The following is a 57,671-nucleotide window of genomic DNA, read 5'->3' on the forward strand; positions in this document are numbered from 1 at the left end:
TTTTATCTTACGTGCCCCTTACCATGGCTTTGAGCTATAGTGCATCCAAAGCAGCGCTGCACTCTTATTCCCAGGGGCTCCGTTTGGTATTGCAAAAGAAAGGTGCTGCGGTAAAAGTGTTTGAAGTGTTTCCTCCATATATAGACACGGATATGACGAAAGGTGTGGAAGTAGATAAAATGAAACCGGAAGACCTGGCAGCAGACATCCTGGAAGGTGTGGAGAATGATCAATTTGCAATTAGAAGTGGTTTAACGAGAGAGGTGTACCAGATGTGGCATCAGGCTCCGGAAAATACGGTGGCTCAGATCAATGGATTGTAAGTGCAGAGCGGAAAGGTTGCGCTATGAAAGGAAACTTTCATAGCGCTTTATTTTACAGGAAACGTTCGATCTGTTTGTATAAAGCCTCCTGGTCGCTGGGGCGTTTGGCATTGTTCAGCACCATTTTCCCATCTTTAATGATGGCATAACGGGGTATGGCCAGGCCCCGGCTTTCCCCGAAAATATTGCGGATATCATTCATTAGTTTTCCGGATGCGCGGATATGATAACCCTGCAGATCATAATACTTGATCATATCTTTCCACTTCTGATCAACGGCATCCGCATCAATGGATATGTACAGTGCCTGTATGTTGTTCTTTTTCAGGAATTGCTTCAGTCCGTTGTTATAAGCAAATTCATCCCTGCAAGGGCCGCACCAGGTAGCCCATAGGTCTACATACACCGTTTTACCTTTGAACTTTGCTGCCAGCTGATCGAAGTTATTAATACTGTCTTCTATGAAATGCTGCGTGGTGGCGAAATCATTCTTTGCTTTTTTCTGGTAATCCCTGATATTATTGATCCCGTTCCTCAGATAAGTAGTATAGATACTACGGGGATATACTGCCTGGAATTGGTTGTACCAATCCAGTGCGAAAGATTGAAAACCTCCTTCCATGGTAATAGCATAGATCCATTGGGCGGTAAGGTATTCTCTCAATGGTTCTTTATAATCAGATTGGATAGCATCATATTTCCGGGTCCAGTATTCATCGTCCAGCACCTGGGGTTTATAGGTGCCCTTTGAGCCGGGAAGGAAATAAGTGAAGTACCAGGTATTGCAGAAGTTTGCATAATCGAAATAAGTGTTCACGGTCATAGAGGCGGGATCCCGGGGATCAGCAATGGCGAATACAGTTTTCCAGTAAGTTTCGATCTCTTTTACCTGTGCCTGGTCCTTATTGAAATCCAGTTTCGTCATGGGGTGCATGAAGGTGCCGGCCAGCAAATTGGCATAGTAGACCTTTATGAGCTTTTCAACGTACCGATGAAATCCTTGATCTATGTTTAATGTATGGAAGGGTTGCAGCTGCTGCTCCATTTCTGCAAGCACCCTTATTTTATTATGCGCAAATATGGTATCTTCTTTATAATATTTTATTGCCACAGTCTGGTAAAAAGGTAAGGAAAGGCGGTTCAATGCCAGTTGTGCTTCTTCATCATCAGCCTGTATCTTGATTTCTTCTTTATTGATTGTAAGTACATAGGTTTTACCGGGCCGCACATACAACCTGTATATTTTCTGTTTGTATAAGAATTCGTTGGTACCGGGCTGGTTGGGGAGTACCAGCTCTCCATTGTTGCTGAGGGTATCATTTTTCCAGGCGGCGATATGGTAGTTCCCGTTCAGGGGTTGCATTACACGAACGGGTTCACGGTTAGCACCTTCCACTTTGAAGGTGATCTGGGCCGACAACATCAACGGGCATAACAGCAAAAAACACAGCAGAGATCTCATATGGATCAAAATACAAAAATCATTTTATATTTGAGCTATGTTGTTCAAACAGGATCAGTTGGAAGGCATCAAAGCAGGCACCGTTTCCCTCGCATTCAGGAAATGGAACAAGGCATCCGTAAAAAAGGGAAGCCTGTTGAAAACGGCTGTTGGTGTAGTGGAGATCCAGGCTATTGCTGTTGTAAACAAAGTAACAGATAAGGAGGCGCAGCAGGCAGGATTTGAAGATGCGGCTGCATTGATGAAAACATTTACCCGTTATCCTGGGGGAGATCTGTACAAGATCAAAGTGCGTTATTATGGTGAAGATCCGCGTATTGCCCTTCGTGAAAGAACTTCCCTGACAGCAGAAGAACATGCAGAACTGAAAAAGAAATTAGGGCGAATGGGAGAGTGGACGAAGGAGATATTACTACTCATTAAAGCACATCCCAGGTTGAGAGCAGCAGACCTGGCTGTACTTAGCGGCAGGGAGAAAGACTGGTTGAAACTGAATGTGAGGAAACTGAAGGACCTTGGGCTGACGATCAGTTATCATCCGGGATATGAGATCTCGCCAAGGGGAGAAAATTATATAAAAAAAGAGTTCCGCAGGTAATACGGAACTCTTTTTTTACTAGAGTCCCTGGGGGATGTAATCTCCTGACTCCATGTGATAATCTCTGTAACGCATCACGCCATTTTCCTGGTAATCATTTTCCACATTTGATGCCAGCACTACATAGTAGCCGTTAGCCCAGGCAGAGCTGGTAAAGTTATACCCTGCAGAACCATCATACCCGATCACCCTGTAATTCACCTGGAGATCTGATACGTAAACGGGATTTTCATTAGCAGCATCGTCATAAAAACGTACATACACATCTATCATCCGTGCAACGCCGATGAAATAAACGTTTTCGTGGCTGATCCTTGCGTATACAGGTGTGAGGTAATTGTTGCTGCCAACTCTTGCCATCACTTTGAATACGCCGGGTGTGGTAAGGGTTAATGCAGAAGTGGTATAACGCGCTGCAATAACACTTACAGGATTCCAGTTAAGCGTTTGTGGGACTAGGTTTGCAGGTGCTGCCTGGGATTTGGGTAATACGAGCATGAATAACATGCACAGAAGGATAAGGGTCTTTTTCATTACGTGAAATTTTAAGGGTTTATACGGGTTAAGGAAACGTTTGCATTAAGTTAGAGAGAAATATCTGTAAATGCAAATTCTGTGTTGAAAGAAAAGGCCGCTGGTAATGATATGCCCCGAAAGGTCAGACACTTTTCGGGGCACTCCATCATGAGCGGCTTTTTTCTTATAGTGAAGCGATGTTTTTTCTCCTGGCTAGTTCTGCTTCTGATGCTTCGGCTGTTACAAAACTTCCGGTCTTTATATCCCCCGAAGGTTCATAAGTGGCCAGGATTACGCCGGTGCCCGAGGTTTTGATCTCTTTTAACTTCCATTCGGCGGCAGGTATGCCTTCCCGGAATAAACGTTTTCCTTTTCCGGTGGTTACCGGGAAGGTCCATATATGGAGGATATCCGCAAGGCCGTTGGTCAGTAAGGTTTGAATAAGTTTGCTGCTGCCATGTACCAATAGATCGGGGCCGTTCTGTTGTTTGAGTTCCTTCAGGCCCTTTACCACATCTCCCGTGATCAGCGTGGAGCCGGCCCATGGAAGTTCTATCTGTTTGCCGGAAACAACAAACTTCTTTATGCTGTTGAACTTATCTGCAATAGGATGGTTCCTGACATAGGGCCAATAGGCGGAAAAGATGTCGTACGTGAACCTGCCCAGCAACAGGTCAAAAGGTTTGCTCATAATGCTGCTCATTACCTGCTGTGTTGTTTCGTCGCCATAGGGAGCCGTCCAGCCGCCCCATTTAAAACCCCCTGTCGGATCTTCTTCCGGGCCTCCCGGAGCTTGCAGTACGCCGTCCATGGTAACAAATGAAGTGATGATGATCTTTCTCATAGTTTCCTGGTTTTTTATCAAATTTACAGGCTACGCAGGTAGCAGGGGCTGTGCAAACACGACTTTATACAGGGGGGAATGCGACAATATCATTCTCCGTTCGGATCTGTTGATAACACATCACTCATATAATCAAAAAAGGGACGCATGGCCTGAAAAGTAAGGTCGGCTTCTTTGAGGAAAGTATCGCTTAATGCCTCTTTATCCGTAAACCTTTTAATGAGCAGGAACTGTTTATAGCGGAGCAGATCAATGCCTTCATGGCTGGGATCAAAACCTTTGGGGGTGGTTTTGAGTTGCTCTCCTTCCAAAGTTCCGAAATGAGATATGAACGATCTGCTTTTGAGTATCTTCCTCAGCGGTGCCGGATCAAAAGCAATGTCGTCCCTGATCTTTTTCAGATCTTCTGGGCTGGGCCCCCAGAAACCACCTGCAATAAAAGTATTTCCGGGTTCCAGCTGAAAGTAATAGCCGCCTCTGCGCTGTTTGGTAGCACGTCTGAAGGCTCCGCTCCAGTTTGTTTTATAGGGTGTTTTATCGTTGGAAAAACGCGTATCCCTGTAGATGCGGAACAGGCTCTTTTTGCCTGAGGGGGTTTCTATCAGATCATGTTTGCTGAGCTTTCCCAGTAATGCTTCCGCAAAGGTTTCCACGAATTGTTGTTCTGCCTGGAATTCCGTTTTATGAGCGTTGAACCATTCCCTGTTGTTGTTCTCTTTTAGCTTTTTAAGGAATTTGAAACCAGTCTGTAACTGCACTGCCATAAAATATCTGTATTAAACAGCAGCAAAGATACTTTACTCCGCTATATTATACTTCCGGCAAACTTCCTCATAGGTCATGGGGGCCTGGCGTCCTAACCTGGCACCCGGGATGATGATATAACGGAAGCTGTGGCCATTGGCGATAGTTGTATAAATGTTCCGGTCGTTTTGAAAGCGGATACGCAGGTTGCCGGGTGTATACTGGGCCGTCCAGGTATCATTGGTAACCCCTCCCTGCATATAGGTAACGGTAACCGGTAACTGGCCTACCTGGCCCGTTGCCCATACAGTGGGATTGTATCCTTCCAGCCTTGCAAAAGTAAGGATGGCTGCGGTGTCCAGGATCTGCTGTGTGATTTCAGGTGCGGGCTGGTTATGTTTAAAACCCCAGATGCCGAATACGGTATCTTTCGTGTAGCTGGCAGGTTTAAACCATTTGGAGTAAATAACATTGGCGGTCCCGGGGTCGCCTTTTTTGCTGCAGGCGGAGAGTAGCAGTACGGATGCTGCTATCAGAAGTAATTGTTTCATGGCGGAAAGGTAGCTTAGGAGGGATGGGGAGTATAGTAAAAAAACGACATTTTATAGGCTCAGCCGTTCTATTTCCTTCATTAAGGTTTTCTTTTCTGCTTTTGACCTTGTAAGGCCGAGGGCTTTATTGTAATGTGCTATCGCCTTTTGCACATCTGTACCCGCATATAAATAACCCAGCAGGGAATGATAAGCTGTATGCTCCACCAGCTTCAACTTCTCTGCTTCCTCAATAGCCAGCTTATGCCCGTGTACCTTTGCAAAAGCGAATGTTCTGTTCAGGGCCGTCATGGGGGAATATTCTATAAGGATAAGCTGGTTGTAAAGCTGTAAGATATGTTCCCATTTATTGTGATCAACCGGTGTGGTATGCCAATAGGCAATGCCCGCCTCCAGGTGATATTTGGATATATAATTCCCGGAGCAGGCATTCACCAGGTAGTAATTCCCTTTTTCAATCAGTTCTGTGCTCCAGCGGCTTTTATCCTGCTGTTCAAAAAGGATGGATTCCCCGGCATCATCTGCCCTGGCATCCAGTCTTGAGCTTTGAAAGCACATCAATGCCAGCAGGGCATTGGCATGAGTGGTGTTGGTGAGTGGGTTTTCTGTAAGCATAAGTGCCAGGCGGATCGCTTCAGAACAAAGGTCTTTCCGGATCAGGTGGTTATTGCTGCGGGAAAAATAGCCTTCGTTGAATAAGAGATAGATAGTTCTGAGCACCACATCCAGCCTTTCCTTTATGGTAGTTTCCCGTAATTGCCTGATCTGGAAATTATCCTTGCGGAGGTTCGCTCTTGCCCTGAGCAGCCTTTTTTTGATGGTTTCTGTTTTTGAAAGGAAGGCATTGGCAATTTCTTCCACGCTGAACCCGCAAAGGATCTGTAACGCAAGGCAGATCTGTGCTTCCGCTGAATTTGCAGGGTTACAAACTGCAAAGATCATCGCGAGCTGGCTGTCTGTAATAGTTTGCGGTGTAAAATCAGGATCTTCTGCTGCCTGTAATTCATCGGGCCTGATCGCATCTTTTACCTGCGTTTCAAAGACAGTAATATGTTTCAGGTGATCTTTTGTTTTGTTTTTAGCAACGGTATACAGCCAGGCCGTGGGGTTTTCAGGAATGCCATGCAGCGCCCAGGTCTCTGTTGCTTTCAGGAAGGTTTCACTGGTGATATCCTCAGCCGTTTCAATATGCTGCAGGCCAAAGTGACGGCATAGTACGGCAGTCATTTTAGCATACTCCAGCCTGAAGAGGTGCGGGAGCAATTCTTTCCAGGATGTATCCTTTCCGTTCATTCACTTTTATTGATCGCCCTTATTTCTATATTTCCGCCATCTTTAAGGCTGGGATTTGCTTTGGCTATTTCGATCGCTTCTTCAATGGTTTCCGTTCTCAGGATCATATAACCACTGATGAATTCTTTTATTTCCGTGTAAGGGCCATCCGTTACCAGGTCTTCCGGCCGTACGGTCTTTGCCTGGTCAGTGGAAAGGCTGTTCCCTTTGTCCACCAGTTTGTTTTGTGCGATGATGTTCCCCAGCCAGTTCATCCTTTCCTGTAATTGTTCAGGAGAAGGATTTTCATGCGGGTTATAAGTGTTTCTGAAGATCAGCAGGAACTCTTTCATACTGTATAACGATTGAAGACCAGGAATGGGGACAACAAATATACCATGCTTAATTTTAAAGGAACTTAGATTATATTTAAGGATAAAATTTCATCTATGAACAGGTTCCTGAACCCTTATTTATTGACTGTCGCGGGCGCATTTGCTTTAGCCTCCTGTGGGCAAAGCACATCTAAAACTGCTGAAAATACAGCAAAGGACAGTGTTATTGCTGGCGCACCTGTAGAAACCAAACCGGCTAATACAGACTATAAACCTGCATTTGAAGGTCAAACCAGGATAGGCAGCGTTAAAACTGCCACTGCTTATGAGTTCAAAGTGCTGGATAGCAGCCTTAAATCCCCCTGGGGCATTACCTCCTTACCAGACGGCCGTTTCATTATCACGGAAAAGAAGGGCACCATGCGTATCGCTACCCTGGAAGGGAAAGTGAGCGAGCCTATCACCGGCATTCCCAAGGTAAATTCCGACGGGCAGGGTGGTTTGCTGGGGATCCGCGTAGATCCTGATTTTACCAGTAACAGGATGGTATACTGGGTATTCTCTGAACCTTTACCGGAAGGTAACCTCACAGCTGTAGCCAAAGGCAAATTATCTGCCGATGAGAAAACTATTGAGGGTGCTACCGTTATATACCGTGCTACCCCTGCTTATAAAGGCACCTTACATTATGGCGGAAGGATCCTGTTCGACAAAAGCGGCAATATTGTGATCAGTACCGGCGAACGTTCTGACCTGGAAACAAGGCCCCAGGCGCAGGACATCAAATCCGGGCTGGGTAAGGTGATCCGCATCACCAAAGAAGGTAAACCTGCTGCAGGTAATCCATTTGAAGGCAAAGCGGACGCAAGGCCGGAGTTGTATTCTTACGGTCACCGCAACGTACAGGGCCTTGCTTTCCATCCTGAAACGGGGGATCTATGGGAAACAGAATTCGGCCCGAGAGGCGGTGATGAACTGAACAGGGTAGAAGCCGGCAAAAACTATGGCTGGCCTACCATCACTTACGGCCTTGAATACAGCGGTAAAAAGATCGGCGACAGCATACAGCAGAAAGCTGGCCTGGAACAACCCGTGTATTATTGGGACCCTGTACTTTCTCCCAGCGGCATCACTTTCTACAGCGGAGCTGGTATTCCTGAATGGAAGAACAACCTCTTCATCGCCGGCCTGAGCAGCACGCATATTGCACGGCTGGTAATTGAAAACAATAAAGTGACCGGCGAGGAAAACCTGCTTTCCGGCGAAGGGCAGCGTTTCCGTGATATCACAGAAGGGAAGGACGGGGCATTATATGCCATCACGGACCAGGGCAGATTATACCGGATCGGCAAGAAATAAAGAACTCATTTTGAAAAGAGGGATACATTGGAAGCAGTGTATCCTTCTTTTTTTTCCAAAATTACGCATATCACTTGTCCGGCAAAAGTAAACCCGCCGCTTTTGCCGCATTATGCCGGGAAAAAATATTCCCTGCTGCGGCATAGTGTATTCATAGTGTATTGGTAGTGCGTTGGTAGTGCGTTGTAAGTGTATTGGTAGTGTATTGTAATAGCGTTCTAACAGTATTGGTAGTACGGTAGATATACGGCTCCTAAGTACGCGGGAAGTATCAGAGAAGCATACGAGAAGCAGTGGAACAGTATTAGCCCTTCCTTGAAAAAAGTTAAGAAATTGTTATTTTCTTCAAATTAAAATAGCCTTAATATTTTATTAAGCGGTTGCCCCGGCATTAAATTTTATTATTTTTGCCCCCCAAATGAGAGTAGCTGTTTTTTTTGCATTACTGGGGTTTCTCCTCTTAAGGGGAGCAAATAGCCTCTATATTGCTACTCATCACCATCATGTTCAAAGCTTTCACTACGCCCCGGGTTACAATAACAAAGAGAACTTTGCCGAATTCAGTGATGCCGAGCAGGAGCAGGAAACGGAATACTTTATCAGCGAAGATGTTGAAGATGACGAGGTCAGCCATCTCATTGCGAGGAAATACAAACTCCTGGCCAGGTATAATTCAGCACTATCGGACCCCTCATTATCAGACGGCCTCAGTAAATACTTAAAAGCACCGCCGCCTGATCTGGGGCATCTTTCCTATAAATACATTACCCAAAGAACACTAAGGATCTGATCCGTAAAATATACGGGATGCTTAAGGTATGATCTTGCATGCCTTACGGACGTGTTTTTTTACCGGAAACTTCCTCCTGCATGAGATCCTGATCCATAGGTATTTCTCTGCTCTCCAACATTCCCATCGCTTTAATATCCATTTAATATCATGAAAAGAATAGTCATGTTCGCCGGCTTGTTGGCATTGTTCTGCCAAACGGCCTGTGTATCTAAAAAAGAAGAGAAGGAAGAAGCGGGTAAGTTTACCGCTACCAGCCCTTTAAAGATCGATACTTCCTTCACGAAAGAATATGTTTCGCAGATCCGCTCTGTCAGGAACATTGAGATCAGGGCACAGGAAAAAGGATTCCTGCAGAACATCTATGTAGACGAAGGCCAGTACGTAAAAGCCGGCCAGCTGCTGTTCAAGATCATGCCTAAGATCTACGAGGCTGAACTGGCAAAAGCAGAGGCAGAAGCGAAAGCCGCAGAAATAGAACTGCAGAATGCTAAAACCCTGGCGGATAAAAATGTGATCTCAAAGAATGAGCAGGCGATGGCACAGGCCAAACTGGATCAGGCAAAAGCTGAGATATCACTGGCAAAACTACACCTCTCGTTCACAGAGATCAGGGCTCCGTTCGACGGGATCATTGACCGCATTCCACTGAAACTTGGAAGCCTTGTCGATGAAGGAGAGCTGATGACCAGCCTTTCTGATAACAGCCAGATGTTCGTTTATTTCAATGTTTCCGAACCGGAATACCTGGATTATGAAACCCATGTAAAAAGTCGCGGTAACAATAAAGTAGGCTTGCTGTTAGCCAATAACCGCCCATTGAAATACACCGGCGATGTAGAAACGGTTGAGGGGGAATTTGATCATGAAACAGGAAATATTGCTTTCAGGGCAAGGTTCCCTAACCCGGATAAGCTGTTGAAGAATGGCGAAACAGGAAAGGTGCTGATGACGGTTCCGCTTAAAGATGCATTGATCATTCCGCAAAAAGCTACCTACGAGATCCAGGATAAGCTGTACGTTTTTGTGATAGACAAGAACAATGTGATCCGGTCTAAGAACATCACCGTACTTGGCCAGATGCCCGATCTGTACGTGATTGACAAAGGTCTTTCGGAAAGCGACAGGATCCTGCTGGAAGGCGTTCAAAAGGCAAAGGACGATGATAAGATCGAATATGAATACCAGGCGCCGCAGGAAGTGCTCTCACACCTGAGGCTAAGAACGGAATAGTGAATCTAAAACAGCCATTCAATGTTTAATAAGTTTATACGCAGGCCTGTCCTGTCGATAGTAATATCGCTCATTATTGTGTTCATGGGAGTGCTGGCCATTACCAAACTGCCGGTTACACAGTTCCCTTCCATTTCACCGCCGAAGGTGAATATCACGGCGGAATATCCTGGTGCGAATGGTGAGTTGATGATCAAATCTGTGATCATTCCCCTGGAAAGGGCCATCAACGGGGTGCCTGGTATGAAATACATGGCCTCCGATGCTGGTAATGATGGGGAAGCCACCATACAGGTGATCTTTAACCTGGGTACCGATCCTAACCAGGCATCGTTAAACGTGCAGAACCGGGTAGCTTCCGTAGTGAATAAACTGCCGCCGCTGGTAGTGCGGGAAGGTGTGAAGATCACCCGGGAGGAATCCAACATGCTGATGTACGTGAACCTGTACAGTAAAGACCCTAACATGGATGAGAAATTCCTGTTCAACTTTGCTGATATTAACGTACTGTCTGAGCTGAAAAGGGTAGATGGTGTTGGGGTAGCCGATATCCTTGGTAACCGCGAATATGCCATGAGGATCTGGCTGAAGCCGGACCGCATGCTGGCTTATAAGATCTCTTCTGAAGAAGTGATGAAAGCCCTGGATGAACAAAGCCTTGAAGCTTCGCCCGGTAAAACAGGTGAAAGCTCCGGTAAACGTTCACAGGCATTTGAATACGTACTGAAATACCCGGGAAGGTTCACTACCCGGGAAGGATATGAGAACATTGTGTTAAGGGCCAGCCCGAATGGTGAATTGCTTCGCCTGAAGGATGTGGCGGAAATAGAGTTCGGAAGTTCGATGTACGACCTTTATTCCAACCTGAATGGTAAACCTTCTGCGGCGATCGTTTTAAAACAATCCTACGGAAGTAATGCCAGCCAGGTAATTAAAGATGTGAAGGCAAAACTGAAAGAGATCAAAGCGAATTCATTTCCGAAAGGATTGGATTACGAGATCAGTTACGACGTGTCTAAGTTCCTGGACGCTTCTATCGAAAAGGTGATCCACACACTGGTAGAAGCCTTCATCCTGGTGGGTTTGGTGGTGTTCCTGTTCCTGGGCGACTGGCGTTCTACTTTAATTCCTGCTATTGCGGTTCCCGTATCATTGATCGGAACATTCGTGTTCATGCAGTTCTTTGGCATTACGCTGAACCTTATTACTTTGTTCGCATTGGTACTGGCCATTGGTATTGTGGTGGACAATGCGATAGTGGTGATAGAGGCCGTGCACGTGAAAATGGAAACCAAACATCTCTCACCATTAAGGGCTACGGAGGAAGCCATGCATGAGATCAGCGGAGCCATCATTGCGATCACGTTTGTGATGGCCGCCGTGTTCATACCGGTTGCCTTTATGTCCGGGCCGGTAGGGATCTTTTACAGGCAGTTCTCCATCACCATGGCAACGTCTATCATCCTCTCCGGTGTGGTGGCGTTAACCCTTACGCCGGCGCTTTGTGCGATCATGCTGAAGAATAACCATGGAAAACCAAGGAAAAGATCACCTATAGATAAACTCCTGGATGGTTTTAATAACTGGTTCGGTAAACTTACTGGAAGATACCAGAAGGTGCTGGGCGCCATCGTCAACAAACGGGTGATCACCTTTGCCATGCTGGTTGGTTTCTGCGCAGGTATCTGGTTCCTGAACAACAGCCTTCCTTCAGGATTTATCCCGAATGAAGACCAGGGTATGTTCTATGCCGTGATCCAGACGCCTCCGGGTTCTTCGCTGGAAAGGACCAACCAGATCTCCGAAAAGCTGCAGAAGATCGCAGAAGAGGTAGAAGGTGTGCAATCCGTTTCTTCCCTTGCAGGTTATGAGATCCTCACGGAAGGAACAGGTGCCAACTCAGGGACCTGCCTGATCAACCTGAAAAGCTGGGAGGACCGGAAACATTCCGTGCAGGAGATCATCAGGGAACTGGAAGAAAAATCCAAAGACATCACAGGAGCTACCATAGAATTCTTCCAGCCCCCGGCCGTACCGGGTTATGGTGCTGCAGGTGGGTTTGAACTACGCTTACTGGATAAAGCCGGAACAGGTACTTTCCAGCAGATGGAAACCGTGAGCAAGGACTTTGTGAAAGAGCTGAGCAAACGCCCTGAACTGGCTTCTGTATTCACGTTCTACAGTGCGAGCTTCCCGCAGTACATGCTGCGGATCGATAACGATATTGCCCAGCAAAAAGGGGTGACCATCGAAAATGCGATGACTACACTCTCTACTTTGATAGGAAGTAACTACGAAACCAACTTTATCAAATTCGGCCGGCAATACAAAGTGATGGTACAGGCATTGCCACAGTACCGTGCATTGCCGGAAGATATCCTGAAGCTCTATGTGAAGAACGACCATGATGAGATGGTACCTTTCTCTGCTTTCATGAAAATGGAAAAGGTATATGGCCTGTCGGAGATCACAAGGCATAACATGTATAACACCTCAGAGATCAGTGGTAGCTCAGGGCCAGGCTATAGTAGCGGTTCTGCTATCAGTGCCATCACCGAAGTAGCTAAAACAAAACTGCCAAGAGGGTATGGGATCGACTGGGCAGGTATTTCCAAAGATGAGGTGAGCCGTGGTAATGAAGCTGTTTACATCTTCCTGATCTGCCTTGGTTTCGTATACCTGATCCTCGCGGCGCAGTATGAAAGCTTCCTGTTGCCTTTCCCCGTGATCCTTTCTTTACCTGCCGGTATCTTCGGCGCATTCCTGCTGCTGAAGATCTGCGGACTGGAAAATAATATCTATGCGCAGGTGGCCATGGTGATGCTCATTGGTCTGCTCGGTAAAAATGCCGTACTGATCGTTGAGTTTGCCGTACAGCGGCACCGTGCGGGAGATTCTGTATTTAAAGCGGCTGTGGAAGGTTCTGTGGTAAGGTTCCGCCCCATCCTCATGACATCCTTTGCATTTATAGCAGGATTGATCCCATTGGTGTTTGCAGCCGGCCCCGGTAAGATCGGTAACCGTACGATAGGTTCCGCAGCAGCCGGAGGGATGTTGATGGGAACCGTTTTCGGTGTATTGATCATTCCCGGATTGTATTACATATTCGGTAAGATCGCTGAGAGACATACACTTGTTAAAGATGAAGAAGAGAATCCTTTAACTGAAGAAATTGATCATAATGTATAAATTCAGGATACAGCAGTGCATAGGCGTGCTGAGTATTTGCCTGGCTGTAGCAGGTTGTAAGGTTCCGGCCATCACAGCGGCCAATGAGAACAGGTCCGTTCCGGGATCCTTTGGCAGCAGCAGCCAGGATACAACCAATATATCCGCACTCCGGTGGCGCGACTTTTTCACCGATCCATACCTGGTAACGCTGATCGATTCAGCGATGAACCATAACCAGGAACTGATGATCACTTTGCAGGAAGTAGAGATTGCAAGGAATGAGATCCGTTTCAAACAGGCACCTTTAATACCATCCGTAACTGCTGGTGTAGGTGCCGGTATTGAAAAAGTAGGGCGTTATACCAGCCAGGGTGCAGGAGATGCATCTACAGAGATAGAACCCGGTAAAGAAATGCCTGATCCGCTGGCAGATTTTTCTCTGGCTGTTCGCGCAAACTGGGAAATAGATATCTGGAAGAAACTCCGCAATGCCAAAAAAGCTGCGGTGACCAGGTACCTGTCTACCGTGGAAGGCAAAAACTTTGTGATCACCAACCTGATCGCTGAAGTGGCCAATTCTTATTATGAATTACTGGCCCTTGATAACCAGCTGGAGATCGTTAAACAAAATATCGAACTGCAGAAGAATGCATTGGAGATATTAAAAGTGCAGAAAGAAGCGGCCAGGGCAACGGAACTCGCAGTGCAGAAATTCCAGGCAGAAGTGCTGAAATCCCAGAGCCTGGAGTTCGACATTCAACAGAAGATAAAAGGTACGGAGAACAGGATCAACTTTCTCTTAGGCCGTTTCCCGCAGGAAATAGCCAGGGATAAAAGCAGTTTCCTGACCACATTGCCTGCTGCAGTACGTACGGGCATTCCTTCCCAGTTGCTGGCTAACCGCCCTGATATTAAACAGGCGGAACAACAGCTGGAAGCTGCAAAGCTGGATGTGAAAGTAGCAAGAGCCGAATTTTATCCTTCCTTTGGTATTTCGGCGGCACTTGGTTTCCAGGCCTTTAAACCATCTTACTTAGTTAAGTTCCCCGAGTCTGTATTGTACTCACTTGCAGGAGATCTTGTTGGCCCATTGATCAACCGCCATGCTATCAAAGCAGAGTTCTTCAATGCCAATGCAAGGCAGTTACAGGCGATGTATAATTACGAACGCACCATCCTGAATGCTTACCTGGAAGTGGCTACACAGCTCTCCAATATCAGCAACCTGGGGAGCAGTTACGATCTGAAGTCGAAACAGGTAGACGCATTAACGAGGTCGATCGATATTTCCAATGATCTTTTCAAATCTGCCAGGGCGGATTATCTTGAAGTGCTGATGACACAACGGGATGCGCTGGAGGCTAAGCTGGAATTGATTGAAACGAAACAACAACAGATGAATGCCGTAGTGAATGTGTATAGAGAGTTAGGAGGAGGCTGGAAGTAAAATGAAAAGGCTGGTAATATTTACCAGCCTTTTTTACTATCTTAATTCCCTATGTTATACGAACAGCGGATCAGGATAGAAATGGAAACCTGGCAGCACAAGATGCAAAGCCGGTCATCGCTGTTTGACAGGATGTCCAAATCCCTGCAATCCCGCATAAACCGTGTTATTCCCCAAAAGGTACATGATGCCATTACCGTTACCATCAAACAAATGGTGCGGGGTGTATTGTTCGGCGCTACTTATACTGTGCCCGCTCCACCCGTTTTCCCTTCTTTGTATGATATGGAAGAAGCCGTGCTCCGCAGGGTGGATCTTTACCGTAAAACGGCTGCTGCAGAAGGGGGGATCACCGGTGCAGGTGGCATCTTATTAGGCCTCGCGGATTTTCCGATCCTGCTCAGCATGAAGCTGAAACTGCTTTTTGATATCGCTACCTTTTACGGTTTTGATGTGAAGGACTATAAAGAACGGATCTACCTGCTCTATATTTTCCAACTGGCCTTCAGCAGCCAGGAGCATCGGAGGAATGTATATGAAAAGATAACGGACTGGAAGGAAAAAAGCAACCAGCTGCCGGATGATATTCATAGTTTCGACTGGCAGAGCTTCCAGATCGAGTACCGCGATCATATAGACCTGGCCAAGCTGGGGCAGTTATTACCTGTTGTAGGAGCAGCAGTAGGCGTAGTGGTGAATTACCGGCTGATCACCAAACTGGGCGATACAGCCATGAATGCTTATAGAATGCGGATACTATGAAAATAGAAACCTTTTACCCGAAAAATTCCATCCTTAAAGAACATATCGAATATTATTATTTCCTCAAAACCTATTCGAGGGATTTTAAGACCGCTTACTATTCCTTCCCCAATACTTTACAATCCTTTAATATCCATAAGAACGCCAGTTATGAGATAAAGCATCATTCCACCCATGTATATGGTGTGCCAGAAAAGAAGTACCTCATGATTGCGCAGGGAAAATATGAATCACCATTGCAGGTGCTATTGGAGGGCAAACTGGATAAGGTTACGATCAACTTTAAACCCCTCGGCCTCAATCATTTTATCAGGAAGCCCCTTGCTGCTATAACGCCTGAACACTCTCAATCTTTCCATGAATGGGATCAGCATGCAGATACTTCTGCATTCCTTAATGCATTTTTTGGCACAAATGATAATGAAAGCAGGGTAGACCTGCTGGAAGAATACCTGTTAAAGCAATACCAGCCGTTGGGCAATGAAGCGTTGCTTCAGAAAGCTATCCATAGCTTAATGGACTTTACCACAGAATTACCCGTGCAGGAAATAGCAGCGCAGCTTTCTGTGAGCATCCGTTCCTTCAACCGGCTTTTCTTTAATAACATGGGCATCACCCCGGTTTCTTTCCGGAAGATTGCCCGTTTCCGGCATTCCCTGACCAACCGCCTGTTCAACGAGCAATTTAAGAACCTGACGGACATTGGTTACGAAAGCAACTTTTACGACCAGGCTTATTTTGTGAAGATGTACAAGAAGATTACAGGCTCCAATCCCGGCAAATTCTTTAAGTCAGTAGATAAGCTCGCAGATGATCACCTGATCTTTCAATTCCTGAAAGAGTAATTATTGGCCAAAAAGTACAATTTTCGGGCGCAGGAAAATAGTCTATTTGTTTAAAAATGCACCGCCATGCAAAAAACATTGTTGACTATCCTGTTATTAATATCCTGTACCGTTCTTTCCGCACAGGAATTACATTTTTCCCGGACCATTCCTTCTGCATATTTTGGGAAAGACCGGGAACTCCTGATCTCACTGCCGGAAGGCTATCATGATTCCAGCAATTTAAAAAAGCGATACCAGGTAGCTTATGTATTCGATTCACAGAATGATTATTTCTTCCGGTATGCCGCTTCGCTGATCCAGAACTTAAACTTCTCCGGCAGTTTTGAACCAACCATTATTGTGGGCATCCGTTCTACAAACAGGCGTTTTGAATTTACGCCTAAGTTACTTTCAGACGGGCCTTATAAAAGCTGGACGAAGACCGGAGGGGCAGACTCATTGCTGCCTCACCTGGAAGCAGAGGTTTTCCCTTATATCGAAAAACAATTCAGAACAACGCCCGTAAGGATAGGGCTGGGGCATTCCCTGGGCGCTACTTTCCTTACCTGGTGCCTGACGAGTGGCAGGAGGGTATTTGACGCGCATATCATGATCTCCCCGAATTATGAATACGATAATGAACAGCTGATAACGAGGGTGAAAGGCGCTACTGTTAGCAATAACACCTTCGTATATCTTGCCAGGGGTAAGGACGACAGTTATGAAACACGCTTTGCACCCGGTATCGAAAAAGCAGTTCCCTTATACCGTGAAAAACTGGAGCTGCAATATGAAGTACTGGATGTAAACAATCACGGGAATACTTATCTCACCGGGTTCATCCATGGGCTGATCGCTTACCATCGTTCTATCTACGGGAAAGCAGAAAATACGATCAAACGTTTTACCGCGCTCTCTGAAAACTATGGCTATAAACTGGATGCAGATCAGATCAATAGTATCGCCTATAACTATTTTATGCGGCCGGCCACCTGGCAGGAAGCAGTGAAGATCTTTGACTGGGGTTTAAAGTGGTATCCTGAAAATGTGAACCTCTATGATAGCATGAGTGAAGCCTATGAAAATGCAGGAAACAAAGAGGAGGCGATAAAGTATTGTCTTAAAGGGCTGCAGCAACTGGAAGCGCAAAAGGCAAAAACCGGTCAGACCAACGAAGGGCAGAAGAAGTATATAGAGGGAAGGCTGGTTAAACTGAAAGGTTAGGCTTTCCGAAAAATAAAACGTACCCATTGGTATCCGTTACTTCAAAACCCAGTATACCATCATCGTTCACTTTAAGGGGCTGACGGAATGTTACACCTCTTGAACGGAATTCTTCATATAACTGATCCGGGTCCGAGGTATTAATATATGCATCCCAGTTAGCCCATGGATGATGGCTTGAGTTGGGGATAGGTGCTGCATCAGGACCTATCTCCTTCATCATAATAGAGATATTCTCACGCCCTATCATAGCAAAAAAAGGCGCCTCTTCCGGCACCAGGTGCCATACTTCAAACCCCAGCTTCTCTACATAAAATGATACCGTTTCCTGTAAATTGGAAACGATGAAATTGGGTGATATGAAGTTTAGCAGACCCATAGCATATTAAAGTTCCGGAATAATTTAACTTAACCCCACATTTATTTTAACTTGCCGTAGAATTTCGAACGTTAATTGCGGGATACACCTTTTATAACCAGAATCTATCTGATTTATTACTAATATCACTTTATTGAACGACGGACATGTTATAGATGGCCCCGACCTTTATAAGCGGGTTGCAGCTGGTGATGAATCTGCGTTCAGGGACCTTTTCGGGATCTATGCGCCACGCCTGCTTGCCATGGCCACACGTATTACAGGATCTGCGGCAGTGGCAGACGACCTGGTACAGGATACCTTTCTTAAAATATGGGTAGCACGCGACCAGCTGACCGAAGTTACACAACCCGGCGCCTGGATTAGAAAGATCTGCTTTTTCCAGGCAGTAAATTATGTCCGCCGCCAGAACATCCACGATAAGGTGATGGATACTGTGGGGCAGGAAGAAAACTACCTGGGGGAAATGGTAGCGTTCCGGCAACTGCTGGACCTTGTAAACAAAGCCGTGCGGCAATTACCTGAAAAGCAGCAACAGATCTATCGTTTAAGCCGTGAGCAAGGGCTTAGTATCAATGAAATCGCAGAACATATGGGGCTGGCCATCAGCACGGTGAAAAACCTGCTGGTAATGGCATTGAAAAACATCCGCACCTCCCTGCAAAAGGCTGATTATCTGCCATTCCTCGCCATTTTGATTGAGATATTCATCTGAACAGAAAAAAACTTCTCCTTTTTTCGGTACCAACTTCCCGCTCAGTTGTCTGATATAGATGAGGGGGCATAAACCACACCTTACATGGAACAAAACGACCGATTAGCATATTTACTGGAACGCCTGGCAGCACATACTGCCACCAGGGAAGAACTGGACGAGCTGACCCGCCTGGTTGACCAGGACGAATCCGGTATTTCCATGGATGCAGTGGAGAGCTGGCTGGAAGAAAACCAGCCGCAGCCCCGGCCTGCTTTCGACCGGCAGCATTGGATGCAGGTAGCGGACCAGATCCTGCGGTCGGATAAACTTTCCGGTGACCCGGTTATCAAACCGGCCCCCCGTGTACATTACCTGCACAGATGGGGATGGGCAGCCGCTGTGGTTGTATTATTTGGCCTCGGCGCCTGGCTTTTCAGCCTGGATCACCAGGTAAAGCCGGACGCCATTGTTGCCGGGAATACACCACCGGATGTGGAGCCCGGGAAGAACGGGGCCATCCTTACATTGGCCGATGGTTCTGAAATGGTGCTGGACAGTGCCGGTAATGGTATCATCACTCGTCAGAACGGAACCGCCGTGGCATTGAAAAGCGACGGATTACAGTATACGCCGGGAGAGCATAACACAGGAGAAATACTATATAATACGATCAGCACCTCCAAAGGACGGCAATTCAAAGTGGTACTGCCAGACGGCAGCAAAGTATGGCTTAACGCCGCGAGTACGCTAAAGTTCCCCGTTACTTTCGAAGGAAAGGAAAGGGGAGTGGAGCTATCCGGCGAAGCCTATTTTGAAGTGGCAAAAAATGCGGAGCAGCCCTTTAAATTAAAGGTGCCTGGAAAAATAGATATAGAAGTACTGGGTACAGTATTCAACGTAAATGCCTATACAAATGAAAAGAATAGCTATACCACACTGGTAGAAGGATCTGTAAGGATATCCCATACCGGCAAAACCGATAGCAGGATTGTATTAAAGCCAGGGGAGCAGCTTCAGGCGGGCGATGCAGGCATGGCATTAACGCAAAAAGCAAATGTAGATAAAGCCGTGGCCTGGAAGAACGGCCTGTTCAATTTCGAAGGGGTGGGCCTGAGAGAAATGATGCGCCAGCTGGAACGTTGGTACAACCTGGAAGTTGTATATGAAGGAAATGTACCGGATGTGGTGTTCTTTGGTGAGATGAGCAGAACCTTGAAGCTCTCTGATGTATTATCAGGCCTGGAACGTTCTGAAGTGCATTTCCGCCTGGAAGAAGGCCACCGGCTGGTAGTAATGCCTTGATCTGAAAACATAGACATGAATTAAATAAAAGGACCAACCGGTATAAAAAAACCGAAAGTGCTACTAACACTTCCGGTGGTTGCCGGTTGATTCAAATCGGGTTTCGAGGCCCTCCATTTTTAACAACCAAACGTTGCAAATCTATGCAAAAAACTGCTTATTGGAGCCGTTGGGACTTGCCGTGCCGGCTCCCAGCCAAAATGCTCAGGATCATGAGATTTACCAGTGTTCTCCTTCTCGCCATTTGTTTACATGTATCAGCTAACACCTTTTCGCAATCCGTTACTTTTTCCGGTAAGGCCGTTCCCATGGAAAAAGTCTTTGCTACCATTAAAAAGCAAACGGGTTTTGTTGTATGGGGAAAATCGGATCTCCTGAAACAGGCGGGTACAGTATCCGCATCTGTACAAAATATGCCGCTGACCAGTTTCCTGGAACTGATCCTGAAAGATCAGCCGCTTAATTTTAAAATAGCAGATAAAACCATTATGCTGTACGGCAAACCTGGCAGTACAGTAATAACGCCCGTAGCAGAACCCGTAAGAGGACATGTGTCTGACAGTACAGGTGTTTCCCTGATCGGCGCTTCGGTTTATGTGATGGGTAGCAATCAGTCTGTAGTAACAGATACGGAAGGGAACTTTACCCTGCATGTAAATACAGGAGATAAACTTCGCATCAGCTTTATAGGATATAGAACAAAAGAAATAGTGGTGACGGCTGTTATGCTCAGAAGCGGCCGTATCGGTAACATTACCTTGTCTCTTACCTCTTCTGTCTTAACAGAACTCAACGTTACTGCTAATACGGGATATCAGACCCTGCCAAAGGAAAGAGCTACCGGATCATTCAGCGTGATCACGGAAAAAACACTTGGCGCCAGGATGGAAACCAGCCTCATGGATCGCCTGGAGGGTACAGTGCCCGGTCTCTTTATGGAGAATGGAAATGTTACTATCCGTGGGCTTTCTACACTTTATGGGAACCAGGCCCCCTTGTATGTAGTGGATGGCTTCCCTTACGAAGGAGACCTGAACTATATTAACCCGGCGGATGTGGTGAATGTAACGGTGATGAAAGATGCAGCGGCAGCTTCCATCTATGGTACAAGGGCCGCCAATGGTGTGATCTCTATTACCACTCGTTATGGCAGCAGCAAGAAACTGACAGTGAACTTCAGCAGCACCATGTTCTTCACTGCCAAACCTGATATGGGTTATATGAAGTATCTCAGTTCAGCGGAAATGGTGGATTTCCAGCAGGAAATTTTCAATACCTGGCACCCCTCATACAATGAAGCCATCAAACGGCAGGGTAAGAACCAGGTATTGGAAGCACTTTATAATCATGAGCAGGGCCTGCTCACGCAAACGGAGCTGGACAATACGCTTAATAATCTAAGGAATGCAGACGGAGCCGGTCAAATTAAAGACCTGTTCATGCGTGATCAGATCAGGCAGCGTCACAGCTTTTCCGCCAGTGGCGGTAACGACATCCATCAGTATAACATCTTCATGAACTATACCGGCAACAAAGCGTATGCTTTACGCACCGGCAATGAAGATATCAATGTGGGCATGAGGGATAAAGTGAAAGTGTTTGACTGGCTGGATGCCGAAGCAGGTGTGAGTACAAATATGCGTAACGGTAAATTCCTCCGCCAGGGTCCGGAAAGATTTCTCAGGAATAGAATGCCATATGAAACACTTAAAACCCCCGATGGCAGTCTTACTGCATTCACCATGCTAAAATCTCCTTATGAGATAGCGCGCTTAAAGAGCCTTGGCCTGCTGGATGAAACATTTAATCCCCTGACAGAAATGAATAATTCTGATCTTTCCTTCACCTCGAATTATTTCAGGCTGCAGGGAGGTTTCACCATTAAAATACTCAAGGGCCTTACGCTGGACCTGAAATACCAGACAGAACGGGGTACTACCTACAATAAAGAATATTACAATCCGAATTCCTACTATGCCAGGGAAATGATCAACGACGCTACACAGTATTATCGTCCTGATTCAATTGTGAAAAATGTACCGGATGGCGGACAGATCTTCGAAACAAGGGGTAGCTCTAAATCCTATACAGCCCGTGCACAGCTTAATTTTGACAGACAGGTCCATAATGAACATCATATCTCTGCACTAGCTGGTGTGGAACGCAGGGCAGTATCGCAATCGTATACTTCCGTATTTAAAATGGGATACAGCGATAATAACCTTCAATATACGCCGGTAAATGAAATAGCCCTCGGTAATCTGAAAGGAACGGAATCGCTGGACAATACTTTCTCCCTGAGATTTAATAACTATAACTATTTCAATTATGGAGAGGACCGCTATATTTCAGCTTATGGCAATGTGGGCTATACCTATAAGGGAAAGTATAATCTTACCGGAAGTGTACGTGTAGATAACTCTAATCTCTTTGGTACCGATCCCCGTTACAGGTATCTGCCTTTGTGGTCAGTTGGTGCCAGCTGGAGAATATCCGAAGAAGATTTCATAAAAGACATTAGCTGGTTGGATAACCTGGGTGTGCGTGCTACTTACGGGCTTGGCGGAAACGTGGCCAGAACAGTAGGGCCATACCTGCAGGCAACTTCTACTTTCTTCTCAGAAGCCAATGCACCTGCTACCAGCATCCTTTATCCACCTAATAAATCATTGAGATGGGAGAAAACAGCTACTACCAATATCGGTGTGGACTTTTCGGTGCTGAACAACAGGATCTCCGGATCGGTTGATTACTATATCCGCCAGTCCAGCGACCTGCTGGGAGAAAAAGCTGTTGACCCTACCAATGCATTTCCTGTTGCATTGATCAATTACGGCAGCTTGAATAACAAAGGGATTGAGCTGGCACTTAACACAGTAAACGTTAGCAAGAAAAATTTCTCCTGGGGTACTACGCTGGTGTTAAGTCTCAATAAGAACAAGATGACGGAGATAAATACCAGGGACCTGAATATTTATGGTCTTACAGGCGGTTATGGAGTAAACCGCATAGGTTATCCTATGGATGCAGTATTCAGTTTCAGGTCCGCGGGGCTTGATCCTGCCAACGGTTCCATGATGGTATATGATGCAGATGGCAAAGTAGTAAAGAACTATGATCAGACTGGTGCCATCGTAGCTAACATGACAGATATTAACGGCCTCGTATATAGCGGTACGCTGCGCCCAAAATATACAGCAGGGTTAACCAACACCTTTACCTACCACCAGTTCACATTGAATATTATGCTTATTGGCAACGGTGGCCACGTGATAAGGGATGTGGTACCGTCTGCAGGTTCTAACTTCCCTGCCATGAATACAGATAGGAGAGTGCTGAATTACTGGCGTAAACCGGGAGATGAAAAGATCCCCGGTATGTTACCGGCACCTGATCTGAAAGGCACCGGAGCCAACTATTATACCCTCATATGGTACGCATCAGATCAGAATGTGCTCAAGGCAGATTATATCAAAGTAAGGGATATTTCCCTGGCCTATAATTTAACACCTGCACTGGCCCGTTTTAAAAAGTTCTCAGCAGTTAAATTAACGTTGCAGGTACAAAATCCTTTCCACTGGTATGCCAACTCAGCCGGCATTGATCCGGAAGCTTATGAATTTGCCAGCCAATACGCCAACAGAACTTTACCGGTGATGGCTACTTACATGGCAGGAATTGATATCACTTTCTAAATCCAGGAAACATGAAAAAATTACATTTATATATTATCACCAGCGCACTGATATTATCCGGTTGCACAAAGTTCCTGGATATTAAGCCAAAAGATAAATTCATCCCTATTACTGTAACGGACTTTGAGAATATGCTCAATTCCGGCACTATTGTGAACTTTGGCGACCAATACTGGGACCTCCTGTCGGACGACGCATTCCTGCCTGAAGGTGAACCAGGCAACCTGTATACCAAGCAGCAATTATGGGGCAGGAAGATCTATACCTTCAATACCTCTCCTTACGAACAGGGTGCCAATGACTATTTATGGAGTGAAGGGTATAAAAGGATCTTCTATTTCAATACTATCATCAACAATATCATGGACGCAACGGAAGGATCAGAAGCCACTAAGAAAAGCGTTCGTGCGGAAGCCTACCTGGGGCGTGCTATGGAACATCTGCAGCTGGTGAATGTATATGCACACCATTATGATGCTGCTACCGCTGCCACACAACCAGGCGTACCCATTGCACTGATTGCGGATATCAATGCAAAGTTTGCCAGGAATACCGTAAAAGAAGTATATGAGCAGGTCCTGAACGATGCCAATGCTGCGATCGCTGATCTGCCGGTAAAAAATAAGCTCACGAAGTTCAGGGCAAGTAAAGCAGGCGGGTATGCGTTGCTGGCCAGGGTGTATCTCTTTATGGGAGACTATACCAATGCCCGTAAAAATGCAGACCTCGCGCTTTCCCTGCAAAGTGAACTGGTTAACATGAATGGGTATAAGATCACTAAACCGGGCCCTTTCCCCAATGTACCGGGAGCCCCGGTAGGCTGGACGGATATCCCTGACGGCCAGCTCAATAAAGAAACCATTGTGGCCAGGCATTTCCTCCGGCCCTTCGGACTCGGACAGGATGTTTGTGCTTCACCGGAACTGACAGCCCTCTTTTCAGATAATGATAAACGCTGGACCCTGTATTATGCCAACGGATGGCCTCCTGCGCCCCCGTTCAATTATATGACCAGGTACCAGGTGAAGATCTACCTGCGTGGAGATTTTTACAGCAACTTCCTGAACGTGCCTGAATTGTACCTGATCCGTGCAGAATGCCTGGCCCGGGAAAATAACATGACGGATGCCCTTGCAGATATCAACAAGTTGAGATCGAACAGGATTGTACCTGCTGCCTATGTAGCATATGCCCCGGCAGATTTTGGTAACGATGCTGAAAGAGTGCTGCGTTTTGTACTGGAAGAAAGAAGAAGGGAACTGGCATTCACCGGTATGCGTGTAATAGATCTGAAACGCCTGAACAAAGAAACCCGTTTCCAGAAAACAATAAAACATACCGCCGAAGGCCGCGTGTATGAATTACTGCCTGGCAGCAATAATTATCTGCGCCAGTTGTGGCCCAATGCCACGGTGTTTAATCCGGACTGGCCACTGAATCCATAATTCCTTCCTATAACCATGCCTTATTGAAGGCGCCGGTATTTTGCCGGCGCCACTATCATCCTTTTGACTAATTAATTTACACCATGCAAGACAACATCGTTAGAATTGAAGACCTGTCGCACCGCTACAGCAAAGACTGGGCGGTGAAAGATGTGAGCTTCGAGATCAATAAAAAAGGTATCCTGGGATTGCTGGGTTCCAATGGTGCAGGCAAGTCTACCACCATGAACATCCTTTGCGGGGTACTAAGTCAAACCCAGGGCAAGGTGCTGATCGAAGGCATTGATATGAGGGCCAACCCTGAAGAAGCCAAGAAAAGGATCGGCTTCCTGCCACAGAACGCACCACTTTATCTTGAACAAACGGTTGATGAATATCTCACTTTTTGTGCGCATCTCCGGCTGATAGATAAACGTAAGGTAAAAGAAGCCGTGGATACGGTGAAAGAAAAATGTGGCGTAGCACATTTCAGTAACAGGCTTATCAGTAATCTTTCCGGCGGTTACCGCCAGCGGGTAGGGATTGCGCAGGCACTCATTCATAAGCCCATGCTGGTAGTACTGGACGAACCCACCAATGGGCTTGATCCCAACCAGATCCTGGAAGTACGGAACCTGATCAAAGAAATAGCAGCCGATCGTGCCGTGATCTTTTCCTCGCATATCCTTTCTGAAATACAGGCTACCTGCCAGGATATCATTATGATCGAAGATGGTAAGATTGTGTTCAAAGACACCATGGATGCTTTCAACAATTACATTGAACCGGACAGCCTCATCGCTACCCTGGGAAACCCACCGGCAGAAACAGAATTAAGGGCTATCAATGGTATCAAAGACGTGGAATTCTTAACAGAGAAAACAATCCGCGTAAGATTTGAACCCGCAGCTGATATCGCTGAAAACATCGTGGAACTGAGTGTGCTCAGGAAGTGGCGCTTAAAGGAGATCACACTGGAGAAAAGCTCACTCGACGCCATTTTTGCACAGTTATCCAATAAAAAATCTAAACCTGCCATACAGTGAAAATAATATTCAGAATAGCCCGCCAGGAACTGAGCCTCCTGTTTCATTCGCCCGTAGCCTGGCTCATATTAATTGTATTTCCCGTACAGATAGGGATGGATTTTATTCATTATATCCAGATGATAGGAAGAGCGCAGCGGATGGGAAACCACTTTTCGAACGTCACTGCCATGATCTTCGCCAGCCCGCAGCAGGGCTTCTATCCTGGGGTGAAAGGCACCTTATATCTTTATATTCCACTTTTAACAATGGGCCTGATCAGCCGGGAAACACACAGTGGTTCCATTAAATTGTTATTGTCTTCTCCCATTAAAGTAAGGGATATTGTAATGGGAAAATATGTAGCGATGATGGGATATGGGGCATTGCTGCTGCTCATCATTTGCCTGTATAGCATTTCCGGCGCGTTCTTTATTGACAATATAGACTGGGCGCTGTTAGCTTCCGGTTCAATGGGTTTATACCTGCTTATCTGCGCTTATGCTGCCATAGGGCTTTTCATGTCGTCCCTTACCAGTTACCAGGTAGTGGCTGCTATCAGTACATTAGCAGTATTGGCTGGCCTGAACTTCATTGGTAGCCTCTTTCAGGGCAATGATGCAGTACGTGGCATCACCCATTTCATGTCTATCTCCGGAAGAACGGAGCAGTTTATCTTTGGGCTGATCAGCACAGAAGATGCCTTTTACTTCTTCCTGGTGATTGCTTTTTTCCTGGCCATCACAGGGATGCGTTTGCAGGATCAACGGGAGGCAAGACCAGCTATCGTAAGAACCGCCAGGTATATCGGGCTGATCGCATTATGTTTTCTCACCGGCTATATCAGCTCCCGGCCGGTCTTTACCGGTTATATTGATATGACTGCCACCAGGGCTCATACACTTGGCCCGCAAAGCCGTGAACTGATCAAGTCAATGAACAAGCCCCTGAAGATCACCACCTATGTAAATATCCTCGATAATAATTACTACCTGGGTGCGCCGGAGAAAAAAAGTGAGGATGAAAGAGTACTTACACCTTATCGCAGGTTTATGCCAGACCTGCAAATGGATTACGTGTACTACTATGATTTCTCCAACAACAAAAACCTCTACAAAAATTATCCCGGCGAAAGTGATGCTGCCATTGCCAAAAAAGTGGCGGACATCCAGAGCCTCGATTATAAAAAGGTATTGCCCCCGGATCAGATCCGTAGAACAGTTGATCTTGGGCCGGAAGAAAACCGTCTGGTAAGGCTCCTGCAATATGGTAAGGAAAGAACTTTCCTCCGGTATTACAACGATATCATGATCTACCCCGGTGAACAGGAATTTACAGCGGCGCTGAGACGTGTTGTAACACCCGCTGAAATACCTGTAATTACCTTCCTTACCGGCAATGGCGAAAGAAGTATTACAAAAGAAGGTGATGCTGCTTTGAAGAAGTTTGTAAATGAGCTGTCCTTCCGGCACGCACTGATCAACCAGGGCTTTAATGTAGATACCGTTAACCTTAGCTATGAGGAAATTCCCGCAGCCACTTCCGTGCTGGTAATAGCAGACCCTAAAATGGCCATTCCCCCTGCAGCACAGGCAAAACTGGATCAATATATTTCCAGTGGCGGCAACCTGTTTGTGATCGCTGAACCGGGATCGCAGGAAATACTGAAACCCATCCTGCAGCAACTGGATGTACAACTGGGCGAAACACCCATACTGGAAGAAAGCAGGGATTATGCACCGGATTTTATCCTGGCCTCCTTTTCCAATAAGGTAGGGGAGATCACGCCCAAACTCGCAGGATACCAGGCAGATAGCGGAGTAGTATCTATGGCAGGTGCCGTAAACCTTCAGTATGGGCAACAGTTTGGTTTCCATACCATTCCATTACTGACCGCCAAAAACGGGCAGGCACTGGCCGTTGCAGCAGAAAGAAAAATAAAGGATAAAACACAACGGATCATCGTAACAGGGGATGCTGATTTCATGAGCACAGGGGAACTGGGACGGCGTAAACCGGATACCTGGAACCAGCTGCTGATCACAGAATCATTCCGCTGGTTCACCTACGGCAAGTTCCCGGTAAATACCGGAGCCGTAAGATCAAAGGATGTAATAGACAGTGATGACGATGGCATCCTTACCATGCGGGTATTCTTCTTTGGCGTGATACCGGTATCGCTCCTGATCTTTGCAACGGTACTGTTGCTCTACAGGAAGAGAAGATAATTAAAACCAGCCATACTTACAGCGCAGAAAAGGCCGTACCTTAAATGGACGGCCTTTTCCTGTTTAACCTGAAATTATCATGGTTACCTGAAACTTTTTTCGCATAGGATCGTCTTAGATCTGAACACCAAAAATTAACAACATGAAGACCATCCTTATCCTTTTATTCCTTTCAGTATTCACGATCTCCGCCTACGGGCAGGACAAAAACAATTATGTGTACTTCAACAAGCTGATAGAACTCGGTGGTTCAGACTATGTTATAGCAACCATTGAAAACGTGGGGAAAATGTTTAGCGTAAAAAGCAAGTATCTTTTGTTCATAAACACCCGGAACGGCCAGTCGAAACAGGTTGATTTTACAAAGGATGCTTCTATAGAGAAGATTGAACAGATCAGGATCGATAGTTTACAGATCAATAAGGTGCTTGTGGCAGCCCGTACGGTGAACCTTGATGAAAATAAACATATTGATTGGAATGATCCTGTACAGGTCATTATTATTTCAGCAGATGGGCAGGAGAAGGTACAGTTAACAGAAGATAAATTTTTTGTAAGTACCTGGATCATTAATAACCATACGGGAAACATGGTTGTTACAGGGCATTACGACAGCAATAACAATGGCAAATACGATAAAACAGATAAGAGCGAAATATTGCTATACGATTTAAAGACATTAAAACTGATCTCAAAGATCTAAAAAAGGCCTGCGCTATACGCAGGCCTTTTTTTTAAATCACTATCTGCGATTCACCGTCACTTTTAAGAAGGTTGCCGGAATAAGCGTGCTATCACTGCTGCCACTTTTGTTCTGACTGTTGAACAGGGTCTCCAGCTCCTGCTTTAATTCCGCTGCCTTTCCATTCTTTTCGGCAGCTTCGAATGCATTCATGGTAGGGCCATAGTAGGTTTTGAACCTTTCTAAGAATGCTGATGGGGTAGAGGAGACCGCAAAATTGAAAGTATCCCTTTCAAAGGAGATGTCTTCTTTTGCCACACCTGCGTTAGCAAAACGTTCTATTACCTGCTCTTCTACACCCCACAACATAGGGCTGATAAAACCCTCTGGTGGCGGTGGTGTATAGGCGGAGCTGATCTTGAGGATCTGGGCTACCAGTGTGGGATCTCCGGGTATCCAGTTGCCCATAACAATCTTTCCTCCGGGGCGTGTAACGCGCACCATTTCTTTCGCTACATCCTGCGGTTTGGGGGCGAACATAGCACCAAAGATGGTTACAACAAGGTCAAAGCTTTGATCATCCAGTTCATGCAGATCAGTTGCATCGCCTTCCCGGAACGTAATGTTGGTAAGCCCTTCAGCCTTTACACGCTTATTCCCTGCTTCCACAAGATTACTGGCAATGTCAACACCTAAAACATCCGCTCCGAGTTTTGCGGAAGGAATAGCCGTGGTACCGTCGCCACAACCGAGGTCCAGTACTTTAAGACCTTTAGTGACATTTAACTTAGAAACGAGTGCTGCGCCGCTTTCACGCATAGTTTCAGCGAGCTTGGTAAAGTCGCCCTTCTCCCATAATGCTTTGTTTGGATTCATTATGATTAAAATTTTTAAATTAAATATTACCCATACCTGTTTGGTATTTGTGCAGACTGTTTTGGGATCAACCTGGGGGTAATATCAGGGGTTATGAAAATATATTACAGTAGCAAAAATAGGAATTACCGGACATTTTTCCGCTATCGGAGGGATTTTATGGAAATTTTTATATTTTCTGCGTCCAGATATAACCTCGCCTGCTTGGGTATTCCACACCCTCATTCGGGCGTCTCTCTATAGCATCAATTATCTTAAAACCTGTTTCAAGGAGTAATGTTACAAGGTCGTCTGTTTTGAAGAACAACAGATCAACATCCACTTCTTTGTCGTGCGCTTTATCAAAATGAACGATCTCATCTCCTACATGAAAGGAGAATAAAAGATCGCCTGCTGGTTTCAGTACCCTGTTAATTTCCCCGAAACACTTCCTGAGCTGATCATTAGAAAAATGTACTATTGCATAGAATGCCAGTACACTTCCAAACGATCCCGGAGCATATGCAATATTCAGCAGATCACCGGTTTCAAATTTAATCTGAGGAGAAAGCTTTTGGGCAACAGTCACCATGGCTGGAGCCAGGTCTATACCAACGAGGTCTTTTACCCCGTTATCGTACAGGAACCTTGTTGTTTGCCCGGGGCCACAGCCAAAGTCTGCACATAACCCTTTGCCCTTATTGTCAGCTGCGAATTCTTTCAGCAACATCCTGTCAAAATGTTTATGGGAGAGTTCATCCCAACGATCGGCTGCATAATCGCCTGCCACCTGGTTGTAACAGTCCAAGACTTTCTCTTGTGAATTCATATTATTTATCGTTTTCTAAAACTAAGCGGATTTTTATTTTTCCTGTCCTTACTTTTTCTATTGCTTCATTCACTTTTGAAAATGGCATAACCTCCACCTCACTGCCAATATTATGTTTTTCAGAGAACGCAAGCATCTCCGTCATTTGTTTTCGGTTGCCTACATAATTCCCGTAGATAGTTCGCTGAGCGTAATCATATAACAAGCCAAGGCTTATTGGTTGCTTTTCCAAAGGGGAGGCCACTATGCAAAACTTTCCCTGTGGTTTTAGGATCCTCAAATAAGCATCCAGGTCATAGGGGGCATTTAATGTTGAGATAATTAAATCAAATTTCTTATTGGTATTGAGGTTTGAGCTAAGGATAAATTCGGCACCCAGCTGTTGTACCATCTCCTTTTTTTCCGGGGAGTGAGAAAATGCATATACCTCATGCCCCATTTTATGCAGGAACCGGATAGCCAGCTGCCCGAGACCACCTGCTCCCAGAACGCCAACAACGGAATTAGCGGGCAACTGTGCCCGCATAATTCCTGCATATACCGTAAGACCAGAGGAGAGCAAAGGAACCGAATTCACCGAGCGGAGTGCGGGCGATAGTTTGAATGCAAACCTGTTATCAATAATAATATGATCCGCCAATCCACCATAACAATGTACGCCAATTGCTTTTTGCTGAGTGCAGAACTGTTCGTTGCCTTCTTTACAAAATTCACATTCAAAGCAGGCCTCCTGCTGATAGCCGATCCCCACATGATCGCCCGCTTTTAATGCAGTTACATTAGCACCGGTTCCTTCAACAATTCCTATGATTTCATGCCCCGGAACGAGCGGATATTTAGTGTCTCCCCAATCATCACTAATGAATTGTACATCGCCTCTTGCAATTGTGCAATAAACGATCTTCACACTTACCTCATTGTCGCCTACATTCCTTTCATAATAGAAAGGTTCGGCTATACCATTTTTATCCTTAATTCCGTATGCTTTTATTTTCATAACTAGAAAGTTGGGGGAGGAGCATTCAGATCTGCATCCAGGAAATCATTGATCATCGGTAACATCCAATCCATATGCTGCATCATACCTATATGAGTAGTACCGGGTATGATAGCCAGGCGGGATGCAGGCAGCCCGTGTATATCTCCCATTTTTCCACCACCTTTGGCGCGGAACAGTTCCAGTGCATGCTCATACCGTACACCATCTGCATCACCAATAGCCATGAATATAGGTGCCTTTATGTTTTTTACATCCCTGGACCAGTCATACGGCTTCAGGTCTATACTCATCACCTTTTTGATAAATTCCGGGAAATGGGTGGAGTCGTTTCCATAACTGATGTATTGTTGTTCTATGGGCGATCCTTTAAACATATCTGCATTCATGGTAGCAAACATGGCCTCTACATCCGGCCACCAGCCATCATGCCTGTAGGTGCCTGACAATACTACCAGCCGGCGTAATTGCTCAGGATGGCGTACTGCAAACTGGAAAGCTACACCACCTCCCATGCTGTATCCCAATACATCTGCACTGTCTACTTTGAGATGTTTGAGCAAACCAGATACATCGTCTGCCATAGCTTCGTAACTAAACTCCCTGGATATATCTTTTGTACGGCCGTGCGCCTGCATTTCTGCTACTATCACTTTCCTGTTTTTAGCAAACAGGGGTATGACCTGCGCCCAGTTCATGGGTATATTCATGAAAGAACCATGCAGCAGTACTATTGGCTTACCTTCTCCATACACTTCATAATAGAGCTTTAAACCATTTACATCCGCATAACCGCTATCGGTGGGTTTAAGGGGCTGACTGGTGATCGAATCTTTAGGTTCCGTTTTCGGTGCTTCCTTTGTGCCTGGCTGGCAGGATGCGACCACTGCCATAACAATTGCAATCGAGATACTGGTTATAACACGCTTAATCATATAGTGGGTTTTTTGTTAGGGCAAATCTCGCAAACAATAGTGTGTTACCCGGTGTGTGAATGCGACAATGATAGGGTCAAATACGACAACCTGAAAGTTTACAGGGCTTTGATATCCTTTGATACCAGGTGAAGGTTATTATCCAGCTGATGACCACCACTTTCAAATTCACGAAAGGTGGCCCATGGGACCTGTTGCCTGTAGGTTTCAAACTGATCAGGCGGTACAACCTCATCGTCCTGGCAATAATAAAAGTACGTAGGGTAGTTTTCAGGAAGGTTTGCCGCAAAATCTTTTTGAAGTTTTAAGCCCTGTTTCCATTTCTCCTCACCACTCCAGAATGGCGGAGCCAGCAGGAAGATCCCGGCAGTATTTTTAGACACCTTGTTTTCGGAGAGGTATTTCAACAGCATTGATGCACCCAATGAATGCCCCATCCAGATAGCATCCTCTTTTAACTGCCCTATTTCTTTTCCAATTTTCTTCAACCAGCCAAAATCCGGAGAATCATCAATTGATGGCATTTCAGGAAAGATGATCTCATAATCCTCTCCTAATTCTTTTTGAAGTGATGCTGCCAGCTTTGCGTCTTCGCCATAACCATCATCACCTCCGCCATGTATAAAAAGCACCTGTTTTTTCATATCAGTATCAGATTAGTCACTGCGGTATAATTTCAATGAAAACGTCTATTTTCACACTGCACCTAAGTTTAACCCAAAAAATAGTTAACCATGCTAAAGACAATTTCAGATGAAGAATTCTATGCAGGATTACTTGACCTCCCCAAGCCCAGCTATCCTTTTCCCGATTTTATACACCCGGATTTTCAACAACAGCGGGAAGAATACTACGATTGGATTGACAGGGAGTATACGCTACATAGTAAAGAAGCCCGCGAAAAACATAAGTTACATCATCTGACTGACATTGCAGCACGAGGCTGCCCTTTTTTAAGTACACTCGCAGAATTACGCCCCCTTGCGAATTATGCGGCCAACGGGGCAATGATGGATGATTACTGGGACCGTTGTTCGCGCAATGAAATGAATGAGATCGGAAAACACATAACCGCGTTGTTAACCGGAGAGGATGCCAATGAACCGCTGGATAACGGAATATTCCATCAATTCTGGCTGCTCAGGCAGGATGCCATTACATGTGAAATGCCGGAACGTTTGTATAAAAGGTTTGTAGCTTCCATACGCAACGTATTTGTTGGCTATGCGGAGGAAAAAGTGTATTACAAGGCCAATGTTCCGCCACCACTTGCTGTTTACCTGATCATCCGGGAAGATACAAGCGGAGCCCTTCCGTTTTGCAAATACCTGGCTATGCAGAAAGATTACCGCCAGTTACCGGATGATATATTAGAGCACCCGCACATCTTACGGCTTCATACGCTTTGCGCTTTGATGATCGGCATACACAATGATTTTATTTCACTTCCCAAAGAGCTGCACAGGGAGGGAGATACCATGAACCTGGTAAAAGTAGTACAGCATGAATATAAAATACCAATAAGAGAAGCCTATATGAAGGCATTGGAGATCCATGATAACTTTTTAAAGGAATTTATGCTGTTACATGAGTATCTGCCGCCATTTGGGAAATGGCGGGACATGGTTTATAATTATGTACAGGACCTGGGTATCTCAGTTGCCGGTGTTTATGCCTGGCATACGAACGATAAATCTCGCTATACGAATGGAGGGTATGTAGACGGTGAGTTTGTCAGCCGGGATTAAAAGAAAAAGCCGCTTGTTATCACGGCTTTTTCTTTTCTGAATATTTTACCACATTACCTGTAGTTCTGTGCGCCTGTTCTGGCGGTGTTCTTCCTCATTGCAGGGGACGCCGTCCTTACACTTGTTCACAGGTTCACTTTCACCCTTGTTTGCATAATAGATCCGTTTCTGATCAATACCCTTTTGAGCCAGGTATTCAATGGACGAGAAACAACGTCTTGCAGACAGGTCATTATTATATTGATCTGTACCCCGGTTGTCTGCAAATGATAACACAACGAGTTTCCAATCCGGATGACGGGCCATTATTTCGGCAACATTATCGAGCATTTGTTGTGATTCTGTCAACAGGTCAGCGCTGTTATAATCATAGAGGAATTTCAGCTGTTCCAGTTTTTGTTTATCGGCTTCTTCTGCGGCAGTAAGTTTCCTTGGCCCTGTTACGGTAACAGGAGGTTTGGTATCCTTCGGTTCGTTATTTCTAATCACATCCGGTGCTTTGATGCCATTTATGCTGTTGAAAAGATCAGTAGCAACAAAAGAGTAGATATCATCACTTCCCATACCGCCCGGTTTGTTTGAAGACAGGTAACCTTCAGGTCCGTTATTTTTCAATACAAAGCCAATATCGTCTGCACCGGAGTTGAAAGGTGCTTTCATATTCTCTGGTGTTCCCCAGTTTGTTCTTTCGCCTTTCACCCGGTAGATATCATATCCCCCGAATCCTGCATGGCCTTTACTGGAGAAGTAAAGAGCGCCTTCTTCATTCACGGTGGGAAATGTTTCAGCTGCGATGGTGTTGATCTTATCTCCGCAGTTCAGTGGTGTGCTCCAGTTGCCATCCGCCTGTTTTTCACAATACCAGATGTCCGTTTGGCCCAGGCCACCGGGGCGGTCGGATACAAAGTAGAGGATGTTCCCGCCTGTATTCAGTACCGCATGGCTGGAAGAATATCCTGCTATATTGATGCCCGGCAGCAATACCAGTTCGCTCCATTTATCGTTGGTTTTCACAGACAGATAGAGCTGCAGCTGGCGGACCCCATTCACGGGACCTTTGCCTGTATACTGTACATTTTTCCCCTGGATGTTAATGGTTGCGTAGAGTGTGTCTTCCGATTTGTTCAGGTATACAGGGCCGATATGGTAATCATATTTGCCGAATACCTTAGGCAGCAGTTCTTCCAGGTACATGGTGCCATTACCTTGTGCGTATTGCTGGTAAACGTAAGCTTTGTAAAAGGGTTGCTGCGTACGCCTGTCCGTTGCGGGATTTGTTTCCCGGTTGCCATTGAGCACCAGCCTGCGATACCCGTTGGACATCAGTACCAGTTTCCTGTTCACGATGCTGCTCACCAGGTCAGATCCACTTGTGTTCAACGTTTTCAAAGGCTGCAGTTGCAGGGGAGAAGGAGCTTTGATCCAGATTGCGGCACTGTCGCAGCTGCGTATTGCAATTTCCTTCAGTTGGATGCTATCGGCATTACTGGTAGTGAACAGGGCATATTGCTGTTTTGCAGCCTCGTACTGTTCCAGCTGCCGCAATGTTTCACCGTAGGCAAAAGAGGCAGCAGTGGGATGATCAGGCCGGGCGATGATCTGTTGATAATAGCCTGCCGCTTCCTGGAAGCGGCCGATCTCCTGGTAGCTATGCGCCATCTTCATCAGCAATGCTACAGGTGTTTTATTTTCTTTCCCACTCGTCTGCCGCTGGTAAAGAGCCCCTGCGAGTGCATATTCTTCCCGCGCATAAGCCTCTTCAGCAAGCCGGAGCACACTTTTCTGCTCCTGTGCCTGCAGGCTGCCGGCCAGCGTTATGGTTGCGATAAAAGTTAAACTACGTCGTATCATACTTCGTGAGTAATGGGTTTAAAAATACCTTGGGTTCTGTACCGTGAATTTTTTAGAAGGGATCAGGTATCCAACGGACATTTCATGTGAACCACCCTGGTAACCTGCCATCTTGTTTACGTTCAGATCATAGGAATAACCGATGCGCAGCTGTGGGGTAGCGTAGAATTCAATCATGGCGCTGGCTGCGTTTTGTTCCTGGAGGTCACGTTGCAAACCGGTCTTTTTCCAGATGTTCACGTTCGTGCGATAGGAGCCACCCACCCATAACTTTTCACCTATCAGCAGGAAAGCGTTCAGGTCTACATTGGTAGGCCCTTTGAAGTCCTCTTTCAACAGGAAGGACGGTTTCAGCTGAAGACCTTCACCCAGCGGGATCACAGTGCCTGCTGTAAGATACATGTGTTGCGTTTTGCGGATGGTGGAGTAGTTATTCCCTTTCCAGTTATACCGGGTAGCATCTGAATAAAGGGAGAACAGGTCCATTACAGAAACACCGGCATAGAACTTTGAAGTATAGTAATAGATGCCGAAGCGTGCATCTGGTACCCAGGTGCTGGTTTTACCGGTAGGTATTGCCTGGTCGTCATTATCCATATACTGTAATGCGGAACCATCTATGGAATACTGGGTTACACCTGCACCAATACCAAAGCAGATACGGCGTGTATTTTCCGCATCAAGAGGAATACGGTAGGAATAAGAACCATAGAATGCCAGTGATTCCTGTGGCCCGAGTTTATCGAACAATACCTGCCCGCCGAGGCCAACCCTGCCTTCGCTGGCAGGAGTTACACCATCCAGGGAGATTCCCCCGGTGCGTGGTGCCCCAGGGAAACCTGCCCATTGATGTCGGTAGGAGGCATTCAGATAAAGGTCTTCCTTATAACCTGCATAAGCCGGGTTAACACTGAGCCCGTTGAAAACATACTGGCTGAACTGTATGTTCTGCTGCGCTGTTGCGCAGGCTCCCGGGATGAGGAGCAAAGCCGTTATCACTGCTTTTAGTATTTTTTGCATCTTTTTATTTTTAAGATCAGCAGAGCTTTTTATTATCATTACCGCACGATTAATACCCATCCTTTATAAGATTTCATGCCAGCCGGTTTATTCACTTCCAGGATATAGAAATAAGTGCCTTCGTTGAGACCAGAACCATTCCAGTCGTTACGGTAGTCGTTGGACCGGTATACCTGGCTGCCCCAGCGGTTAAACACCTGCAGTTTTGCACCCGGGTATTTTTCAATACCACCGATCACAAACTTCTCGTTCTTACCGTCACCGTTAGGTGTGAATACATTGGGGAAGTTCATGTCCTGACCTTCTACCTGTAATCTCAGGAAAGCCTTGTTGTTCGTCATATCCGGATCGAGTGAGCCACTGCCCACTTCAGAACCGGCAACCAGTTCACCACCTTCAGTGATCCTGACGCGTATTTCCAGTTGTACAGTGCTGCCTTGCGCTACGTCCCCAATGGTCCAGATCACGAGCCTGTTGGCTGTTACATTCACGGAGCCTCTTTCCGGCGTAGTGCCGGAAGGCAGACCCAGTTGCATAGCCAATGTATCAGTTACCACAACACCGCTGGCGAGGGCGTTTCCGATGTTGCTTACGGTGATCCGGTAAGTGATCTCCTGACCGATACGGTAAGGGCCTGTAGCAGGAGCAACCAGTTCTTTCGTGATGATGAGGTCTCCCGCAGGAATATCTTCACTGGTGATGGTTACCGTTGCCTGATCTGCAGCGCCGGCTGTATAAGTAAAGCTGGTGGATTGACCGCCGGAGATAGTGAGTATCACCGTTTCAGGATCTTCTACCAGGAGGTCGTTGATCACCTGTACAGGAACCGCTATGCTGTTCGCACCGGCTGGTATGATAATGCTGCCTGTAATTGGCTGGTAGTCTGCGTTAGGTGTAGCAGTACCGCTGATGGTGTATTGAACGGTAACAGGTTCAGCAGTACGTTTACCATTTGCTATGCTGATAGTGAATTCACCATGATTACCCACTTCATCAGCATTAGGTTTGCTGGCAGTTACGTCCAGTACCAGGTTGCCGGTAGCGTCTGTATCTGTAATATTTATAGTAGCGGTATTCGGAGCGCCAACTGTATAAGTAAGATCAGTAGAAGAGCCTCCGTCGATGGTCATGATCACGGTTTCTGTTGGCTCTATCAGTTCATCGTCCAATACAGTTAAGTTCACATCTACGCTGGTGTTACCTGCAAGGATCACTGCGGTGCTGCTGAGTGCTGTGTAATCTGCAGCTGTGGTGGCGGTACCAGTGATCGTATATCTTACAGTAACATCCTTTGCAGGTGCCTTGCCACCGGCCAGGCTGATGGTGAATTTACCGGCAGTGGATGGTTCAGCAACAGATGGTGTTGCACTTACCACAATGTTCAGGTTGTTATCGTCATCTATCAGATGAATAGTAGCGGTGCTGTTGGCGCCCGGTGTGAGCAAGAGGCCTGTAGGGGTAGCGCCATTGGCAATGGTCAGCTGAATGGTTTCATTGCCTTCTATTATCTGATCATCGATACCGTTTACCTGGATAGCAACGCTGTTATCACCTGCAAGTATTACCGCAGTACCACTCAGGTTGGCATAGTCCGTACCATTGATGGCGGTACCTGCTACTGTATAGGTAACGGTAAGGTCCGTTGCAGTTTTGATATTGTTCGGCAGGCTGATGATAAAGCCTGCACCTGATGCTGCTTCCGATACATCGCCATTAGCAGCTACATTCAGTACCAGGTTAGCCGGTGTGTTCTCATCATCCGTGATATTCACGGTGGCATTGCCTGTACCGGTATACGTGATGCCGGCACCGGTTCCGCCGTTGAGGGTGAGTATGACGGTTTCGGTTACTTCAAGTATATCATCATTTAATACCGGAACGGTAACGGTTACACCGGGATCACCTGCACGGATCACTGCAGTACCGCTAAGGGCAGTGTAATCTGCATCCGGTGTGGCTGTACCGCTGATGGTGTAATGCACCGTGATATCATTTGCAGAACGTACAGTCCCTGCCAGGCTGATCACAAAGCTGCCATCTGTAGCGCCTTCTGTTGCATCGCTGCCTTTGGTAACAGTCAGTTCGAGATTGGCAGGTATGGTGCTTTCATCATCCGTGATATTAACAGTTGCGCTGTTGGTACCGGTGTAGGTGAGGCTTGCACTGCTGCCGCCTGCAAGGGTTGCTATCACTGTTTCTGTTGGTTCTATAACATTGTCATTCAGTACATCTACTGATAATGGTATACTGTTATTATTGGCAGGAATGATCACCGTACCGGAGAGGGGAGTGTAATCGGAACCTGGCGTAGCAGTACCCATGATGGTGTAACTCACGGTGATATCTTCTGAAGAAGTTATACCGAAAGGCAGGCTGATGGTAAATCTGCCATTAGTACCTGATTCTGCGCCGTCTAAGTCCTGGGCGATGGTCAGTACCAGGTTAACAGGGTCCTGATCATCGTCTATAATATCCAGGGAAGCTGTTTTATCCGGGCCGGGAACATAGGTTACGCCGCTGGTTTGGGAGCCGCCTGTAACTTCCAGGATAACGGTTTCCGTGCCTTCGATCACGAGGTCGTTGACAGCGGTAACGGGTACGTTTGCAGTACTGTTTCCGGCAGTGATAACAACCGATCCACTGAGAACATTATAGTCGTCAGTGTTTGTAGCAGTACCACTTATAACATAGTTCACCGTGATATCTTCTGTGGATGTTACGCCATCAGGAAGTGATACGATGAAATTACCCGGCGTACCATGCTCTGTGGCATCTGTGTCTTTGATCACTTTCAACAACAGGTTATCCGGTGTGTTGTCATTGTCTTCAATATTTACGGTTACATCGCCGGCGCCTGTATATGTAAGGCTTCCGCCATTACCACCGGTGAGGGTGATGATCACTGTTTCCAGTGGTTCAATTATCTGGTCGTCTATTACCGGAACAGGTATTGTTACAGCATCATCACCGGCTTTGATGATAGCAGTACCGGAGAGTGCAGGATAATCCACATCAGATGTTGCTGTACCACCACTCACAGAATAGCTCACTGTGATATCCTGTGCGGCCACAATATTTGCGGGCAGTGAGAATTTCACATTACCTGGATTGGAACCTTCTTTAGCATCGCTTACTTTACTGATGCTGAGGGTCAGGTTTGCAGGTATGTTGTCTGCATCTGTGATATCCACTGTGGCGCTGTTTGCAGCAGCAAGAGTGAAGCTGAAGCTGGCAGATTGACCACCTGTTATTGTCAGTGTCACTGTTTCAAGACCTTCTAAGATCTGATCTGCGGCGGCGGTCACATCTACATCTATGCTATGATTATTGGCAGGGATCACTACCGTACCTGTTAAGTTAGTATAGTCTGTCCCGTTAGTAGCAGTACCGGCTATTGTATAATTTACCGTTATATCCTCTGCTGATACTGTTGTTGTGCCCGGCAGGCTGATGGTGAATTTACCAATGGTACCGGATTCAACGGCATCGGCGGTTTTAGTCACCGAAAGCTCCAGGTTAGCCGGTGTATTATCGTTATCAAATATCCGGGCTGTAGCCGGAGGACCAAAGGTATAGGTGAAGTTCGGAGAAGTGACGCTGGTGATGGTAACTATCACGTCTTCTGTGCCTTCGATGATATTATCATCTACCACGGCACCTACACTGGTTGTGCCTCCTGTACCTGTTGGGTTAAGTTGAGCTATTCCGCTAAATTGCGCTGCCATCGGTGAGCCGTTAAAGTCCGATCCCAATGCGGCAGTACCGGTTACGGTGTAATTAATTGTTACGTTTTCTGAAGGCACAATCCCCTGTGGTAAACTGTAATTGAACCTAATGCGGCCAAGTTGTCCGGCACCGCCCTCGGTACCTTCATAGCCCACGGTCACATTTACATGACGGTTAGCAGGGGTATTGTCGTTATCTTCAATGTTCACCGTAAGAGGGGCTACACTGGCCCATGTAGCACCAGGATTAAAGCCAGTAAAACTAAAACTACTTAGAGGAGTCAATATCACTGTTTCAGCATTCTCTATAAGAAGATCATTAATTGCATTTACCGGTAGATCTACATAGTTTTTACCCTGATCAATTCGCATAATACCAGGATTAATATAATCCGGATTTGGCAAAGCATTTGGTAGCGCAGCAGTACCAGTTAATGTGTAGTTCCCCGTAATGGAACACTGACAATAGATGTTTGGAGGCAAGCTGACACGGAAGCCACCGATGGTGCCTGATTCTGATGCGTCACCAATTTTCGTAAGGGTCAGCACCGTATTTGCAGGAGTGTTTTCATTATCCGTGATATTCAAACTTGTAGAACGCAAAGCACCAGTGGTAGAAGGAAGGAAAGTAAAGCTGGCAGAATTACCGTCTGTCAGTGTAATTACTACTGTTTCGTTTAATGGTTCTATATATTGATCATCCAACACCATTACGTCTACATCCACACCGTTGTCCCCTGCTCTCAGCACTGCCGTTCCACTTAAGGTAGTATAGTCTGCTCCTCTGGTAGCAGTGCCCCCAATCGTATAATTCACGGTGATATCTTCTGATGAAGTAATGGTAGTACCAGCTTCAAACGAAATATGGAATTTACCGTTGACAAGTGGTGATTCTGCAGCATGGTTCACTCTTACAACCTTCAGTTTATTATAGCTGGGGTTACCGGCATCATTATCCGTAATATTCAGGGACGCAGTTGCACTGCCGGGCGCAGGAGTAAAGGTATTTGTACCGTCTGAACCGCTGATGATGGTAAGGATCACTGTTTCTGTAGCTTCGATCACATTATCATCAATTGGTGTTAGGTCCACATCTACCTGGCCACTGCCTGCAGGAATAATTGCTGTTCCTGTAAATGCAGGATAATCAGCGGGGCTCGTAGCGCTGCCACCAATCGTATAGTTGACAGTGAGGGCGTTAGCGGTCGTAACGCCATTCGGCAGTTGGATAGTGAACCTGCCTGGTGTTGCAGAACCTTCTGTTGCATGAGTGGTAGTGACCACACTTAGGTTCCTGTTATCGGCAGTGTTATCATCATCTGTGATGTCCATCGCAGCTGCCGGCCCGTCAGCGTCATAGTTAAAACCGTTACCGTCTGTTCCCGCAGTAGGTCTCAGTGTGAGGGTAGCTGTTTCTGTGCCTTCAATTATCTTATCGTCAATCACATTAACCGGAAGGTACACGCTGTTCTGATTGGCAGGAAGTGTTATCGTAGATATTGCATAATCGGTATTGCGGGTCGCGGTACCGGTACTCATGTCGTAATGGAGGGTAGTATTAGCGCTGGAAGTATAACCTGTTGGCAGGCTTACCTTAAAACTACCTGGTGTATTAGGTTCTGCTGCATCGCTTATTTTTTCCACCTTCAATTTCTGGTTAGCGGTGGTTGCATCGTTATCGGCAATGGTTATAACAATTTCATCGTTTGCCGGGTCCGGAGGGAAGATGAAGGCATTGCCTCCGCCATCTGTTGCACTACCGGAAAGGATAGTGAAAGTCAGCGGCTCTGTTGGCTCAATGATGTCATCGTCCTTAACAGTCAGGGTAACGGTGACGCTACCCGGAGCACCTGCAGGTATAACAATCGTTCCAAAGCTTTCATAATCCAGGCCGGATATCGCGCCGACTGCGCCTGCGGGCGGATTGGAAACCTTGTAGGCTACGGTTACCGGCCATGCAGAAGTTGCAACGCCGGCCAGCTTCACTGTGAATGTAGCATTGGACCCGGGTTCGGCTGCATTTGTACCGGTAAGCACCTGCAGCGGAGTACTGCTGGCAGCATTGCCGTCAACGATATTAACTATCGCACCGTTTCCGGCAGGATCTATAGTATACGGTTGGGAGGGAGAACCCGCGGCTATGAGGGTTAGTATCACATTTTCCGGCCCCTCGATCAAACCGTCGTTACCTGCGTTCACATCAATCAACACCTCATTGGTACCGGCCGGGATCACAATATTGCCGCCTGAAAGTCCCTGCAGTGTATAATCTGCAGGATTTAGGGCAGAGCCTCCGGTACTAAAGGTTACCGTTATAGCTTCCGAGCTGGTAACGCCCGGAGGTAATGATATCCTGTATTGACCAAATGTGCTGCCTTCAATAGCATCCGAAATTTTTGTCAGCAATACCACCGTGGTATTACCAGGAGTAGCATCATTATCCGTAATGTCAACGGTTGCACTGTTAATTGCCGCCCCTGTGAAGGCATTGGGTCCGGTGAAGCTTGCGGATGTACCACCTGTAACGTTTAAGATCACCGTTTCTGTGCTTTCAATAACCGTGTTGTCGATCACCTTCACGGGAACGTCTACACTGTTGCTATTGGCAGGGATAATAATGGATCCGGTTATTGCTGTGTAATCACTTCCTGGCGTAGCTGTACCTGCTCCTATCGTATAGGAGACAGTGATGGCTTCTGAAGTAAATACGCCCGGAGGCAGGCTTACCCTGAAGGCGCCTGATGTGGAAGGTTCTGCGGCATTGCTCAGCGCAGTAACTGTTATTGTTTTGTTGGCGGGGATATTATCCTCGTCAGTGATATTGATGGTTGCATTTGGGGTTGCGGGATCAGGAGAAAGTGTAAATACTGTGCTTGCACCCTGGGTGGCCACGCCATTAACGATAGTCAGAATAACTGTTTCATTTGGCTCTATCAGATCGTCGTTAACAACGCTGATCGGAACGGTAACGCTGTTCGCATTAGCAGGCAGCGTGATGGTAGTAGCAGGCCCGTTATAGTCAGCACCATGCGTGGCTGTGCCTGTCAGCGTGTAGGTAATGGTGATAGGCAGAGAACTTTCGTAGCTACCTGGCAGTTTGATCGTAAATCCACCGCTGGAAGTTGGTTCGCTGAGGTTTCCATTGCTGGTCACAGCAAGCAGTCTTGTAGCTGCGGTATAATCATTGTCCGCCTGGTAAAGTGTAGCTTTAAAATCAACAGCATCCACCCCGAAGTTTCCTGCTGTTAAAGTTGTACCACCAGCGATGGTCATTATAATTTCTTCTGTCTGCTCTATAAGCTGATCATCTATTCCAATCACATCAACCACTCTGCTGTTCTGACCTGCAGGGATGATAGCTGTACCGGACAGTAACTGGTAATCAACGCCATTGGTAGAAGTACCGCTCATGGTGTAAGTAACCGTAATGTCTTCTGGTGCCAGGGCGCCTGAAGGCAGCGCGATCGTGAAGGTCCCGGTATTGGAAGGTTCGTTCACATTGAGCTGAGCTGTTACATTCAACAGGCGGTTAGCAGGTACATCATCATCATCTGCGATCTGCACAGTAGCATTACCAGCTGCGCCATCAACCGTGTATGTATAATTAGTGGAAGTACCAGGTGATAGGGTGAGGATCACTGTTTCTACGCTTTCAATCTGTGCATCGTTCACGATATTAACGGGAACGGGCACACCGTTCTCCCCGGCAGGGATCACCGCGGTATTGCTTAATGCGATATAATCTGCAGTAGGAGTGGCGGTGCCGCTAATGGTATAAGGCACCGTGATATTCTCTGCTGCCAGTACACCTGGAGGCAGGTGGATGGAGAATCCGCCATGGGTTGCAGGTTCCTGTGCATCTGCTGTTTTCGTTACACTTAGTACACGTTTGTCCGGGGAGTTGGCATCAACAGTTACAGTAGCGGTTTGGGATGTAATACATCCGCTTGGGTTCGTTACGGTATAAGTGATGATGGCTGTTCCGCCGGCTACACCTGTTACAATACCACCGGCATCAACGGTGGCTACGGCTGTGTTGCCGCTGGACCAAACGCCGCCTGGTGTAGTGTTGGAAAGGGTAGTGGTGCCACCCTGGAATAAAGTAAGTGTGCCTGTGATGGCAGGTACTGCGGTTACCGCATTTACTGTTACTGCCAATTGCTGGCTGTTGCTGCAACCATCGCCGTTAGTAACAGTATAGATAATATTAGCTGTGCCTGCTGTAACACCGCTTACCACACCTGTGGTGTTCACAGTAGCAACGGCCGCATCGCTGGTAGACCAAACACCTCCAGGTGTAATGCTGCTCAGGGTTGTAGTGGCGCCTACGCAAACGGTAGCAGTACCGGTTACCGGATCAACGGTTACTGTGCTGCGGGTGATAACTATAGCGTCTGTTCGTGTACATCCATCGGGGTAACTAACTGTTACGCTGTAGGTACCGGGATTGCTTACTACCAGTGTTTTACCTGTGCTGCCGCCAGTCCATGCAAAAGATGCGAGTGGCGAAGCGAAAAACCCGTCGGTATTTAGTGTGTGCGGGAATTCGTTTGCGCAAAGTGTGAGATCAGGTCCAAGCCCGAGAATAGGTGTTGAACCGTTGTATGGTGCAATGTCCCAGTTGGTATTGCCGCCAAGATTTTCACTGTGTTCCAGGGCTTTGAACGGTGTAATACCTGCTGCTGTCATGTTGCGCAGCCTCACGTAGTCAAAAACAACCTGGCCGGCAGTTTTAGTAACTGTATAGGCGCCGGTGGATGAACTGGTGATCTCCGTAAGGTTACAGGGGGTGCCGCTGCCGAACCATTCTTTTGTAATGGTGTTGTTGGAGCCGCTCAGGAAAACATATACCTTACCGGGGGAAAAGATCAGTGTATCGATCGTGTTGCCGGTTCCGTTAATGTAGCCCTTGCCTTTGAACTCCAGCTTACCGATGGTATTGCCGCTGTGAATTTGGGCGGCTGAGGTAGTAAGCGGGTTGGTGAAAATAAATTCTTTCGCGGATATTGAAACGACCCTTATATAGTTTGTGTTGGTAACTCCTGTGTACACTATGTTATAAGCCGCATCGTCCGCGGCGAAGTAGCCTGCAGCGTTTATGAATGACCCGGAAGCCTGTAAAGACTTGTTGGCCCCCTGGTATTCCCAGGCGTTTATATTCAGGGTGGCATTGGTGATATTCATGGTAGTGGTACCATTCTGGTTACCATCACTTATCGCATCCAATGCTATTGTGCGACCGCTTAGATCTAATCCGCCAGACCTCAGATCTATCCTGGTTTGCGGGTTGGAGAAATTATCCGTGAAGCGGAGTGAATACCCTGCTGATTTACCCAGAAACATATCCAGGTTACCCGATGTGTTACCGTTGGAAGTAAAGGTGCTGTTCGTTGTTCCTACAAAATATAGCTGTGCATTGATGGCGACTGTATTGTTCAGGGTCAGGCTGCCCCATACTTCCAAAATGAGGGAGTTGCTGGCTTTGTTGAAAACCGGAGCAAAGGTTGCGCCGGTCCAATCCATATTCCGGCAATAAGCATTTCCCTGGGAAATGGTGACCGTACTACTACCACTGGTAAAACTGCCGGCATCGAAATACACATCGTTCGCTACAGTTGGTACACAGGCTCCACCCGGGCCGCCACTGGTATTACTCCAGTGTGCGGATTCATTCCAGTCGCCCGAGCCACCTACCCAATAGCGCGGGCCGGCAGCGGAAGGGGTTATATTGAAACCGGTATTACCACCTGCATCGGCGCCCGATACTGAGATAGGAACGCCGCTGCCGGTCGCGGTCATGTTCAACAGATAAACATTATTAAAATCCCGTGTAGAAGAAGGGCCGAAGCTGAGTATTGCAGGAGTACCATCTAAATCCCTCAATTCGCCCAGGCCGTTACAATCAGGGCTGTTGAAACGGAAAAGGCCGGTGATGGTCTGTGTGCCCTTGAAATAATAAGTTCTTGAGGGAGCCAGCAACAGATTATTGATCGTATTATTTCCCTGAAATGTGACCCTGCCGCAACGGACATCCAGTGTGCCGATAGTATTACCTCCGTTACCGTTCAGGGCAATAACGGTAGTGGTAGGGCTGGTATTAGTAAATACCAGTTCGCCGATGGTGCTGCCGGTGATGTTAACTGAGTTCAGTGTAGCATCGGAATATACTTTCGGATAGGTAAAACCAGTGCCAAAGCCGTTCACAACAAACCATGCCTTCGCTGTGATAAACGAGCCGGTTCCATTGTTCACGGAAATGGCGTTCCTTGAATCTATTATCCAGTTATTCACCGTGATGTTGGCATTACTGTAGTCTATGGTGCGTACAGTGGTGGTCTGGCTTCTGATCTCATCAATGTTTATTGTACGCCCGGGCATCAGGAGTTTACCGTTGGCTACCCATAAGCTACAGGCAGGGAACGTGAGGTTATCGGTGATAGTGAGTCCGCCGTTTGGACCTGTTTTATCCACATTGATCAATGGAGCGCCCAGGTTGCATCCCTTGGAAGTGAAAGTGGATGCTTCAGTGCCTTTCATCAGATAAGTGCCCCTGGTATATGCTGTATTTGCTCCGGTAAAGGTCATTGTGGGATCCAGCTCTACAGAGCCCCAGATCTCCATCGTATAGCCGGCTATATTTAAAATGGGGGAATTGGTAACATTCGTCCAGGTCATGTTGTGACATCTGGCAGTACTGGTTACAGAAACAGTTTTGCTTGCGTTGGTAAAACCACTATTGGCATCAAACACCACATTATCCGTAGTAAAGGGTACGCAAGCCCCCCCAGCCCCGCCACTGGATGCGCTCCAGTGAGCCTTGTCGTCCCAGTCACCGGCGCCACCTACCCAGTAGAGGGTGGCATTGCCTCCTGTCCGTGGCGTGATGTTGAAACCGGTATTACTGCCACCATCTACCCCCACGACTGAAATGGGGATGATGCTGCCTGCAGCCGTGAGGCTGGTGATCAAAACATTCCGTATATCAGCTGTTGCGCCTGCTCCGAACGTAAGCCTGGCATTTGCATCCGCCCCCCTCAGTTCACCCAGCGCATCGCAGTCAGCGGTATTTGCCTGCATTAAAGTATTGATCGTATTATTACCATGGAAAATGTAACCTTTCCCCGGCGCCAGTATCAGCTGGCCGATCACATTGCCGGCACCTGCAATACGGCCGCCGCCCTTGAATTCCAGGCGGCTTATTATATTATTGGCACCTATCCGCTGTGTCCCTATCTGAGACGTTGGGCTGGCAAGCGTCAGCTCGCTGAAGGTGTTGTTGTTGATATCCATATCAGGGTTATCCCTGTTCGCAAACACTTTATCGAAAGTAAGACCCGTAGAGTGGAACATATCCGCTGTGACAGTGGAGTTTGTAGCCGTGAACGTTAAGTTTGAGCCCCTGGTATCCCAGTTTCCGAGACAAGTAACCGAAGCATTACTGATATTGACACTCCTGGTGGTTGTACCACCTGCAGAAAGACTGCCGATCGTATGTGTCTGGCCGGATAGGTTCAAAAGACCTGTGTACAGTACAATGTTCGATATCGACGTGTTTTCGTTGATCCCATCCAGGAAGGTGAGTGAACCGGTGCCTTTAGTAATTGTAATAGGATTATAATAGCCGACACCGAGCCTTGCCGCTCCGTTTGTTTTGTAAGTAGCGTTAGAGTTACCAACAAAGTTGATGGTTGACATGGCGTACCGCACGGTGGATGAAAGTTCCACGTTACCACTTATCTGCAGCTGGAAGGTGGTAACAAGGTTCCTGAATATGGCGGCCGTGGTAACACCCGCCCAGGACATATTACGGCAGTAAGCATGAGCGCCGGTGGGCAGGGTTACTACCATACCGGCCGCCAGGCCACTGTTCGCATCAAAATACACATCATCGTTGGCGCCCGGCACAATCGACTTATTAGGTGTACCGCCTGAAACGGAAGCCCAGTGTGTAGTTTCTGTCCAGTTACCAGCGCCGCCTACCCAATAGTAGTCATCAGCAAACGAACGGGATACAAATAATAGCAGGATTGTGCTAAGCAGAATTAGTTTTTTCATCTTGGTGTCGGATATGTCGGGACAATAAAAAAGCATCACCACCTTGCAGGGAAGTGTGGTAAATGGTTATTCACAATATGTTTTCGGGAAAGTAATTTTTCTCTCTACATAGGACTGGTATTGGTTAATCCTTACGGATATAATTCGGTTTCAAGTGCTTGGGCGGGGTAAAAGTAAAGTTTGCTGTAGTAATTTTTTGTAGTAATAGTTCTATATATTAAAAATTGAGTTACATAAAATAAAAAAACCTGCACGGAGTATGCAGGTTTTTAAAAATGTGGTTATATATTAATTATAGTTCCAGGTAAAGAAGATACCTGCGGGAAAATTCGTATAGTTCTTGTAGTTAGTACTTACTTTCGCGCCATTGCTAAAATTAAAGACGTTAATATTATTGATCAGGAAATCCAGGCCATAACCTTTAATAGTGTTCATGTAAACTTCTCCTGTAAGGGGGTGCACTGCTATATTATTATATACAATATTGGCATTTTCAACCAGTGGCTTAGCATCTGCCATAAACTCCGTTGAGCCTATGCTGAAGATATGGCGGTACATTTTGGTACCGGCGCCACTGAAATAAAGTGTATCACCTTTTGCCGTAATACCAGGAGTAGCCCCAAATCCGGCGCTTACACTACCAACAGTAATATCATTGGCTTTTATTAAAGAATAATCCCTGTAATTGATCTTGGAAATTTTAGAAGGAGATCCGGTAGTGGATACCCAGATGTTGCCATCACTGGCTTTAACTACACCGCTAACGGAGGCTTTCATATCCAAAGCGAAAGTGATGGAATCTTTATTTGGCTCGTATACATATACCTTGGTGCCGGCGGCAGCAAATATCTTATTATTTGAAACCGCCATCGTCAGCTTGGCAGAAGACCTGGTTCCTTTAATAAGCGTAAGCGCTTTGGTTGTAGTGTTAAACCGGTATAAACCGCTGTTATCCCTGATGATCACATTCTCTTCATTTAGTACGGCTACGTGCGTAGGCCAGCTAAGTGCGGCTAATTCATCATTATAAGCGGCTTCCTTTTTAAGTGTTTCGGCATTGGCTACTACAAGCAGGCCGTCGTTCTCAAATGAATTGCCCACAGCGTTCTTTTTGCCATTCTGAGAAATGATGTAGATCTTGTTATTCCTTATGAATAAATCCTGTGCCACATTTCCGAGGTCTGTGCCATTCACTTTAGAATAGGCGCTATCGGTAACAACACCGGTAGGGCTGATAAAGGTCAGGCTCCCGTTCTCCGACGTCATATTCCCCTCGTTTAATACAAATGTGCCGTATTTGTACTTTCCATATACCGTAACACTTACCTGGGAAGAAGTTTTTTTATCGCTCTTTGAAGCCGTTACAGTAATCGTATGTTCTCCCAGGTCATTTGAAACAAACTTAAAGATGGAATCTTTAGCCGCTGCATCTTTATTGTCCACAGACCATGCAAAAGTACTCCCCTTGGTTGCCTTTACTTTGAAAAACAAGGTATCCTGCTGTGCTACATTGTTTTGAGAAAGCACATTTACGATCTCCACCTCGGGGGCCTCCACCAGCTCAATTTTGTCTTTTTTAGAGCAGGATACTGTTGCAAGGACGATCAACGTCCCAAATGCCAAAACACTTTTTTTCATGTACTTATTGATTTATTGTCGCAATTTTTGTTCCTAACAGGTGCAGGTCTTCCCCACGGGATATTTCAGTGGATGCTTCTCCCAGCCAGCCATTTTCCTGGTCTACTCCATTATATAATTTCACAAAGTCGATACCCGGCAGCAATACCTTATTACCGTTTTTATCAATGGCCCAGTCTATATCAATGCCGGAGTTATCATGTGTATTAGGATAGTTATCTACATATCCATATTTGAAAGCATACAGCACAAAGTAGCTGCCCTGGCCACTTTCCTCTATACCATTCCTTGCGAGGCGGATGCCTTTGTAGGTGATCTGATCGTCTTTCACCCATCCTGGGTAATAACTTTGTGTATGGTAGGTGTTTTTGATCTTGTAACCTTGCTGCCCCTGGTTATCGCTCCAGCTAATATAGTTGGGGATGCTGATGTGGCCCTGGGGAGTACCAGGCGTTTCCGTTACCGGGCGGCTATAGGTCATTTCGTAATTCCGGAAAGTGCGCACATCATTTTTACTAGCTACAGCAGCACTATACCATGGTTCGTTTTCAGCAGAAAAATTACCGCTGCCTTTTATTTCATACCACTCATCTTCATCGGGTTTACCATTTTTATTTTTATCGTATGCTACCATCACAATCGCAGGCTCGCAGCTTCCGCCGAAAGGTGCATTGGGACGTGGGTTGGCATTGGCGCCGAATGCATTTCCATGGATCCGGAAATCGCGTCTGCCTGGTACATTTACAATGGTGTGATCAAACCCTACCACAACATAGCCGCCCCAGCCACCTAAGGTGATGGTATTGGCATCTTCTCCCACCAGCTCTTTACTTACTTTGCCTATTATCGTTTCATAGGTGTCGCCTGCATTATATTTGGGCAGTTCGTTTACAAACTGACCGGGAGCAGGCAGGTAATCGAAAACTTTTGAGATATAGGGAGAGGGCGCCTTATCAGACTGCTTCACCGTTATAAGCAGCGTATCCACCAGTTCCCCGGAGGAAACTTTTAATTTGAAAGAGCCTCTATCCACGGAGGTGAATAAGGCCCTTTTAGAATTGGTGGTGTCTGACAACCTGTAGCGTTCGGAGGGAGCCGACAGTATTTCCCATTTGAGATCAGTCTTATTCGCAAATTTCTGTGATGCCTCAATGGCCAGGATCTTATTCGCTGTTGTTTGCCAGTTCAGGTAACGGCCTGTAGTGATCTGTAAAACTTTTTGTACAATGTTACCGGCATTATAGGCCTTAACGATCAGGCTATAAGTACCGGGATCGGCAGGCGCCTGAAAAGTATACTGCAATGCATTCGCTACCCTTTGGCCGTTCACTATCCATACAAGGGAATCCACACCGTTTTCAATGGTTGGAGTAAGTGAGATGTTCTCTCTTACCACTACGTAGTACTCAGATTCAAGTCCGGCAATAACCGGTGCAGGTGCCGCTGGCTCAGCATCTTTTTTTCCGCAGCTGGCAACTAAAAGTGCCAGGCAGGCCAGGTAAAGGAGGAAATTATTTCTATAGTTCATGATATTTATTTTAAAAAGCCGGGCATTTGTTTTATTGCGTCACTTCAACATTGTCTATACAGATATAGGCTGGGGTATTAAGCCCATAAGTACCTGAATCGTTACCTTCAAAGTTGAACTCAACCCGTGTAACATTACCCAAAGCAGAGAGGTCGAAATAAGTCCAGTTGATCAATGGGGATACAACAGGCAAATGGTTATTGTATTTTGCCAGGAAAATTTCAACAGGGTCGCCATTATTTGTGGGCGTATTACCATCAAAACCATATGCCAGTAATTTGAAATACCCTGTTCCGTTCTCTACATCAGAGAGAGGGGTTGCCACGCCGGACTGACCAAATGCATTACCGTTCTGGATCACACCGTAAGTGTAAGAAGAAAGGCAGATCTGCATTCCCTCTATCACGCCGCTGCCAGATGTAAAGTTCAGGGTAGGAGGGGTAGCATAAGAGGAGTTAAAGAAATCCACATAGCCAAACATTACGGCAAAGTTGCTGCTCCCGCCGTAACCTCCGTTGTTAGTGCCATGCGTGCCTGAATAAACACTGCACTGGTTGAGGTAAGAGTACCACCAATCACCGGACTGGCCTGGAATATTTGACTTATAGTTCCAGTTGGAAACCACAAAACCGCCATCATAGAATTCAACCGGAGAACCTCCGCCTGCACCTTTGATCGCAAACCGCAGATTACTGGGGGAATGTACGTAGGGTGCAATCTGGGTACCGCCCCAGGTTGAGTAGGCATTGTCTCCATAGGAGGTATTGCCTGCCATATAACTGCTGCCTATACCCTCAAAAGTGATGGTGTAGGTAGTGGATAATAAGCCGTTTGCACCTGCTTTTTTAGTCTCCGGTTTTGCAGCCGGGTCCGGCAACACATCATTCTGCTTGTTACAGGAAGCTGTAACAACAAGAGAAATGCTCGCTATCAGCAGTGCCTTATTAAAAAGGGATTTTTTCATAAGTTTTAATTTTTGTTGGGTTATGAATGAATCGGGGTTGCCCGGCTTTTTAATTTTTGAGATGCCTGTCTAATATGGCGCCCACCTGTAACATCCGCGCTTCTTCCATATTCACATCTTTCAGCACATTACCAGTGGTATTGTCCTGTTGAAAAGGATAAACAACCTTCTGTACTTTCACAAAATCAATCCCTGGTAACTGAATGTTTTCGCCTTTATTATTGACGGCCATATCAATATCAACATTCAGTTTCTGGAAGAACGGAGAGGCGCCGGAGAGGTTCCTGATGATGCGTTTTCCTTTGCGGGAGAACGTAGTTGGCCATCCGTCCAGCATAGCTACCTGTTTGGTATTGAAATCGATCATGTGAAGGCCGGGGAAAAATCCCCTGATAGAGAAAACGCCACCAAAGGTCATAGAGCTGGCGAAAGTTTTATTGGTCAGGAGCTCTCCCTGGGTAGGTTCGGTCCTGTTATCTTTCCAGTTAGAATAAACATACACCCTCCTGGTATCTGTTTCGGTTTTATTATAGGTAAAGGTCATTTCATAAGTCAATGTATCCTCTAATCCGTAATCATCGTTTTTGATCTCATACCATTCATCTTCATCCGGCTTGCCATTTTTATTACGATCATAAGCTACGTATACAGCTGGAACATCTTTGTTGGAATAAAAAGCCGTCAGCTCCAGATCGGTTTTGCCGGCAACATTAACAACGGTATGATCAAATTTAAAGGTGGCAGCGCTTCCCCAGGAGCCGAGGAAAAGCCCGGCTGCATTGCTGGTCTTTCTCATCTCACTTGCCTTGGCTAAAAAGGCATTGTAAGGAAGCGGATATTCATACCCCAGGTCCCATAATATTTTATCTCCTATAATAGCCCAGTTATGCAATTTGCCGGGAGCAGGCGCGTATTCCAGAACGGTATAAGCATTTTTTACATACTGCTCTGCCTTCACTGTTATGGTGCGGGTGGATGTTGCCGTCTGTTTACCTGCGGTAGCACGGAATGTAAGGTCGTATGTTCCGGCTTCAGGTGAAATGAAGCTCAGGTTGCGTGTTTTGCCAATCACAGAATCGCCGATAGACCATTCATACTGGTAATCTGTTCTGTCAGGGCCTGTAACGGTAGGTGCAATATCAATTACATTGCACATGGAAACTGCCAGCTGATCGGTTATTGATACAGCAATTGGTTTCTCTACAAATATCTTAAAGGATTGCTCAGCAGCACCGCCTTTGTTACCTGCTTTAAAAGTGACGTTGAAATTCCCCGGTTCAGTAGCTTCAAAAGTATAATTGGTTTGGCCGGAGGAGATCACCTTTTCATTCACTAACCAGGTATAACTGTTCCCTTTGAGGTTAGTGATATTGGGGGCCAGTATCATTTTATCTCCAATGTTCAAAACGATGGTATCTTCTCCGACTCCGGAAATGGCCGGGGGCAGGTATTGTCCTTTCCTGCAGGAAATAGCGGCTATCAGCAACGCCAGGAAAATAATTCTTTTCATATATTTATTGTTTAGGCAATAAGGCAAAGTGAGCAGGTATATCACCGGTACGAACACTCCATTTCTTTTTACCCTCTTTCGTAAAACAGTATAATATCCCGGGGGAAACATAGTTACCCGCATCTGTTACATAGATATCTTTAGTGACAGGATGTACCATAATGCCGTAAGGGATCTCTATTTCCTTATCAGTCCCGTCTGTGATAAATGAACGTGTAACTATCCCGCGTGTACGGGTATTAACAATACCATAAGTGATCACATTGGAATAAGTAATGTAACTCCACTCTGTACTGTATACATACAGGGAGTCTCCGTCCAGGAAATAATTGCTGACTGCAATAGGCAATGTATCTGTTACCTTTTGTTGGGTTTTATCTATGAAGTAGAGCCTGGAGGGAAGTTGTTTATAATCACCCCTGGATGTTACCCAGAGATCGCCCCGTTTATCGGCCTTAATGTGGTGGAGGTTATAGGCCACATCGATCCGTTTATCTTCTTTAAAAGTGGCCAGGTCTATCACAGAAACTGTTCGCTCATATTTATCCGTGTTTCCTGCCCCCATATAACCGCCTGAGTTGGCTACATAGATCTTGCCATTTGCTATTTCAAGGTTATCAGGCTGGAATCCAACAATGCATTTATCAACTATTGCAAGCGTGGTTGTATCTACTTTGGCCACATAACCTTTCTGAGCATAGTTAGGATTGATCTCAATAGGCCCTGCGTAAGAAGTGATATAGGCAAATCCTTTATCGAACTTTATATAACGGCAATTAGGGATCTCAATTTGCCCGATCCTTCGGGCAGTCCCTGCATCCATTACCTCTACTTTATTGGAAGCATTGATCACTGCATAAAGCCTGCTGCCATAGATCGCAATATCGTTCCCTACATCTCCCAGCTGCTTGGGCACCGTTGGATTAACGGCGGCATAAATGTTCCTTTGAAAGGTGCCGGTAGCATAGTCAAAATAGTCCAGCGTGCTTTTATTGCTGCCCATATTACCTTCATTCAGCAGGTAAAAGCCGGAGAATCCGTTTTGCGAAGGATCATCCAGGGAAGTATCTTCATTCATGAATACCTCCACGTCCTTCCGGCATGATGCCAGCAACAGCACTATGAAGAATAACGGATACTTTCTCATAGTTCAACAGATAAAATGATCTTATAATTTCGTTTGGGCATCGGGTAGTTCATTACCACCTCATAGTCCTGGTTAAAAACATTATTCAGCTCTCCGGAGATCCTGAAGTGATACTTTTTAAGCTGGATGTTCTTTGAGGCAGAGAGATCGCTGGTATACCAGGGTTGTTCATAATTCTCAGGTATATTGGCTGAATTATGATAACGTTCCCCTACATAAATAAAGCTGTAGTTCAGGCGCCAGGAATAGTATTGTATACTTGAAATGATTGAACCGCTGTGCCGGGGAATATAAGGGATCTGCCCGCCATAGGTTAACTTCTGCAATTCAGGATTTTTTCGCTTTGTATAATCCTGTGCCGTCTGATAGGTGTAAGCAGCCCTCAGGTTTAATAAAATACCGGTTGGGAAAGAGAAGGTCTGATCAGATACAAGGTCCATTCCCCTTATCTCCACATCTCCGATATTCATCATCATCCAGCGGTACATACCACTGCCTTTGGGAACGGCTACTATTTTATCAGTCACCCTGTTGAAATAAAGGTCTGATTGTATCTGCCACTCGCTCAAAACTGATCCCGGGCGGCTTTTACGATATACAAACCCCAGGTTATACTGGTGTGTGTATTCCGGTTTCAGACTAATGTTGCCAATATCCGTGTAATACAGGTCATTAAAAGTGGGCATGCGGAAAATGTTCTTATAAAAGGCCCTTATGTTAAAGTCGGTTTTGGAAAAGGGCTTGTAGGATAAGAACACCGCCGGGGTAATCTCATTTTTGGAAGGAGCGGAGATGGCAGAATCCCCTGTGGGAGTGTTGCCCCTGGTTACGCGCTCATTTACAAAGGTGCCTAAAACACTTGCCTGCATTTTTAGCTTTCCCAGGTCTGCCGCTCCGGCTAATGCTACCAGGGAAGTAAATCTTTCCGGAAATACAAATCCATCCAGGTTAGCGTTCAGCGTATTATACTGGAAATCTGTAGACAGGTTGATGTCGATCTTCTTCGATAAGCTGTATTTGTTGGCAACAGAAGCATACCATTCCTGCTGATGAAAATTGTTATCGATATACATTAAAGTAGTATCGGGGTTCAGGTAGCGCATATAATCATTGGCATACTTCGCGTTAACCTGGAGATCGTAACCACCAATGATATTTTTCTGAAAGGAACCCTGTAAAAAGAAATTACGGTCCCACTGCCTTTGAGCGCGCTTCCATACATTATTGACGATGGCGCCCGGTATTCCCCTTTCTGAATTGTAGAAGTAGGCTTTGGCATTCCAGTATCCACGATCTATGTTGCCATATAATCCACTTTCAAGCCTCAGTGCATTGATGTCCCCATTTTGCCTGTAAGCAGTTGTATCCCAGGCAACGTCTTTGGATCCGTGAAATACTCTTTTGTAACGGAATGGATAACGGCCGGAAGATCTTATGAATTCGCTGCTAAAGGAATAGTTAACGTGTTGCGTAAGTTTTTGCTCCAGTAATAGTGAGGGATTTACCAGGTCAAATGAACCTGTTTTAAAAACACCTTTAAAGTTTGTTCTTTTGAGAGAATCAAAAACAGGTTTCCGGCTCCGCAGATAAATAGTGCCGGACGATCCATAATCCCTTGCAGGCTGGAAGATCTCACTTTTCTGACCATTATAAATGGAGATGGATTCGATGTTATCCATGGAAAATTTTCCAAGGTCTATTTGTCCATTTTGAGCATTACCCAGCTGGATCCCATCGTAGAATACGCCCATATGGTTAGTGCCCATACTGCGCATGTCTACGGTTTTCAGCCCTCCTATGCCTCCATAATCTTTTACCTGAACACCTGCGAAATAGCGTATGGCATCTGCTACAGAAAAGCTGTTTAAACTTTTCAGGTTGGCGCCGGAGAGCTGCTGAGAAGGGATAACTTCTTTATATACGGACGTATAAATTGTGACACCCTGCAATGTCTTAATACGCCCCGTATCCGCACGTTG

General features: G+C 46.2%; 40 protein-coding genes (2 of these 40 only partly in view). 18 read left to right on the forward strand and 22 right to left on the reverse strand.

Going from position 1 to position 57,671, the window contains the following annotated elements:
* Positions 1 to 323, forward strand: partial view of an SDR family oxidoreductase gene (locus BUR42_RS06045; RefSeq protein ID WP_074238363.1) — the 3' portion only. Its footprint begins 406 nt before the window's first position; only the last 323 of its 729 coding nucleotides appear in the window; its start codon lies beyond the left edge, outside the window; its stop codon occupies positions 321 to 323.
* 52 nt (positions 324 to 375) lie between these two features.
* Here BUR42_RS06045 and BUR42_RS06050 read toward each other — a convergent pair whose 3' ends face one another.
* Complete coding sequence (locus BUR42_RS06050) at positions 376 to 1,785, reverse strand: TlpA family protein disulfide reductase (RefSeq protein ID WP_084185431.1); 1,410 nt, start codon at positions 1,783 to 1,785, stop codon at positions 376 to 378.
* Positions 1,786 to 1,822: 37 nt separating this feature from the next.
* On the opposite strand from BUR42_RS06050, the gene BUR42_RS06055 reads away from it, so the two are divergent.
* Complete coding sequence (locus BUR42_RS06055) at positions 1,823 to 2,383, forward strand: ASCH domain-containing protein (RefSeq protein ID WP_074238365.1); 561 nt, start codon at positions 1,823 to 1,825, stop codon at positions 2,381 to 2,383.
* A gap of 18 nt (positions 2,384 to 2,401) precedes the next feature.
* Here BUR42_RS06055 and BUR42_RS06060 read toward each other — a convergent pair whose 3' ends face one another.
* The 6 genes from BUR42_RS06060 to BUR42_RS06085 all read right to left on the reverse strand — a co-directional run bounded on the left by BUR42_RS06060 (position 2,402) and on the right by BUR42_RS06085 (position 6,663).
* Complete coding sequence (locus tag BUR42_RS06060; protein ID WP_143197351.1) at positions 2,402 to 2,917, reverse strand: hypothetical protein; 516 nt, start codon at positions 2,915 to 2,917, stop codon at positions 2,402 to 2,404.
* A gap of 166 nt (positions 2,918 to 3,083) precedes the next feature.
* Entirely contained in the window at positions 3,084 to 3,743 is a 660-nt protein-coding gene (locus BUR42_RS06065; protein ID WP_074238367.1) for a dihydrofolate reductase family protein, read from the reverse strand.
* A gap of 89 nt (positions 3,744 to 3,832) precedes the next feature.
* Positions 3,833 to 4,507, reverse strand: coding sequence for a DUF2461 domain-containing protein (locus BUR42_RS06070; protein WP_074238368.1), 675 nt, complete (start codon positions 4,505 to 4,507; stop codon positions 3,833 to 3,835).
* Positions 4,508 to 4,540: 33 nt separating this feature from the next.
* The gene (locus tag BUR42_RS06075) at positions 4,541 to 5,038 is read right to left on the reverse strand and encodes a hypothetical protein (protein ID WP_074238369.1); all 498 of its coding nucleotides are present in this window, start codon (positions 5,036 to 5,038) and stop codon (positions 4,541 to 4,543) included.
* A 51-nt stretch (positions 5,039 to 5,089) separates the two neighbouring features.
* Positions 5,090 to 6,331, reverse strand: a complete 1,242-nt coding sequence (locus BUR42_RS06080) for an RNA polymerase sigma factor (RefSeq protein WP_074238370.1) — start codon at positions 6,329 to 6,331, stop codon at positions 5,090 to 5,092.
* A complete protein-coding gene (locus BUR42_RS06085; RefSeq protein ID WP_074238371.1) occupies positions 6,328 to 6,663 on the reverse strand; it encodes a YciI family protein in 336 nt (111 codons plus the stop codon). Before BUR42_RS06085 ends, BUR42_RS06080 begins: the two co-directional genes overlap by 4 nt.
* A 96-nt stretch (positions 6,664 to 6,759) precedes the next feature.
* Here BUR42_RS06085 and BUR42_RS06090 point away from each other — a divergent pair, with 96 nt between their 5' ends.
* The 8 genes from BUR42_RS06090 to BUR42_RS06125 all read left to right on the forward strand — a co-directional run bounded on the left by BUR42_RS06090 (position 6,760) and on the right by BUR42_RS06125 (position 17,458).
* Positions 6,760 to 8,004, forward strand: a complete 1,245-nt coding sequence (locus BUR42_RS06090; protein WP_074238372.1) for a PQQ-dependent sugar dehydrogenase — start codon at positions 6,760 to 6,762, stop codon at positions 8,002 to 8,004.
* Between the two features lie 418 nt (positions 8,005 to 8,422).
* Positions 8,423 to 8,794, forward strand: a complete 372-nt coding sequence (locus BUR42_RS06095) for a hypothetical protein (RefSeq protein WP_074238373.1) — start codon at positions 8,423 to 8,425, stop codon at positions 8,792 to 8,794.
* Positions 8,795 to 8,944: 150 nt separating this feature from the next.
* Positions 8,945 to 10,027 (forward strand): efflux RND transporter periplasmic adaptor subunit, encoded by a 1,083-nt coding sequence (locus BUR42_RS06100; RefSeq protein WP_074238374.1) that lies wholly within the window; start codon positions 8,945 to 8,947, stop codon positions 10,025 to 10,027.
* Between the two features lie 21 nt (positions 10,028 to 10,048).
* Positions 10,049 to 13,216 carry an efflux RND transporter permease subunit gene (locus tag BUR42_RS06105; protein WP_074238375.1) on the forward strand — a complete coding sequence of 1,056 codons (3,168 nt, stop codon included), beginning with the start codon at positions 10,049 to 10,051 and terminating at the stop codon, positions 13,214 to 13,216.
* Positions 13,209 to 14,645: a TolC family protein gene (locus BUR42_RS06110; RefSeq protein WP_074238376.1), complete on the forward strand. Its 1,437-nt coding sequence runs from the start codon at positions 13,209 to 13,211 to the stop codon at positions 14,643 to 14,645. Before BUR42_RS06105 ends, BUR42_RS06110 begins: the two co-directional genes overlap by 8 nt.
* A 51-nt stretch (positions 14,646 to 14,696) precedes the next feature.
* The gene (locus BUR42_RS06115) at positions 14,697 to 15,407 is read left to right on the forward strand and encodes an EcsC family protein (protein WP_074238377.1); all 711 of its coding nucleotides are present in this window, start codon (positions 14,697 to 14,699) and stop codon (positions 15,405 to 15,407) included.
* Positions 15,404 to 16,252 carry a helix-turn-helix domain-containing protein gene (locus BUR42_RS06120; protein WP_074238378.1) on the forward strand — a complete coding sequence of 283 codons (849 nt, stop codon included), beginning with the start codon at positions 15,404 to 15,406 and terminating at the stop codon, positions 16,250 to 16,252. The genes BUR42_RS06115 and BUR42_RS06120 overlap by 4 nt, the downstream gene beginning before the upstream one ends.
* Positions 16,253 to 16,318: 66 nt before the next feature.
* Complete coding sequence (locus BUR42_RS06125) at positions 16,319 to 17,458, forward strand: alpha/beta hydrolase-fold protein (protein WP_074238379.1); 1,140 nt, start codon at positions 16,319 to 16,321, stop codon at positions 17,456 to 17,458.
* Here BUR42_RS06125 and BUR42_RS06130 read toward each other — a convergent pair.
* Complete coding sequence (locus BUR42_RS06130) at positions 17,442 to 17,837, reverse strand: VOC family protein (protein WP_074238380.1); 396 nt, start codon at positions 17,835 to 17,837, stop codon at positions 17,442 to 17,444. The two genes, BUR42_RS06125 and BUR42_RS06130, sit on opposite strands and share 17 nt — an antisense overlap.
* A 133-nt stretch (positions 17,838 to 17,970) precedes the next feature.
* Here BUR42_RS06130 and BUR42_RS06135 point away from each other — a divergent pair, with 133 nt between their 5' ends.
* The 7 genes from BUR42_RS06135 to BUR42_RS06165 all read left to right on the forward strand — a co-directional run bounded on the left by BUR42_RS06135 (position 17,971) and on the right by BUR42_RS06165 (position 28,911).
* Positions 17,971 to 18,552: an RNA polymerase sigma factor gene (locus BUR42_RS06135; protein WP_074238381.1), complete on the forward strand. Its 582-nt coding sequence runs from the start codon at positions 17,971 to 17,973 to the stop codon at positions 18,550 to 18,552.
* An 84-nt stretch (positions 18,553 to 18,636) separates the two neighbouring features.
* On the forward strand, positions 18,637 to 19,836 hold the full coding sequence (locus tag BUR42_RS06140) for a FecR family protein (RefSeq protein WP_074238382.1): 1,200 nt from the start codon (positions 18,637 to 18,639) through the stop codon (positions 19,834 to 19,836).
* A 212-nt stretch (positions 19,837 to 20,048) separates the two neighbouring features.
* Positions 20,049 to 23,531 (forward strand): SusC/RagA family TonB-linked outer membrane protein, encoded by a 3,483-nt coding sequence (locus BUR42_RS06145; protein ID WP_159442222.1) that lies wholly within the window; start codon positions 20,049 to 20,051, stop codon positions 23,529 to 23,531.
* Positions 23,532 to 23,542: 11 nt separating this feature from the next.
* Positions 23,543 to 24,976 (forward strand): RagB/SusD family nutrient uptake outer membrane protein, encoded by a 1,434-nt coding sequence (locus tag BUR42_RS06150; protein WP_074238384.1) that lies wholly within the window; start codon positions 23,543 to 23,545, stop codon positions 24,974 to 24,976.
* An 83-nt stretch (positions 24,977 to 25,059) separates the two neighbouring features.
* Positions 25,060 to 26,001: an ABC transporter ATP-binding protein gene (locus BUR42_RS06155; protein ID WP_074238385.1), complete on the forward strand. Its 942-nt coding sequence runs from the start codon at positions 25,060 to 25,062 to the stop codon at positions 25,999 to 26,001.
* A complete protein-coding gene (locus BUR42_RS06160; RefSeq protein ID WP_074238386.1) occupies positions 25,998 to 28,208 on the forward strand; it encodes a Gldg family protein in 2,211 nt (736 codons plus the stop codon). Before BUR42_RS06155 ends, BUR42_RS06160 begins: the two co-directional genes overlap by 4 nt.
* A gap of 142 nt (positions 28,209 to 28,350) precedes the next feature.
* The gene (locus BUR42_RS06165) at positions 28,351 to 28,911 is read left to right on the forward strand and encodes a hypothetical protein (RefSeq protein WP_074238387.1); all 561 of its coding nucleotides are present in this window, start codon (positions 28,351 to 28,353) and stop codon (positions 28,909 to 28,911) included.
* Positions 28,912 to 28,950: 39 nt separating this feature from the next.
* Here BUR42_RS06165 and BUR42_RS06170 read toward each other — a convergent pair whose 3' ends face one another.
* The 5 genes from BUR42_RS06170 to BUR42_RS06190 all read right to left on the reverse strand — a co-directional run bounded on the left by BUR42_RS06170 (position 28,951) and on the right by BUR42_RS06190 (position 33,150).
* On the reverse strand, positions 28,951 to 29,766 hold the full coding sequence (locus BUR42_RS06170) for a class I SAM-dependent methyltransferase (protein ID WP_074238388.1): 816 nt from the start codon (positions 29,764 to 29,766) through the stop codon (positions 28,951 to 28,953).
* A 169-nt stretch (positions 29,767 to 29,935) separates the two neighbouring features.
* Entirely contained in the window at positions 29,936 to 30,574 is a 639-nt protein-coding gene (locus BUR42_RS06175; RefSeq protein ID WP_074238389.1) for a class I SAM-dependent methyltransferase, read from the reverse strand.
* Position 30,575: 1 nt separating this feature from the next.
* Positions 30,576 to 31,571 carry an NAD(P)-dependent alcohol dehydrogenase gene (locus BUR42_RS06180; protein ID WP_074238390.1) on the reverse strand — a complete coding sequence of 332 codons (996 nt, stop codon included), beginning with the start codon at positions 31,569 to 31,571 and terminating at the stop codon, positions 30,576 to 30,578.
* A gap of 2 nt (positions 31,572 to 31,573) precedes the next feature.
* Positions 31,574 to 32,506, reverse strand: coding sequence for an alpha/beta fold hydrolase (locus BUR42_RS06185; RefSeq protein ID WP_084185433.1), 933 nt, complete (start codon positions 32,504 to 32,506; stop codon positions 31,574 to 31,576).
* A gap of 98 nt (positions 32,507 to 32,604) precedes the next feature.
* A complete protein-coding gene (locus tag BUR42_RS06190; RefSeq protein WP_074238391.1) occupies positions 32,605 to 33,150 on the reverse strand; it encodes an alpha/beta fold hydrolase in 546 nt (181 codons plus the stop codon).
* A gap of 90 nt (positions 33,151 to 33,240) precedes the next feature.
* Here BUR42_RS06190 and BUR42_RS06195 point away from each other — a divergent pair, with 90 nt between their 5' ends.
* The gene (locus BUR42_RS06195) at positions 33,241 to 34,254 is read left to right on the forward strand and encodes a terpene synthase family protein (RefSeq protein WP_074238392.1); all 1,014 of its coding nucleotides are present in this window, start codon (positions 33,241 to 33,243) and stop codon (positions 34,252 to 34,254) included.
* A 45-nt stretch (positions 34,255 to 34,299) separates the two neighbouring features.
* Here the strand turns inward: BUR42_RS06195 and BUR42_RS06200 are convergent, their stop codons facing one another.
* The 9 genes from BUR42_RS06200 to BUR42_RS06240 all read right to left on the reverse strand — a co-directional run.
* Positions 34,300 to 36,105 carry an OmpA family protein gene (locus BUR42_RS06200; RefSeq protein ID WP_074238393.1) on the reverse strand — a complete coding sequence of 602 codons (1,806 nt, stop codon included), beginning with the start codon at positions 36,103 to 36,105 and terminating at the stop codon, positions 34,300 to 34,302.
* An 18-nt stretch (positions 36,106 to 36,123) separates the two neighbouring features.
* A complete protein-coding gene (locus tag BUR42_RS06205; RefSeq protein WP_074240474.1) occupies positions 36,124 to 37,125 on the reverse strand; it encodes a PorP/SprF family type IX secretion system membrane protein in 1,002 nt (333 codons plus the stop codon).
* A gap of 38 nt (positions 37,126 to 37,163) precedes the next feature.
* Positions 37,164 to 48,905: a Calx-beta domain-containing protein gene (locus BUR42_RS06210; RefSeq protein ID WP_074238394.1), complete on the reverse strand. Its 11,742-nt coding sequence runs from the start codon at positions 48,903 to 48,905 to the stop codon at positions 37,164 to 37,166.
* 288 nt (positions 48,906 to 49,193) lie between these two features.
* Positions 49,194 to 50,543 carry a DUF5074 domain-containing protein gene (locus tag BUR42_RS06215; RefSeq protein ID WP_074238395.1) on the reverse strand — a complete coding sequence of 450 codons (1,350 nt, stop codon included), beginning with the start codon at positions 50,541 to 50,543 and terminating at the stop codon, positions 49,194 to 49,196.
* 4 nt (positions 50,544 to 50,547) lie between these two features.
* Positions 50,548 to 52,071, reverse strand: a complete 1,524-nt coding sequence (locus BUR42_RS06220) for a hypothetical protein (protein WP_074238396.1) — start codon at positions 52,069 to 52,071, stop codon at positions 50,548 to 50,550.
* A 31-nt stretch (positions 52,072 to 52,102) separates the two neighbouring features.
* Positions 52,103 to 53,035 (reverse strand): DUF4465 domain-containing protein, encoded by a 933-nt coding sequence (locus BUR42_RS06225; RefSeq protein ID WP_074238397.1) that lies wholly within the window; start codon positions 53,033 to 53,035, stop codon positions 52,103 to 52,105.
* 49 nt (positions 53,036 to 53,084) lie between these two features.
* Positions 53,085 to 54,545, reverse strand: a complete 1,461-nt coding sequence (locus BUR42_RS06230) for a PKD-like domain-containing protein (protein ID WP_074238398.1) — start codon at positions 54,543 to 54,545, stop codon at positions 53,085 to 53,087.
* A 4-nt stretch (positions 54,546 to 54,549) separates the two neighbouring features.
* Positions 54,550 to 55,692, reverse strand: coding sequence for a YncE family protein (locus BUR42_RS06235; RefSeq protein WP_074238399.1), 1,143 nt, complete (start codon positions 55,690 to 55,692; stop codon positions 54,550 to 54,552).
* A protein-coding gene (locus BUR42_RS06240) for a TonB-dependent receptor (protein ID WP_074238400.1) crosses the window boundary here: on the reverse strand, positions 55,689 to 57,671 show its 3' portion. 78 nt of this gene lie beyond the right edge of the window; 1,983 of the gene's 2,061 nt are visible here — the last part of the coding sequence; its start codon lies off the right edge, out of view; its stop codon occupies positions 55,689 to 55,691. The genes BUR42_RS06235 and BUR42_RS06240 overlap by 4 nt, the downstream gene beginning before the upstream one ends.

Source organism: Chitinophaga niabensis (assembly GCF_900129465.1).
In the GTDB taxonomy this organism is placed as follows: domain Bacteria; phylum Bacteroidota; class Bacteroidia; order Chitinophagales; family Chitinophagaceae; genus Chitinophaga; species Chitinophaga niabensis.

What these genes read in the sequence shown, in the direction of transcription:
- BUR42_RS06145 (WP_159442222.1), top strand. Translation starts at nt 20,049, where the DNA reads ATGAGATTTACCAGTGTTCTCCTTCTCGCCATTTGTTTACATGTATCA.
- BUR42_RS06095 (WP_074238373.1), top strand. Translation starts at nt 8,423, where the DNA reads ATGAGAGTAGCTGTTTTTTTTGCATTACTGGGGTTTCTCCTCTTAAGG.
- BUR42_RS06150 (WP_074238384.1), top strand. Translation starts at nt 23,543, where the DNA reads ATGAAAAAATTACATTTATATATTATCACCAGCGCACTGATATTATCC.
- BUR42_RS06115 (WP_074238377.1), top strand. Translation starts at nt 14,697, where the DNA reads ATGTTATACGAACAGCGGATCAGGATAGAAATGGAAACCTGGCAGCAC.
- BUR42_RS06055 (WP_074238365.1), top strand. Translation starts at nt 1,823, where the DNA reads ATGTTGTTCAAACAGGATCAGTTGGAAGGCATCAAAGCAGGCACCGTT.
- BUR42_RS06105 (WP_074238375.1), top strand. Translation starts at nt 10,049, where the DNA reads ATGTTTAATAAGTTTATACGCAGGCCTGTCCTGTCGATAGTAATATCG.
- BUR42_RS06050 (WP_084185431.1), bottom strand. Translation starts at nt 1,785, where the DNA reads ATGAGATCTCTGCTGTGTTTTTTGCTGTTATGCCCGTTGATGTTGTCG.
- BUR42_RS06130 (WP_074238380.1), bottom strand. Translation starts at nt 17,837, where the DNA reads ATGGGTCTGCTAAACTTCATATCACCCAATTTCATCGTTTCCAATTTA.
- BUR42_RS06200 (WP_074238393.1), bottom strand. Translation starts at nt 36,105, where the DNA reads ATGATACGACGTAGTTTAACTTTTATCGCAACCATAACGCTGGCCGGC.
- BUR42_RS06080 (WP_074238370.1), bottom strand. Translation starts at nt 6,331, where the DNA reads ATGAACGGAAAGGATACATCCTGGAAAGAATTGCTCCCGCACCTCTTC.
- BUR42_RS06225 (WP_074238397.1), bottom strand. Translation starts at nt 53,035, where the DNA reads ATGAAAAAATCCCTTTTTAATAAGGCACTGCTGATAGCGAGCATTTCT.
- BUR42_RS06120 (WP_074238378.1), top strand. Translation starts at nt 15,404, where the DNA reads ATGAAAATAGAAACCTTTTACCCGAAAAATTCCATCCTTAAAGAACAT.
- BUR42_RS06220 (WP_074238396.1), bottom strand. Translation starts at nt 52,071, where the DNA reads ATGAACTATAGAAATAATTTCCTCCTTTACCTGGCCTGCCTGGCACTT.
- BUR42_RS06075 (WP_074238369.1), bottom strand. Translation starts at nt 5,038, where the DNA reads ATGAAACAATTACTTCTGATAGCAGCATCCGTACTGCTACTCTCCGCC.
- BUR42_RS06085 (WP_074238371.1), bottom strand. Translation starts at nt 6,663, where the DNA reads ATGAAAGAGTTCCTGCTGATCTTCAGAAACACTTATAACCCGCATGAA.
- BUR42_RS06180 (WP_074238390.1), bottom strand. Translation starts at nt 31,571, where the DNA reads ATGAAAATAAAAGCATACGGAATTAAGGATAAAAATGGTATAGCCGAA.
- BUR42_RS06065 (WP_074238367.1), bottom strand. Translation starts at nt 3,743, where the DNA reads ATGAGAAAGATCATCATCACTTCATTTGTTACCATGGACGGCGTACTG.
- BUR42_RS06185 (WP_084185433.1), bottom strand. Translation starts at nt 32,506, where the DNA reads ATGATTAAGCGTGTTATAACCAGTATCTCGATTGCAATTGTTATGGCA.
- BUR42_RS06110 (WP_074238376.1), top strand. Translation starts at nt 13,209, where the DNA reads ATGTATAAATTCAGGATACAGCAGTGCATAGGCGTGCTGAGTATTTGC.
- BUR42_RS06125 (WP_074238379.1), top strand. Translation starts at nt 16,319, where the DNA reads ATGCAAAAAACATTGTTGACTATCCTGTTATTAATATCCTGTACCGTT.
- BUR42_RS06100 (WP_074238374.1), top strand. Translation starts at nt 8,945, where the DNA reads ATGAAAAGAATAGTCATGTTCGCCGGCTTGTTGGCATTGTTCTGCCAA.
- BUR42_RS06060 (WP_143197351.1), bottom strand. Translation starts at nt 2,917, where the DNA reads ATGAAAAAGACCCTTATCCTTCTGTGCATGTTATTCATGCTCGTATTA.
- BUR42_RS06155 (WP_074238385.1), top strand. Translation starts at nt 25,060, where the DNA reads ATGCAAGACAACATCGTTAGAATTGAAGACCTGTCGCACCGCTACAGC.
- BUR42_RS06165 (WP_074238387.1), top strand. Translation starts at nt 28,351, where the DNA reads ATGAAGACCATCCTTATCCTTTTATTCCTTTCAGTATTCACGATCTCC.
- BUR42_RS06140 (WP_074238382.1), top strand. Translation starts at nt 18,637, where the DNA reads ATGGAACAAAACGACCGATTAGCATATTTACTGGAACGCCTGGCAGCA.
- BUR42_RS06170 (WP_074238388.1), bottom strand. Translation starts at nt 29,766, where the DNA reads ATGAATCCAAACAAAGCATTATGGGAGAAGGGCGACTTTACCAAGCTC.
- BUR42_RS06190 (WP_074238391.1), bottom strand. Translation starts at nt 33,150, where the DNA reads ATGAAAAAACAGGTGCTTTTTATACATGGCGGAGGTGATGATGGTTAT.
- BUR42_RS06205 (WP_074240474.1), bottom strand. Translation starts at nt 37,125, where the DNA reads ATGCAAAAAATACTAAAAGCAGTGATAACGGCTTTGCTCCTCATCCCG.
- BUR42_RS06235 (WP_074238399.1), bottom strand. Translation starts at nt 55,692, where the DNA reads ATGAGAAAGTATCCGTTATTCTTCATAGTGCTGTTGCTGGCATCATGC.
- BUR42_RS06195 (WP_074238392.1), top strand. Translation starts at nt 33,241, where the DNA reads ATGCTAAAGACAATTTCAGATGAAGAATTCTATGCAGGATTACTTGAC.
- BUR42_RS06215 (WP_074238395.1), bottom strand. Translation starts at nt 50,543, where the DNA reads ATGAAAAAAAGTGTTTTGGCATTTGGGACGTTGATCGTCCTTGCAACA.
- BUR42_RS06210 (WP_074238394.1), bottom strand. Translation starts at nt 48,905, where the DNA reads ATGAAAAAACTAATTCTGCTTAGCACAATCCTGCTATTATTTGTATCC.
- BUR42_RS06175 (WP_074238389.1), bottom strand. Translation starts at nt 30,574, where the DNA reads ATGAATTCACAAGAGAAAGTCTTGGACTGTTACAACCAGGTGGCAGGC.
- BUR42_RS06090 (WP_074238372.1), top strand. Translation starts at nt 6,760, where the DNA reads ATGAACAGGTTCCTGAACCCTTATTTATTGACTGTCGCGGGCGCATTT.
- BUR42_RS06070 (WP_074238368.1), bottom strand. Translation starts at nt 4,507, where the DNA reads ATGGCAGTGCAGTTACAGACTGGTTTCAAATTCCTTAAAAAGCTAAAA.
- BUR42_RS06230 (WP_074238398.1), bottom strand. Translation starts at nt 54,545, where the DNA reads ATGAAAAGAATTATTTTCCTGGCGTTGCTGATAGCCGCTATTTCCTGC.